Raw genomic sequence first — 56,178 nt, 5'->3', positions numbered from 1 at the left:
CACTTCGTCTTCCGTGTCGAAGACGCTGATGCCTGCCACGGGGCCAAAAGTTTCCTCGCGCATGATGAGAGCATCGGCAGGAACGTCTGTCAGTAGCGTTGGTTCGAAGAACAGTTGGCCGGCGACGTGACGTTTACCGCCGGTAACCAGTTTGGCTCCGCGCTTCAGTGCATCGCAGACCTGTTCCTCGACCTTGACGATGGCACGTTCGTGCATCAGCGGGCCGATATCGGCATTCGCCGAAAGGCCGTTTGCCACTTTCAATGCCTTGATGTGTCGTGCGAATGCCTCAGCGAAGCGATCGGCAATTGAGCGGTGCACGAAGATGCGGTTGGCGGCCAGGCAATCCTGGCCCGACGTGGCGAACTTGGCGTCGATGGCAATTCTGGCCGCACGCTCGATGTCGGCATCGTCGAATATGATAAGTGGTGCATGTCCGCCAAGCTCCATCACCAGTCTTTTCATGCTTGACGCGCATTGAGCGGCAATGAGCTTGCCGATCCCGGTCGAGCCGGTGAAGCTCATCGCCCTGATGCGCTCGTCCTCGCACATGCGGCCGACGATGGTTGCCGCATCACCGGTGACAACATTGAATACGCCCGCCGGAATCCCGGCGCGCTCGCCGAGCTCGGCAAGTGCGAGTGCTGAAAGCGGGGTCTCGGATGAAGGATGGGCAACGACGGTGCAGCCCGCAGCCATTGCTGCCGCAGCCTTGCGCGTGATCATGGCGGACGGAAAGTTCCACGGCGTGACGATACCGACGACACCGAGCGCCTCGCGGCGGACGATCATCTCAGCATCCAAAAGGTGGCTGGTGACGTTTTCGGCATTCAGCCGCTTGCCTTCCTCACCGTACCATTCGACGAACGAGGCGGCATAATCGATCTCGCCCAAGGATTCCGAAAGCGGCTTGCCCTGCTCGAGCGTCATGATCAAGGCGAGATCTTCCTTTGATGCCAGGATCAGATCGAACCAGTTGCGCAGGATTTTTGCGCGGTGCTGCGGCAGCATGGCGCGCCAGGCCGGCATTGCCCGCGCCGCCGCGTCGATCGCCGTTGCCGTCTCGTCCGCGCCAAGACTGGCTACCCAGGCAACTGTTGTTCGGGAAGCAGGATCGGTGACTTCGAAGCTTTTGCCGGCGTCGCCCGCCGACCAGCGTCCGCCGATATAGGCGAGATCACGCAGGAGATGCCTGTCCTTGAGGCGTGAAAGCGCATTGTGGAAATCGGGGCGGGCAAAAACCGCGGTCATGATTTATCTCCTCATTGCCGACGGGTAAGTCTCCCACAGGCGGAGGCGAGAAATTGTCCATTGCCGGTGGCCAGAAGAGAGAGATTGACTAAGGCTCCGGCGTGCCGCGACTGATCTGTCTACGCACCGGTCTGTGCATGACAATCCGAGATGGCGCAGGGCCATCCGCTATGATGGGCTGAAGGACAGTGATACACGCCACTTCGTTGGAGAGCCGCTATCAAGCGGACGCCATTTCAAAGGCTGCCAGCACAGCCTTGCCTTTTTTGGTGGCTGAATTCGAGCGGACGAATGAGCGATGCCGGGCCAGTCCCAGACGCCGTTGGCTGCCAGAGAGTAACCCTCGCTTATCGTCACCATTTTAGATGAGTACCGGCAGCCCACTACGCCGGTGCGCGCGGCAGGCTGCCGTATGCCGGCGATGGCGCGGTTGAGCCGCCGCACATCACCGACGTCTGCGATCAGCGAAGGCCGAAGAAACTCAAAATCGCGATTACGATGACGACGGCGCCGACAAGCCAAATGAGATTATTCATGGAAATCCCCTATTGAGTTGAGCAAACACTTGCTTGTCCGTTCTTAACACCTGCACAGGCTTACGGTTCCATCCCATCGATCCCCTTCGCCCGTGGCTCAACGCAACTGCTCGCTCGCGCCGACCGATTACCAGGCATGAGGCGCGGCCCTTTGTCGGCTTTCATCGCGTCGCAGATGATCGAAAACGCTTCCGATCCGAGCGGATCTGGTTGGCTGACATCCAGCCGATACGGATGGCCGTCTATCCATGATTGTTCGGTCGACCAATCAAAGCGCCAACGGGAAGCACCGTCTCGTCCTTGACCGTCTTCGTGACAATATAAGTAAAATAGCGCTCGATGCCGAGTTCACGGTCAAGCAGGTCATCGATCAGCCGCTGGTAGGCGTCTATATCGGGTGCTGCAATCTTCAAGAAATAGTCGATCCCGCCGCCGACCGACCAGCAGCCGATGACTTCCGGAATGGTCGCAATCACGCGTTCGAAGCGTTCGAAGTCGCTCTGGCGATGATTGGCGAGTGTCACTTCCACCATGACGCTCGCAACCGGGGCGATCCGGCGAAGCGCGACGCGAGCATGGTAGCCGGTAACGATGCCTGCCTTTTCCAGTTTTCTAAGCCGCATCCAGCAAGGTGTCGGCGAGAGGCCGGCCTTTTCGGCAAGCGCCAGCTTGGTGATGCGTCCGTCACGCTGAATGGCGTCGAGGATACGCAGATCGATGGCGTCGAGTTTCATGGCATTCCCGGCTGCGCAAATCATTCCAAAGGTGAGGAAAAGACAATGGGAGCGCATTTTGCCATTGTCAATTGAACTGATTTTCAGCAGTGTTTAAATCATGACAAATTGGCGCCCCGATCCCTCCCAGCTTCGCCGGCCGGCTTATCTTTCGCTTGCCGAGCAGATCGCCCGTGCGATTGCCGACGGAAAGCTTTCGGACGGTGACCGGCTGCCGCCGCACCGAAAGATGGCCGATGACCTGCACCTTTCCGTGCAGACGGTGAGCCGGGCCTACGACGAATTGATCCGACGCGGCCTGATAGCGGGGGAGATCGGCCGCGGCAGCTTCGTGCAGACGCAGCCGCGCGAGCCTGAACCGCCCTACCTGCCCGAGCGGCTCGGCGAGGTGATCGACCTTTCGATCCTCAAGCCGGTCTGCGAGCAGGTCCATCTTGAAAAAATGCGCCAAGCCTTCGCTTGGCTTTCGGAGAATCTTCCATCAAGTTCGGCCCTGTCGTTCAGGCCGAACATGGTCTTTCCGCGTCACCGCGCCATTGCGGCGGACTGGCTGTCGCGCTGCGGCCTGGACGTCTCTCCGCTAAATATCTGCCTTACGAATGGTGCGACCTCCGGCATGACCGTCGCGCTGATGAGCGTTGCCCCGCCGGGCTCCACCGTTGCGACCGAAGCAATCAGCCACCATACGCTCGTGCCGCTCTCCACCTACCTCGGCCTTCATCTGGAAGGTTTGGCGATCGACGAGGAGGGCATGATCCCCGAAGCGCTCGACGAGGCTTGCCGCAAGGGCCCGATCCGGGCGGTCTTTCTGCAGCCGTCCGTCATCAACCCGATGGCGGCGCTGATGAGCGCCAAGCGCCGGCAGCAGCTTGCCGATGTCGCCGCGCGCCACGATATCGCGATCATCGAAAACGACATCCTGGGTCCGCTGGTGGAGGATCGCGCGCCGCCTATTGCCGCTTTTGCGCCGGAGCGCACGCTCTATGTCACGAGCTTCACGAAGATCACCGTACCGGGCTTGCGCATCGGCTATCTCGCAGCGCCTGACCGCTACGTCGCCGCCGTTGCCAACCGCCATCTCGTTTCGAGCTGGATGGCGACGCCGGCGATTGCCGAAATCGCCACCCGCTGGGTAAGCGACGGCACGGCTCTGGAACTTGTCAGGTGGCAGCGCGAGGCGCTGAAGAGCCGGCATGCGATCGCCGCAGAGACGCTGACGGGCCTTGCCTATCGCGCCCATCCCCAAAGCCTACACGTCTGGCTGCCGCTTTCGGGCGCGCACCAGGAGGATTCCTTCGTGTCGCAGGCCCGCCTGCGTGGCGTTGCGATTGCGCCCGGCACCTCTTTCAGGACCGCCGACCAGGGGTGGACGCCCGCCGTGCGCATCTCACTCGGCTCGACCACGGAAGGCGAATTGCGCACCGGCCTTGGGATTGTCGCATCTCTGGCGCAAGGAAATCCCGAGGCGCTGCTGCTTGCGATTTGACGCGACTGCTCGCGAAATGAGCAGCGTCAGAATAATTGTCATGATATTATTTTGCGAATTGACATGATTTGGATCGGCCGTCATCGTTAGTGCATTGCCTGTCTCAACAGGGAGAGATGAATGACGGCGCCGATCATCCGCATCGACAACATCGTCAAGAAGTACGGGCCACTGACCGTGCTCGACGGTTTGTCGATGAATGTCATGCCGGGCGAGAAGCTGGCTCTGATCGGGCCGTCCGGATCGGGAAAGACGACCATCCTTCGCATCCTGATGACGCTTGAATCGATCAGCGGCGGTCATATCGAGGTCGACGGCGAGCAGCTCTATCACATGCCGCGCGGCAAGGAGCTTGTCCCGGCAGACGAGCGCCACCTGCATCGCATGCGTGAGAAGATCGGCATGGTCTTCCAGCACTTCAATCTGTTTCCCCACAAATGTGTCCTCGACAACGTGACGCTTGCGCCGATGCTGACGAAAGGCATCAAGCGCGCGGATGCGCAAAAGCGTGCGATGGAGCTCCTGGACATGGTCGGCATGGCTGACAAGGCCAAGAGCGTTCCTGCCCAATTGTCCGGCGGCCAGAAGCAGCGTGTCGCAATCGCCAGAGCACTTGCGCTGTCACCGAAGATCATGCTCTTCGACGAGGTGACATCGGCGCTTGATCCCGAACTCGTCGAGGAGGTCTTGAGCGTCATGAAGCACCTCGCGTCGGAATCCGACATGACGATGCTGCTCGTCACGCACGAAATGGGCTTCGCCCACGATTTTGCCGATCGCGTGCTCTTTTTCGACCGCGGCAAGATCGTCGAGGAAGGCAGTCCCAACGACATTTTCCGCAATCCGACGCAGGAGCGGACGCAAACCTTCCTGCGCAAGATCATCGCGGCCGGACATCGCATCTGACCGCTATGCAGCCTCAAGCAATAATCCAAGGAAAACCCGGAGCAGGGAACATGAAAAAGACAATTCTTCTCGGTGCAGCCGCATTGTCCGCACTTCTTTCGGCAGCGATTGCGCCAGCACAGGCCGTCGATCTCGAAGAGCTGAAAGAGCAGGGCTTTGCCCGCATCGCCATCGCAAACGAGCCGCCATTCACGTCGGTCGGCGCGGACGGAAAGGTGTCGGGCGCAGCGCCTGACGTTGCACGGGTGATCTTCGAACGCCTCGGCGTCAAGGAAGTTGTCGCCTCGATTTCCGAATATGGCGCGATGATCCCGGGCCTGCAGGCCGGCCGCCACGATGCGATCACCGCCGGCCTCTTCATGAAGCCCGAGCGTTGTGCTGCCGTCGCCTATTCGGAGCCGATGCTCTGCGACGCGGAAGCCTTCGCCGTCAAGAAGGGCAACCCGCTGAAGCTCAAGAGCTATAAGGATATCGCCGACAATGCGGATGCCAAGATCGGCGCACCCGGCGGCGGCACGGAAGAAAAGCTCGCGCTTGAGGCCGGCGTGCCGCGCGATCGCGTCATCGTCGTTCCGGACGGCCAGAGCGGCATCAAGATGCTGCAGGATGGCCGCATCGACGCCTACTCCCTGCCGGTTTTGTCGATCCACGATCTGATGGCAAAGGCCAATGATGCGAACCTTGAGACGGTTGCACCGGTCGTGGGCGCCCCCGTCTATTGCGATGGTGCGGCCTTCCGCAAGCAGGACGTTGCCCTTCGCGACGCCTATGACGTCGAGCTCAAGAAGATGAAGGAATCCGGCGAGTTCGCAAAGATCATCGAGCCCTACGGCTTCTCGGCCGCAGCCGCAATGTCGACCAGCCGCGAAAAGCTCTGCGCAGCAAAGTAAGCCTGCGGACGTCCGGCTCCGCCAACGAGCGGAGCCGGTTTCTCAATCTCCTGAAAGGGACCCGTCCAGATGTCGGTATGGTCCGGCTACCTCACATTGATCCTGGAAGGTGCGCTCGTCACCATCAAGCTCACGCTCATGGGATCGGCATTGGCGCTTGTCATGGCATTCGTGGCCGGGCTTGCGCGGCTTTCGCGCTTCTTCGCCGTGCGGGCGCTTGCAACAGCCTATATCGAGTTCTTTCGCGGCACCTCGATCTTCGTGCAGCTCTTCTGGGTCTATTTCGTGCTGCCCTTTGCCGGGCTCACCCTGACACCGCTCCAGGCAGGCGTTCTTGCTCTCGGACTGAATGTCGGCGCCTATGCGGCAGAAGTCGTTCGCGGTGCCGTCAAGGCGATCGGGCGCGAACAGAGCGAAGCCTGCGTCGCACTCAACCTGTCGCGCTACCAGCGCATGCGCTACATCATCCTGCCGCAGGCGCTGCCCTTGATGCTGCCGACCTTCTGCAACAATGCGATCGAACTTCTGAAAGGGACCGCCGTCGTCTCGCTGATCTCGCTGACGGATCTGACCTTCCAGGCGCAGGTCGTGCGGGCACAGACGGGCAATACGCTGATACCGTTTGCGACCATTCTCGTCCTTTACTTCCTGATGGCCTGGGCAATTTCGACTGCGATGCGCTGGCTCGAGCGGCGCATGACCCGCGGTCTCGACGGAATGAGGGTCTAGATCGATGGAATGGGACTGGGATTTCGTCTGGCAGATCATGCCGACGCTCATCGAAGGCTTCAAGATCACCATCCTTGCGACGGTACTCGGTGCGGTGGTTGCGGCCATCCTGGGCCTTGCGATCGCGCTTGTGCGACGTTCGCCGATCACCGCGGTATCGCGCGGCGTCGGCTTTTTCTCCGAATTCATCCGCGGCACGCCGCTTTTGGTGCAGCTCTACTTCATCTTCTACGTGCTGCCGGATATCGGCATCAGACTTGCGCCACTCGTCGCCGGCGTCATCGGCCTCGGCCTCCACTATGCGACCTATACCGCCGAGGTCTACCGCGCCGGCATCGAGAATGTGCCGCGTGGGCAGTGGGAAGCGGCAAAGGCGACCAACCTCACCACGCGCCAGGCATGGATCCATGTCATCCTGCCGCAGGCGATCCCTCCGATGATCCCGGCGCTCGCCAATTATTTCATCGCGATGTTCAAGGAGACGCCGCTGCTTTCGGCAATCACGGTGCTCGAACTGATGAACCAGGCCAAGAGCATCGCCAACAGCAACTACCGCTATATCGAGCCGATGACGCTGGTCGGTATCTTTTTCCTGGCGATCAGCCTGATCTCGGTGATCGGCCTGCGCTGGCTCGAAGAGCGCTACGCTCGGACGGAAGACTGAGATGACGGCAACGATCGATATCCTGACGGCAAGCCGCCGTCCGCGGCTGGACGAGCGCCCCTTGGAAAAGCGCGTGGGCCTTGTGATCCTTGCAACCGACCATACGACGGAAGTCGACTTCCAGCGAATGGTCGCGAGCAATCGCATCGGCGTCTATGTGAGCCGCATCCATTACGCCAATCCGACGACGCCGGAAAACCTCCTGAAAATGCAGCCTTCGCTGACGTCAGGAGCAGGTCTCATCCTGCCAGGCGAACCGCTCGATGCGATCATCTATTCATGCACGTCGGCATCGGTCGTCATCGGTGATGCCAAGGTCGAGGCTGCAATCGCCGCTGCAAAGCCCGGCGTGCCGGTCGTCACGCCGACGGCGGCTGCGGTCGACGCCCTGCGCGCCTTCGGCGCAAAAAGAATATCGGTCCTGACGCCCTACACCGTCGAAACAAGCAGGCCGATGGCGGATTATTTTGCACATCTCGGTTTCGAAATAGACCGATTCACCTGCCTTGGATTCACCGACGACCGCGAGATGGCGCGGATTGCGCCGGACGAGATCGCAGTGCTTGCGCTTGACGCCACTGCGCCAGGCTCCGATGCCCTCTTCATCTCCTGTACGGCGCTGCGTGCCGCCCAGGTCGCAGGCAGGATCGAACGGATGATCGGCAAGCCGGTAGTCAGCAGCAATCTTGCGACTGCCTGGGCCTGCCTGAGGCTTTGCGGCGAGGATCAAGCGCGGCCGGAAGTCGCCCGTCTCATGACGATGCCTTATCCGGAAAATTGATGTCATGACCACGTCTTTGCCAGTCAGCCTAAGGGACATCATTCTAGCGTCCGAGCGCATCTCCAGCCGCGTCCGGAAAACCCCGATCATAAGGTCGGACGCGCTCAGCGAACGTGTGGGCACAGCTGTCTACCTGAAGCTCGAACACCAGCAGATTACCGGCAGTTTCAAGCTGCGCGGCGCCACCAATGCTGTGCTCTCGCTTAAGGCAGAGGAGAAGGCGCGCGGTGTCGTTGCCGCCTCGACCGGCAATCACGGGCGCGCGCTTGCCTATGCCGCGAAGGCGGCGGGTTCTACGGCGACCATCTGCATGTCGCGGCTGGTTCCCGAAAACAAAGTGGCCGAGATCCGCCGGCTCGGCGCAAATGTCCGGATCATCGGGCGCTCCCAAGACGACGCCCAGTTGGAGGTCGACCGTCTTGTACAAGACGACGGGCTGGTCGCGGTCCCACCCTTTGATGACGCCAGGGTGATTGCGGGGCAGGGGTCACTCGGGCTGGAAGTCTTCAAGGATTGCCCCGAGGCCGCAACGGTCCTCGTGCCGCTGTCCGGCGGCGGCCTCGCGTCTGGTGTCGCAGCCGGGCTGAAAGCGATCAATCCGGACGTTCGCATCATCGGCCTCACCATGGAGCGGGGTGCCGCCATGAAGGCAAGCCTTGAGGCAGGGCGCCCGGTGGAGGTCCAGGAAGAGGAGAGCTTTGCCGATTCCCTAGGTGGCGGCATCGGCCTCGATAACCAGCTCACTTTCTCGATGTGCCGCGACTTGCTTGATGACGTCGTTCTTCTGAGCGAGCCGGAGATCGCCGCGGGCATGCGTCATGCCTATTCAATGGAACGCGAGGTGATCGAGGGAGCGGGTGCTGTCGGGGTTGCGGCGCTGCTTGCCGGCAAGATCGAGATCACCGGGCCGGTGGTTGCGATCCTGTCAGGCCGCAATGTCGACATGGAGCAGCATCGAAGTGTGATCAACGGCGCGACCGCGCCTATCAGAAAGGATGTGGCATGAGCTCCATGGTCATTCTGACGGAAGCAGATCTTCGGAAGGTCATCGGCCTCGATCTTGACGCGGTCGCCTGCGTCGAAGACGCCTTTAAAGCGCTGGCGACGAAAGCTGTCTCCATGCCCCCGATCCTGAGGCTCGACGTTCCGGAACATCGTGGCGAAGTCGATGTGAAGACGGCTTATGTCCCAGGCATCGAAAGCTTCGCCATCAAGATCAGTCCCGGTTTCTTCGACAATCCCAAAATCGGGCTTGCGAGCACGAACGGGATGATGGTGCTGCTTTCCAGCAGAACCGGCCTTGTTCAAGCGCTGCTCCTTGACAACGGCTACCTGACAGACGTGAGAACGGCGGCTGCAGGAGCCGTCGCAGCAAAGCATCTGTCCCGCGAGAACTCGAAGGTCGCGGCGATCTTCGGGGCCGGTATGCAGGCGAAACTGCAGCTTGAGGCGCTGATGCTGGTACGGCCGATCCGCGAGGCGCGGATCTGGGCGCGCGATTTTGCCAAGGCGCAGGGCGTTGCCGCGCAGCTCGCGAAGGCGCTTGGGTTGGCCGTCACCGCGGTGGCAGACCCGAAGAATGCGGTCGCTGGGGCCGACGTCATCGTCACGACCACGCCTTCGCATACGCCGATCCTGAAAGCCGAATGGTTGGAGGCCGGCCAGCATGTGACGGCCATGGGTTCTGATGCGGAACACAAGAACGAGATTGACCCCGTCGCAATCGCCAAAGCCTGGCTCTATGTCGCCGACAGCCTGAAGCAGACGCGCCGGCTGGGCGAACTTCACCACGCGATCGCAACAGGCACGGTTGCCGCCGACGCGGCATTTCCGGAGCTCGGACAGATCGTAGCCGGTCAACGTCAGGGCCGTTCGGACGCCACGCAAATCACGATCGCAGACCTGACCGGCACCGGCATACAGGACACCGCCATCGCCACGCTTGCCTTTGCGCGAGCCAACGCCGCCAACGCCGGAACCATATTCGAAAGCTGACCGGTGCGGCACCGGACAAGGGAGAAAAGACCATGAGTGAGCCTAAACTCAAATTTTCGCGCGAGGAATACGGCGCCCGCCTCGACAAGACCCGAAAGGCGATGGAAGCCAAGGGCATCGAATTGTTGATCGTCAGCGATCCATCGAACATGGCCTGGCTGACCGGCTACGACGGCTGGTCCTTCTATGTGCATCAGGCCGTGATCGTGCCGCCGTCCGGCGAACCGATCTGGTTCGGCCGCGGGCAGGACGCCAATGGCGCGAAGCTCACCGCCTACCTGAAACACGAAAACATCATCGGCTATCCCGATCACTACGTGCAGTCGACCGAGCGGCACCCGATGGATTACCTCTCCGGCATTTTGACGGACCGCGGCCACAGTAAGATTTCGATCGGCGTCGAGATGGACAATTACTGGTTTTCGGCGGCAGCCTTCGCTTCGCTGCAAAAGCATCTGCCGAATGCCCGTTTCGTCGACGCGACGGCGCTCGTCAACTGGCAGCGCGCCGTCAAGAGCGAGACAGAAGTCAAATATATGCGCAATGCCGCCCGCATTGTCGAAGCCATGCATCAGCGCATCTTCGACAAGATCGAGGTCGGCATGCGCAAATGCGATCTCGTCGCGGAGATCTATGATGCGGGGACAAGAGGCGTCGACGGGATCGGTGGGGATTACCCGGCCATCGTGCCTTTGCTGCCGTCGGGCGTGGAGGCCTCTGCCCCGCATCTCACCTGGGATGACCGGCCGTTGAAACGGGGCGAGGGAACCTTCTTCGAGATCGCCGGCTGCTATAATCGCTACCATCTGCCGCTTTCGCGCACGGTTTTCCTCGGCAAGCCGACGCAGGCTTTTCTCGATGCGGAAAAAGCAACGCTCGAAGGCATGGAAGCCGGCCTTGCCGTCGCAAAGCCCGGCAATACCTGCGAAGACATCGCCAATGCCTTCTTTGCGGTCCTGAAAAAATACGGGATCGTGAAGGACAATCGTACCGGTTATCCGATCGGGCTTTCCTATCCGCCGGATTGGGGCGAGCGGACCATGAGCCTGCGTCCCGGCGACAAGACGGAATTGAAACCCGGCATGACCTTCCATTTCATGACAGGTCTGTGGCTCGAAGACATGGGCTTCGAGACGACCGAAAGCATTCTGATCACGAAGACTGGCGTCGAGTGCCTCGCCAACGTGCCGCGAAAGTTGATGGTCAAGGACTGATGGGATGATGAGCGATACAATAATGCGCCCATCGCCGATCAGTGCGACGGTCGATTTCGAGGCGGACGGCGTTCAGCATGGGTTCTTGCGGCTGCCCTACAGCCGCGATGATTCCGCATGGGGATCGGTCATGATCCCGATCACCGTCATAAGAAACGGCCGCGGCCAGACCGCTCTTTTGACAGGCGGCAATCACGGCGATGAATATGAAGGGCCGATCGCACTCTTCGATCTTGCCCGCACGCTTCGGGCAGAACAGGTCAAAGGCCGCGTCATCATCGTGCCCGCCATGAACTATCCGGCGTTCCTGTCGCAGACCAGAACCTCGCCGATCGACAAGGGCAATATGAACCGCAGCTTTCCGGGCAGGCCGGATGGCACGGTCACACAGAAGATCGCCGATTATTTCCAGCGGGTCCTTCTGCCGCTTGCCGATATCGTGCTCGATTTCCATTCGGGCGGCAGGACACTCGATTTTCTGCCCTTCTGCGCCGCCCACATTCTTCCAGACAAGAAACAGGAGGCGAAGGGTTTCGAGTTCGTGCAGGCGTTCGGCGCGCCCTACTCGATGAAAATGCTGGAGATCGACGCCGTCGGCATGTACGACACGGCCGCCGAGGAGATGGGCAAGATCTTCATCACCACCGAGCTTGGCGGCGGCGGGACGGCGACGGCGAAAAGCGCGGCTATTGCCAAACGCGGGGTGATGAACGTTCTAACGCATGCCGGCATCGTTGAGGGTGTCGTCGAAGAGCAGCCCACCCAATGGCTCGACATGCCAGATGGAGACTGCTTCCTCTTCGCAGAGGAAGCCGGGCTCGTCGAATTTGCAGTCGACCTCGGCCAGCCCGTGAAAAAGGGTGAGGTTGTGGCTCGCATCCATCCGGTCGGAAGAACCGGCAGTCTTCCGGTCGAGCTCCGCTCAAGAATGACCGGCATCCTCGCTGCGCGGCATTTTCCGGGACTGATAAAACCTGGCGATTGTGCCGCGGTCCTGGCGGTTTGAACCTGCACAGATGGTTCAAGCGCCGCGCAAAGGCGCGGCGCTGTTGCTGCCTCTTCACGACCGCCGTTCCGGTAAGAGCCGGTCGAGGCGATCTATGTCTCAGGCGGCCCGCATCAGCATCGAACTTCAGGTCTGCAGGATCGCGTAGAGGACGTTCCTGTTTTCGCCGAACTCCACCTTTGCTTCAAACCGATCCTGATTTGGAAGGCCCCCTATAATCGACCACATCTCCGATTGAGAGCGCCATAGAAGAGCCCAGTTCATGAACGTTTCCATATATCCCTCGACGTGTATGTCGCGCGCGAAGTTGGCGAACAGAAATTGACCGCCGGGCTTGAGCATCTGCAGGCAACGTTCAGTAAGCTTCACTGCCACATTGTGCGCAAGGTAGTCGTAGAGGCCGGCCGCGTAGATAAAGTCAAAACGCCCCAGTTGCTGAGAACGTGACAAGAGCGTGCGTACGGAGCCATTGATGGCCTCGACCGGACTTCCGGCAAAGTCGCGCGCCACTGATCCGACACTGAGCGGGTCTTGGTCGAGCGCCACCCAGCGACTGATCGCGCCGCCCTGCAAGGCTTGCGACTGGTCCGCTTCCCTCAGATGTCCAGCGGCGATCGTCAGGATCTCGGTGTCGCCCGGCCGACCAGATGCGATGGCGTCCACCTTTGCGGTCAGAAGGTTCCGCCTTTCGCGCACAGCGACAGATGACGAAGCTTGCTTTGTGTATGCATAAAGATCCCGTCCCAGAGCGGAAGCCTTTTCGATCGCCGGGTTCATGCTCGGATGCTCGTAAATGAAGTCGAGAAGTTGAGCGTCGCCCGAGTAGCCGCGAGGTTTTTCGAAGGACCAGCGGGTCAGGGGATCTTCAAGAAGATAGGCAGCGACGGGATGTTCGCGCGCAATCGGCGTGAGGCGCTGCCAGACGGAGGAAGGCAGCTTTTGCCTCAGGTCACTCAGCCGCGTCGTCAGATCGCGGACGATTTCTGCCGCCGGCAAGCGGTTCTGGAATTGCTGCTCGCTTAAGGCGAGCAAAACGGCCAGTTCTGCACGCCCTTCAATAAAGCGTTCTTGCAGATACGCGCTGTCTGATGATTTTGAACTCCCCGCGATGAGATCAGGGGTGACGAGGCTAACTCCGTCGAGAGCTGTCTGAAATCGGTTCACTTTGTTGTTTCCGTTAATACTAAGCTAACTATAGAAAAAGAAATTGCCTCGCGCTAGAGTTTAATAAATGGCGCAATAGCGGAAAATTGGTAACCCATTGTCACCCGGCAACCTTGTGCGGGCATGGGGCTTAACCAAAACTTCATCGACAATAACTATCGTCGCGACAACCTTGGCCGTGCCATCTGCAATGACCGCAAATTGTTTCGACGACGCGGAAGCGGACGGAAACCTTTCGATGAGTTCGGGTGAACCGTGCATGAGGCACACGCTGGCAGAAGTCGAGACAACGCTCATTGCGCAGGAAAAGGCTTATCAGTCCTGCGATCTGCGCGCTCTCTATCTCGAACAGGGCGATCAGCGTCGTAGAACGTCGACCCGCGCTGGCCTTTGGTTGGCAGTCACGGTCTATCTGATGTTCTTCGTGACCGACCTGCTCCTTGTTCCGGATGTGGCGATGTTCACCATAATCGCGCGGGTGATCGTCGGGCTCGGAGCCTTGCTCGTGCTTGAAGTTCAACTTCGGCGAGGCGTTCGTACCAACTACCTCGATCTGACATGCGCGGCCGCCTTGGTCCTGGGCTATGCGGGGTGGGTCATTCCGACGCTGTTGACGACAAGAGTTGAAAGTCTGTCCTACTATATGGTGTTCGGCGCGATCTTCATGATGGGCGCGAACCTCTTCTTCAGCTTTCGCTTTGCATTATCGGTTATCGCATCGAGCCTGGTGCTGGCGATTTTCCTTGCATCGCTTGCAGTCTTCAGTCCCGGGCCTTCCTACGATCTCGCCTTCGTGACGTTCTACTTGTCGTGTTTCACATTCACGTCCTATGTGAATTGGAAGCTTAACAAGGAACGCTTCAACGTCTTCCTCAACGCGCATGAGGCGGACCTCCAGCACCAGGAAGCCTCGGAGCGGGGAAAAGCACTTCTCAGGCTATCGAATACCGACCCATTGACCGGATTGGAAAATCGAAGGGCCGTCGACCAAAAGTTGCGTGACTTTTGGGAGAAATGGCAAACGCAGGGGATCGAATTTGCCACGTTTCTGATCGATGTCGATTTCTTCAAAAAATATAATGACTTCTATGGTCATCAGGAGGGGGACAGATGCCTCATCGCTGTGGCGACGGCACTTGACGACGCTGTGGCGTCTATAGGGGCGACGATTGGGCGTTACGGCGGCGAGGAATTCATCGTAATCGCTGCGCTGCGCAACGACGTGGAGGCTGCGGATCTCGCTGAAAAACTCCGTCGAACCGTCGAAGACCTTAAAATTGCGCACGGGCAGCGTCTCGACGGGGTGCCGGTGGTGACAGTCAGCGTTGGGGCGGCAGTCACAAGACCAGAATCTGGTTCGAAACTTGAGAAAATCATCAACGAAGCGGATCGCGCTCTTTACTCGGCGAAAGCAAACGGCCGCAATTGCGCAGAACTTTTCGATCCGAACGATCCTCAAAGCGGTGACGAAACGGCGCACATAGCCGCACTTTTGAAGGTTGCCGTGGCTCAGGAGCTCGTCTCCCTTGTCTATCAGCCGATTCAAGAGGTCGAAAGTGGCAACGTGCATGCGGTCGAGGCTCTCATGCGACTGAGCATGCCTGACGGCACTGCAGCGCCGCCAAGTCTCTTCATCCCGGTAGCCGAGCGATCCGGTGCGATAATGGAACTTGGCTATTGGGCGCTGCGCACCGTTTGCAGGGAACTGCTGGCTGCAAATCATATCGAACTGGTGAGCGTGAATGTTTCGCCGATCCAGTTGAGAGCACCTGGTTTTGCCTCCTGCGTCGCCGCCGTCCTTTCCGAGACCGGCGTGATGGGCGCAAGGATCGCGTTCGAAATAACCGAGGGGCTTGAACTGGAAATGCATTCGGATGTTATCCGTTGCATTAGCGACCTGAAAGCGCTTGGCATCAAGATTTGGCTGGACGACTTTGGCACCGGCTTCGCGGGTCTTTCCTGGCTTCGCCTGATCGACTTCGACACCGTCAAGATTGATCGATCCTTCCTTCACGACAGCGATACTGCGCGTGGAAGATCCATGCTGCGCGATATAATCCGGCTCATCCGCAATCGTGGGCATCGCATTCTCGTAGAAGGCGTCGAAACGGAAGAACAGCTCGAGCTGATGCGGGAATGCCGAATTGACGATGTTCAGGGATTCTACGTGGGACGACCCGTTCCAGCCTCGGAATTTGCGCGCCGACCCGTGGAGGTGACCACGCCCGATGATGACCTGGCCTACAGCGCGCAAGCCTCCTGATCTGAGATCCTGGTCTTAAGAATCTCCAGCGCTTTTCCTTTACGGCGATGAGGTCGATTTCCATGCCGGATGGCAGAGGACCCTTTCCTGAGCGTGGTTTCAGCAAGGTCCCTCGACGATGTCATGCCGGTTTTCAGATCGCCCGTCGTATATTCGAAGGCGATGAAATCGCGCGACAGGGTGGCCGATATCTATCGGTGAGCGCAGCAGGGCCGAACAGGCCGGTTCGCAATGCCGGTGAAACATCGGCTTTTTGTTGAGCTGCTTTGATCTCAGCGGTTTCTGATGCGGGTTCATCAAGCCTCCTTTCGTTAACCGCGAAAAAATCTGTCCGCTGCCAGGCGGGATGCGAAGGCTCACGATGGTGGGCCTTCGTTCTGGCTGACATGCATGTTCACGACTGGCTGTGATATTCGCTTACGACTGGCAGCGATACGTAGGCTACTCGAACATGCCCTTCGGCGTCTCGCCCTTCAGGAAGGGCTCGATGAAGGCGTGCAGGAGCTCGGGCTGGTTGATGACAGCCGTGTGTGACGTCGCCGGCATGACGGCGAGGCGCGATGCCGGCAGCGGCTTGCCCATGTCGCCCATAGTGCCGCCGCCGAGCAGCCGGAACATGGCAACGGAATGTTCGAGGGTCGCAACGTCGGCGTCGCCAGTGACGATCAGCACCGGTGTTTTCATCGCCTTGACGTCCGCTTCCCATGCCATCGGCTCGTCTTCGAGCGCGATCAGCTTCTTGACCAGGGCGGGAAAACCGTCGGGATTGGCGGCAAGCTTGCGATAGTCCTTAGCAAACGGCATGCCGACAAACATTTCCACCGTCATTTGCGGGATGAAGGCCCTGAACTCCGGCTGCCAGCCCTCAGCATCATAAGCGACGGAGGCTGCGATCAGCTTGTTCACCTTTTCGGGATGGCGGATGGCAACTTGCAGCCCGGCGGCCGCACCCATGGAGTAGCCGAATATATCGGCCTTCTTGAGCCCGACCGCGTCCATAAAGGCCGCCACGTCGTCGGCCAGGTTGGGATAGGTGATCGGCCGGTCGATGTCGGTGGTGCGGCCGTGCCCCTGAAGTTCGAGCGCGTAGACCTTATGGGTTTTGGCGAGCTTCGGGACAATTGTTCCCATGGAGGGGATGTTCATATAGGCGCCGTGCAGCACGACCAACGCATCGCCATCGCCGGACACTTCGTAATAGATCTGCATGCCGTTGACCTTAACGCGGTTGCCCGCCGGTTGGGCCTCGGCAAGGAGGGAGCTGGTGACAAACAGGGCTGCTGCAATCAGGGCCGTGCGGAACATGGGTCTTTCCTCTCTATCGCGTGCGTTTCGCCAATGCTGATGATAAGACGAAGGTCCCTTGCGCAATCCGACAGGCCAGGGTTCGAAATTTTTCCGGATAATCGGGTGGCAGCGCCATGGTAGATGCCGCCGTCCCATTCAGGCTCGCAGATCAAATTTCACGAAGCTTTCATAATTGCGAATAAGTCGCACTTGCAAAGATGGAGGCCTTTCCATAAGACTGCATATGCAAATCATTCGCAGCAAGGAGCATCGGCATGTTGAAACGGGTAGGGCGCTTGTTGGCCGGACTGATCGCGGCAGCAATCGTGGCGGTCGCAGCGATGCCGGCAGCGGCTCAGGAGAAGTTCAAGGCGGTGACGACATTTACGGTCATCGCCGACATGGCCAAGAACGTGGCGGGCGATGCCGCCATCGTGGAATCGATCACCAAACCGGGTGCGGAAATCCACAATTATTCGCCGACACCCGGTGACATACAAAGGGCGCAGGGCGCTCAACTTATCCTCTGGAACGGCCTTAATCTCGAGCGCTGGTTCGAAAAGTTTTTCGTCAACCTCCGTGACGTTCCAGGTGTCGTCGTCTCGGAAGGCGTTCAACCGATGAGCATTTCCGAAGGACCATATACCGGCAAGCCCAACCCGCATGCCTGGATGTCGCCGAAGAATGCCCTGATCTATGTCGACAACATCCGCGATGCCTTCGTCAAGTACGATCCAAAGAACGCCGCGGCCTACGAGGCCAACGCTGCCGCCTATAAAGAGAAAATCGAGGCGACCATTACGCCGATCCGAGAAAAGCTTGCGCAGATTCCCGAGGATAAGCGCTGGCTGGTGTCGAGCGAGGGCGCCTTTTCCTACCTCGCCCGTGACTTTGGCCTGAAGGAACTCTATCTCTGGCCGATCAATGCCGACCAGCAGGGAACACCACAACAGGTCCGCAAGGTGATCGATGCCATCGATGCCAACAAGATCGTTGCCGTTTTCAGCGAGAGCACGGTGTCCGACAAGCCGGCCAGGCAGGTGGCGCGCGAAACCGGCGTACATTACGGCGGCGTGCTCTATGTGGATTCCCTCAGCGAGGAGGACGGGCCTGTGCCGACCTATATCGATCTGCTCCGCGTAACTTCCGATACTGTCGAAAAGGGCCTTGTCGAGGGCCTGTCGCAATGAATGAGCCGCTCAGCAATCTTGCCCGTCCCGGGTCTTTCGATGCGGGATCGGGCATTGCGGTGAGAAGCGCCACCGTCACCTATCGCAATGGCCATACTGGGCTTTGGGATGCGAGTTTCCAGATCCCGATGGGCACGATCACCGCACTGGTCGGGGTCAACGGCTCCGGCAAGTCGACGCTGTTCAAGTCGATCATGGGATTCGTGCGTCTCGCCAAGGGCGACATAAGAGTGCTCGGGATGTCAGTCGGTGAGGCGCTCCGCAAGAACCTCGTCGCCTACGTGCCGCAAAGCGAGGAGGTCGATTGGGATTTTCCAGTCCTGGTCGAGGACGTTGTCATGATGGGCCGCTACGGCCACATGGGCATGATGCGCATCCCGAAGGCGGCAGATCACGCTGCTGTGTCATCGGCACTCGCACGCGTCAACATGAGCGACTTCCGCACACGCCAGATCGGCGAGCTGTCAGGCGGGCAGAAGAAGCGCGTTTTCCTGGCCCGTGCGCTCGCCCAGGACGGCCGCGTCATCCTGCTCGATGAGCCCTTCACCGGTGTCGACGTAAAGACCGAGGACCAGATCATCGCGTTGCTTCGCGAGTTGCGCGACGAGGGCCGGGTCATGCTGGTTTCCACGCACAATCTCGGCTCGGTGCCTGAATTCTGCGACCGCACCGTGCTCGTCAAAGGCACAGTGCTCGCCCATGGCACGACTGCCGAGACTTTCACGCAGGCAAATCTTGAAAAGGCCTTTGGCGGCGTGCTGCGCCACTTCTTGCTGGCCGAGGCTAAGGATGGCCAGTCACATCCGATCGATGTGATGACCGACGACGAACGCCCGCTCGTGCTGCAAGATGGCCGGTTCGTCGCGCACGAGCCACGGGGTAATGGAGGCTCGCGCTGATGGCCTTCCTCATCGCGCCTTTCACCTACGAATACATGCTCAATGCCATGTGGGTGTCGGCTCTGGTCGGCGGTGTCTGCGCGTTTTTATCCTGCTACCTGATGCTCAAGGGCTGGTCACTGATCGGCGATGCGCTTTCCCATTCCATCGTCCCCGGGGTGGCCGGCGCCTATATGCTGGGCCTGCCCTTTTCGGTCGGCGCATTCTTCTCCGGCGGCCTTGCGGCCGCCGCGATGCTCTTCCTCAACCAGCGTACGAGGCTGAAAGAGGACGCCATTATCGGCCTGATCTTCTCCTCCTTTTTCGGGCTCGGCCTCTTCATGGTGTCCCTGTCGCCGACCTCGGTGAACGTCCAGACCATCGTGCTCGGCAACATTCTCGCCATCACGCCGGAGGACACTCTCCAGCTCGCCGTCATCGGTTTTGTCTCGCTCGCCATCCTTCTCGTCAAATGGAAGGATCTCATGGTCACCTTCTTCGACGAGACCCATGCCCGGTCGATCGGCCTCAATCCCACTGCGCTCAAGATCATGTTCTTCACGCTGCTTTCGGCATCGACGGTCGCCGCCCTTCAGACGGTAGGTGCCTTCCTCGTCATCTGTATGGTGGTGACCCCGGGCGCCACTGCCTATCTGCTGACGGACCGCTTCCCCCGGCTGCTCGCGATCGCCGTCGTCATCGGCGCGGCGACCAGTTTCGTCGGTGCGTATGCGAGTTATTTCCTGGACGGCGCAACTGGCGGCATCATCGTCGTGCTGCAGACCCTCCTCTTCCTTGCCGCCTTCTTCCTTGCTCCCAAACACGGAATGCTGGCGGCGCGTCGCAGGGCGGCCGAAGTTCACGAGGCCCGTCAATGAATATCCTTGAGACGCTGCTTTCGCCTTTCCAGTTCGGCTTTATGGTCAATGCGCTGGTCATCTCGATGCTTGTGGCCGTGCCGACGGCGCTGCTTTCCTGTTTTCTCGTGGTCAAGGGCTGGTCATTGCTGGGCGATGCCATCTCCCATGCGGTTTTTCCTGGCGTGGTCATTGCGTATATCATCGGCATCCCTTTTGCAGTTGGCGCCTTCGTCACCGGCATGTTCTGTGCGGTTGCCACTGGTTTTTTGAAAGACAACAGCCGCATCAAGCAGGATACGGTGATGGGCATCGTGTTTTCAGGCATGTTCGGCTTCGGCCTGGTGCTCTACGTCAAAATCCAGTCCGAGGTGCATCTCGATCACATATTGTTCGGGGACATGCTGGGCGTTGGCTGGCGCGACATTGCCGAGGCGGCCGTCATTGCGGCAATGACTGCGGGCATCATCGGTATCAAGTGGAAGGATTTCCTGCTGCATGCCTTCGATCCGGCCCAGGCGAGGGCCGTCGGCCTTCGGGTCAACCTGTTGCACTACGGCTTGCTCTGCCTGATTTCGCTGACCGTTGTCGGTGCGTTGAAGGCGGTCGGAATTATCCTCGCCATCGCGATGCTGATTGCACCGGGGGCTATTGCCTTCCTGCTGACGCGCAGCTTCAGCAGGATGCTCATCCTGTCGGTGGTCATCGCCTTAATCGCTTCAGGTGCTGGAATCTATCTGTCTTTTTTCATTGATAGCGCGCCAGCTCCGACCATCGTGTTGATGCTCTCCATCCTGTTTACGGCCGCCTTTATCGTCACCGTAAGGACGAAGCGGTCCGAGGCCACACTGCAATAGATCGATGCGAGACAGGCCAGAACAATGCGGGGTCTCTCTTTTGAGCCTCCGAAGACACGATGCTTCATGACGGGCTGATGACAAAACTGGAAAACAGCTGAAAACCGCCGCTGCCTATTTGACATGGGAGCCTTCTAGAGAGGTCGCCAAGAAGCGCCGCTTGTTCAAAAGGGCGATTGACGCTTCCCTCACCCGGAGGCGCGTCCATGAAAATCATTCAGATCACCGATACGCATTTCAGCCCGAACAAGCCGCATTTCAACGGCAATTGGGCGCCGCTTTTGACATGGATCGAAAAAACCGGTGCCGATCTGATCATCCATACCGGCGATCTCAGCGTCGACGGCGCGGATCTGGACGAGGACATCATCTTTTCGATGGGCCTCATGCGCCAGACTTCCATCCCGATGCTTATCGTTCCGGGAAACCACGATGTCGGCGATCTCCCAGGCTCGCGTCAGCCGGTCAATACTGAGCGGCTTCAGCGCTGGCGGCGGCTGGCGGGCGAGGACCGATGGCTGGAGGACGCAGGTTCCTGGCGCTTCGTCGGTCTTAATTCGCTGCTGCTCGGCCATGAGGATGACGAGGAGGAAGCGCAGTTCGAATGGCTCCGGAAGGCTTTGGAAGACCGGGGCGGCCGGCGCGTCGCGCTTTTTGCGCACAAGCCGCTTTTCGTCGACGAGCCGCATGAAGGCGATACCGGTTACTGGAGCGTCAGGCCGTCCCAGCGCCGCCGGCTTTACGATCTGATCGCCGCACATGACGTCGCGCTCTTTGCCAGCGGCCATCTGCATTGGGCCTGGCAGGGACGCTTCGAACAGACAGCGCTGACATGGGGACCGTCGGCCGCCTTCATCATCGACAAGATGGAGCGTGAGATGCCGGGAAAGCGCCTGATCGGTGCTGTTGTCCACGAGTTCGGCGATGATGCCGAAAGCCACACCGTCGCGGTTCCCGGCATGACCGCGCATGTTCTCGACGACGTCGTGCACGAGGTCTATCCGCATGCGGCAAAGACGCAGGAGCCGGCCGAATGAGCGCGCTTTCGCTTCGCGGCATCACGAAGTCCTTCGGCGGCAGCAAAATCCTCAAGGGCGTGAGCCTCGATGCGCAGCCCGGCGAGTTCATCGCACTTGTCGGTCCTTCCGGTTGCGGCAAGAGCACCCTGCTGCGTATCCTTGCCGGTCTCGACCAGGCCGACGAGGGCGAAATTGTGATCGGCGGGCGCGACGTGTCGGCGATGGCAGCGGCCGATCGCAATATCGCGATGGTCTTTCAATCCTACGCGCTCTACCCGCATCTGACGGCATCGCAAAACATCGCCGTGCCGCTTGCAATGCGCCGGCTCTCAAGAATGCAGCGCCTGCCATTTATGGGGCCGCTGACGCCCGGCCAGCGCACGATCCGTGCAAGCATTGAGCGTGACGTCAGGGAGATGGCGAAATCGTTGAAGATCGACCATTTGCTGGACCGCAAGCCTGGCCAGATGTCCGGCGGCCAGCGTCAGCGCGTGGCGCTTGCCCGCGCCATGGTACGCCAACCAAGCGTTTTCCTGATGGACGAGCCGCTTTCCAATCTTGACGCCAACTTGCGCGTCCATGCGCGCGGCGAAATCGTCGAGCTGCATCGCCGCGCCGGCGTACCCACCGTCTATGTCACGCACGATCAGGCGGAGGCTCTCTCAATGGCGGACCGGCTCGCCGTGATGATCGGCGGCAATCTTCTGCAGCTCGCGACGCCGCAAGCAATCTATGATGACCCAGCGCATATCGAGGTTGCCCGCTTCATAGGCCAGCCGCGCATCAACCTGCTGCCGGCGGTTGCTGAAGGCGGTATCGTCGCCTTTGGCGGAATTCGCCTGGCGCTTAAGACCATGGCGCAGTCGAAAGCTCCGGTCACCGTCGCCATTCGCCCGGAATTCGTTCACCTTGCCGAGAGCAGGCATGACGGGCTTGCCGCATGCATCGAGCGGATCGAGTTCCTGGGATCAGAGGTCATCATCTATTGCCGGCTGGATGCGATCGGCGAGACAATGATCGTCAAGCTTTCGCCTGCGCGGGCCGCCGGTCTTTCAGCCGGCGTCCCTGTCAGCCTTCAGCTCTCATGCGAACGGGCCATGGTCTTTGCCGAAGACGGCTCGCGCCTGCGCAATGTCGTTGCTGCTGCCGATGCCAAGTTGGAGAAGGCGCATGGCTAGCGTCACCTCCATGGCCATGCCGCCAGATCCGGCCGCAGCGCATCGGCTGAGCGAAGCCCGCATTGCCTGGATGCTGGCGCTGCCGGCGATCGTGTTGCTTTTCCTCTTCGTGCTCCTGCCGGTCGTTGCTGTCATAATCCTCGGTTTCACCGATTTCGAGCTCGGCTATGGCACGTTCCGTTTCGTCGGCTTGGAAAACTACGCTGACCTGATCACCGATCGCACCTTTCGCAGGTCGCTGTGGAACACGGCGGTCTATGCGGCAATTGTCGCGCCGGTCTCGATCTGCCTCGGGCTCGGCATTGCCATGCTGATCGAAAGCGAGACCACGGCGCGCAGTTTCTTTCGCACCGCATATTTCCTGCCTGTCGCCTCGCTGATCGTCGCCATGGCGACCGTCTGGCAGTATATGTTCCATCCGACCATCGGCCCGCTCAACGCCCTGCTTTCGCTTGTCGGCCTTTCCGGCCCGAACTGGCTCGGCAGCTCCGGCACGGTGCTTTACAGCCTGTCGATCATCGGCGTCTGGCAATCGGCGGGCTTCAATATGGTGCTCTTCCTGGCTGGCCTGACGGCGATCCCGCGTGAGCTTTATGCCGCAGCCGAGGTGGACGGCGCCAGATCCGCAGTCGATCGCTTCTTTCTGGTCACCTGGCCGATGCTCGGCCCGACGACGCTGTTTGTCATCACCATCAGCATCACCAACGCCGTTAAGGTCTTCGAGACGGTCAAGACGCTGACCGAAGGTGGTCCGAACAAAGCCTCGGAGGTGCTGCTGTTCACCATTTACCAGGAAGGCTTCGTCTACCTGCGCGTCGGCTATGCTTCGGCGATGACGGTCGTCTTTCTCGCAATCCTCGTGGTGCTGATGTTCCTGCAGTATCGCCTTCTTGATCGCCGGGTCCACTACACATGACGATGAGCGCCCTTCCCCTCGGCAGAATTATCCGTCTGGCACTGCTTTGCCTTGGCGCCATTGTGTTTTTGGCGCCCTACGTCTTCATGATCTCGACCGCCGGCAAGGCGCAGAGCGATATTTTCACCTCATCTCTGTTGCTGATCCCCGAGCACTTCACCTATGTGGAGAACTTCACCAAGGCGCTGAGCCGCGTGCCGATGGGAAGGCTGCTGTGGAACGGGGTCGTCGTCTGCGGGTTGATCTTCTTCTTCCAGGTGCTCGTCGCGATCCCCTGCGCCTATGCTATGGCGAAGCTGCGCTTCCGCGCCGCACGCATGATGATGGTCTTGGTCATGCTCGGCCTTCTGGTGCCGATTCACGCAACTGCCTTGCCGCTTTATGTGGCCTTCGACCGCGCTTCGCTGCTCAACAGCTATGCCGCCCTTGTCGCGCCCTTTACGATTTCGGTTTTCGCGATCTTCATGTTTCTGCAGTTCTTTCGCGCCATGCCGGATGATCTCATCCATGCCGCCCGGCTCGACGGCATGTCGGAACTCGGTATCGTCGCCCGCGTCATCGTTCCCAACGCCTGGCCTGCAGTGACCGCGTTTGCGATCTTTTCGGTCGTCGCCCACTGGAACGATCTTTATTGGCCACTGGTCGTCATCAGCAGGCAGGATTATGCGACGCCGCCGCTCGGCCTGATGTATTTCCGCGCCGCCGAAGCTGGCGACGACTATGGCGCGCTGATGGCGGCAACGCTGACCATTACCCTTCCCCTCGTTGCCGTCTTCCTGCTGGCGCAGAAGCGTTTCGTCGAGGGCATCACCATGACCGGTCTTAAAGGCTGACCGGTTCTAACAAAGGAGAACGAGCGATGAAACATATCACCAAGCTTCTCGCCGTAGCGGCTGTATCGATGGCAATTTCGCTTCCGGCTCGTGCCGAAACAGCGCTTACGGTTCACTACCCCATGCCCGGCTTCTTCAAGGACGTGATGGACACGATCTCGAAGAAGTTCATGGAAGAAAATCCGGATATCAAGATCCAGTTCGCAAGCCCGTCTGCAACTTACGAAGAAGGTATCCAAACGATCCTTCGCCAGGTCGGCACCAGCGAATTGCCGGACGTCACATTCGTCGGCCTCAATCGCCTGCGCATGCTGAGCGAGCGTAACGTCGGTCTTGACCTGAGCCCGCTCGTCCAAAAGGACGGGAACATGGCCGAGCAGGGTTTCTCCGACACGATCCTCAAGCTTGCGCAAGTCAATGGCAAGCAGGTCGGTCTCGCCTTTGCGACCTCCAACCCGATCATGTACTACAATGCCGATCTCGTGAAGGCAGCCGGCGGCGATCCGGACAATCCGCCGAAGACCTGGGACGAGGTCATTGCGCTTGGCGGCAAGATCAAGGCGCTCGGCAACGGCGTTGACGGCATCGATTTCCGCTGGCAGGGCGACGACTGGATGTTTTCGGCTCTGCTTTTCGGCGCCGGCGGCAAGATGCTGAACGAGGATGAGAGCAAGGTTGCCTTCAATGGCCCGGAAGGTCAGAAGGCCGTCGAGACCCTGCACCGCATGGTCACTGAAGGCGGCATGCCGGTCTTCACCAAGGCTGCCGGTGAACAGGCCTTTGCCGCCGGCAAGGTCGGTTTTGAATTCCAGACGACCGGCGCGTTGCGCAACACGATCAAGAATGTCGGCAACAAGTTCGATCTGCGCACGGCCAAGATCCCGCTGATCGATCCGGTCAACGGGCGCCTGCCGACGGGCGGCAATGCCGTCGTCATCCTGACGCAGGATGAAGCAAAGCAGGACGCCGCCTGGAAGTTCGCCAAGTTCGCTGCCGGCCCCTATGGCGCTTCCGTCGTCGTTCCAGGTACAGGTTATGTTCCGAACAACGAACTTGCCGCCAAGTCGGCCGAATATCTTGGCGATTTCTATAAGCAGAACCCGCTCTTCCAGGCGGGCTTGAGCCAGATGCCGGTGATGGTGCCCTGGTATGCCTTCCCGGGCAGCAATGGCGTGAAGGTCACGCAGACGATCGTCGACAACCTTTCGCGCGTCGTCGACGGCTCTGCCGAGCCGAAGGAAGCGCTCGACGACGCAGCCGACGACGTTCAGGGCATGCTGCCGCGCAGCTGAGCCGTTCGCCTCAGCAAGAAGCCGCCGCATCACACATGCGGCGGCTTTTACTATGACGGATCTTGAGTGAGATCGCGTACCGTTCCGCCTTTGCGCAACGTATAGGCAACATCGAGATGGCGGGCAGGGGCGGCGTTCTCGGCGATATCGAGGAGCAGCGAGGCCGCCGTCGCTCCCATGCTGGCATCGGGCATCTCGATCGTCGTCAGCGGCGGGTCCATCAGCCGGCCGATCGCGATACCGTCGAAGCCGGCGACGGAAACGTCCCGGGGCACCGAGAAGCCCTCGCGCCGAAGCGCGCCGATTACGCCGAAGGCAAGAAGATCATTGGAGGCGATGAGCGCTGTCGGCGAAAACGTGGTCATCGCCTCGCGCAGATCAAGCTCCTCATAACCGCTGACAAACGGGATCTCGACCGCATCCAGCGGCGTAAGGCCCCTTACATGCATGGCGTCGACATGACCGGCATAGCGGGATCTAGCTCTGTCGGAGGCGACGAAATTTCCCGATACGAAGAGGATGCGTCGGTGTCCCATAGCGATCAGAAAGTCGGTAAGTTCGCGTCCAGCGCTGCGGTTGTCGGCCGTGACCGCAGCGGGAAATCGCTGCGTCGGCATGTTGTTGAGGAGAACCGTCGGCGGCAGGGACGGCAGAAGGGCGGCACTCGTCAGCGGATCGCAAACGGTGAGGATCAGGCCAGTTGGACGGTCGTTCAGGAGTGATGCAACGGCGTCAGCCTCGCGCCCAGGATCATAATTGGACTGGGCAATTACAACACCGTGACCGGCGACCAGCATGCGATTTTGAATGGTGGAAAGCGATGAGGCAAAAACCGGATTGGTTATGCTCGGTATAAGGACGCCGACAACCGGGCGTCGCCCAGGTTTTCCAGCGGCAAGTCCCGGCGGCCGATAACCGAGTTCGGCTGCTGCCCGGCGTACCTTGCGCACCATTCCGTCGCTGACGGGACCATTGCGGTTTAAGACCCGGCTTGCGGTTGCAAGCGAACACCCCGCGCGAAAAGCCACCTGTTGCAGCGTAGTCATGAAATGCTCCGCAATTTGACGTCATCGAAAATCCCGCGCCATTCAGTATCACAAAATCCGCTTCTGATGCGCAGTGCGAATCGCATGGTTGCGCTGACAGCGTCCGGTTCCTAGGTAGCCTCTGATGCTGTTGACTAAAAATGTCGAAACGGTCAGTTCGCAGCCATGCCAATGATGTAGAGCATCCCATCAAGCCGACTCATGACAAGCGCTTGTTCGGTCTCGCCAGAAAGCTTGCCTTCCAGAATGCTGCAACATGCGAGCGCGTAAAGCCTCTGTAGGCGAGCGAGATCGACCACAAGGTGCCATAGTTTACTAGCTCACAAATCAAGAAAACACCGCGAGCCACGGCGATGTCGTCAATCTACAAGCACATTCTTATCGACCAGCCCGTCGGGACCGAACTGATCCTGTTTCCCTTCAGAAATTGCGGTGGCGCGCAGGTAAGGGCATGCGCTAAGATAGTGATTCAGTGGGAGTTTTGCCCTTGATGAAGTCGAGCCTCGATCATTTGCCGGAAAAGAAGCAGCGCGAACTGGCGCGTGTTGTCGAGATCATCCACGAGGAATTCGAGAACGCGTTGAAAGGTGGGGAGGCGGAATTCAAGAAGAAGGGCCGCATTCTGGAAGGTCATTCTCTTCGGGTCTTATGCCCGCGGCACCTGGGTCGATGAACCACATACGGCCCAAAGGTTACCGCTCGGACTACGATATCCTCATCATCGTCAGCACGAAGAAGCTGGCCGATCCCGAATATTGGTATGCCGCCAAGGACCGGCTGATACGCGACCGCGGCATCAAGACCCCCGTTACGCCGATCATCCATTCCCGCCGCGAAGTCGGTGACGCGCTTCATCAAGGGCGCTATTTTTTCTCTGATATAAGGCGGGAGGGCATAGTTCTCTACGAGGCCGATACTACCAGACCTTTGAGGTCCTTGATTGTCGTCGGCCGCGCCGATCGCTCTATGTCAATCATGTCCATAGCTCCGGATTGATCGCGGCCGAGTTCGTTGACATCACTTCACGGGCACGGGGGCCTTCTTCTGGACCGACTCGATGCAAGCGAGCGCGATCGCCAGCGCCTGGCGGGCGTCGTGCCCCGTCGCGCCTCCGGAGAGCTTCCCTTCGCGAACCGACTTCGCGAACGAGGCGAGTTGGGCGGTATAGCCGTGGATGAAGTGGTCGGTGTCGCGACGCCATGTGTCGTTGGACACGCCGTTCCTGTCGAACAGGGTCATGCTGGAGCGGCGGACGTCGCCCATGGTGATCATGCCGCCTGAGCCGAACACCTCGCCGCGGATGTCATAGCCATACATGGCGCAGAAGTTGGCTTCCGCCACGGCCACGGAGCCGTTGTCGAAGCGGATGGTGACGACGGCGGTATCTAGGAATCCTTTGTCCTTGGCGTCCGGGCGGACCAACGCGTCGCCAACGGCGTAGACCTCGGTGGCCTTCGCACCGGGGTTCAGCCACAGCAGCGTGTCGAAGTCGTGGATCAGGGTCTCGTAGAAGATGGTCCAAAGGGGAATGCGGTCCGGATCGGCACCGAACGGACCGGGGTCGCGGGTGAGCGAGCGGATGAGCTGCGGGGTTCCGACCTTCCCGGCGTCGATTGCTGCGCGGCCTTCGGCGAAGGCCTGATCCCAGCGTCGATTGAAGCCGACCTGGAGAGGGACGCCAGCCAACTTGGCGGCGGCGACGGCGCGCTCGGCGTCTTCGAGGGTAAGGGCCATCGGCTTCTCGCAAAACACGGCCTTTCCGGCCTCCGCCGCCTGAACGACGACATTGGTGTGGAAGCGGGCGGGCGTGGCGATGATCACAGCATCGAGGCCTGGATGGGCGAGCAGCTCGGCGACGTCAGTATAGGAGGCGTCGACGTCAAGCTTGGCGGCTAGGTTTGCGGCGGCACCAGGAGCCGGGTCGGCAATGGCGACGAGTTCGGCATCGACCAGACGACGGGCGACGGTCTCGCCATGGAAGGAGCCGATGCGGCCGGCTCCGATGAGGCCGATGTTGACGGGTTTCTTGGGCATTGTCTTGTTCCTGTTTTGGGAGACTTGAACTGTCAGAGAGTGAAGGCTTTGCGGAAGGCTTCGAGAGCGACGTCGGAGTCTCCGGATGCCCAGGCCTCCATGCCGATCGGACCGGAATAGCCCATGGCGGCGAGCGCCTTGGCGATGCCACTCCAGTTGACCTCGCCTGTGCCCGGTTCAAATCGGCCGGGAACGTCGGCGACCTGAATTTCGCCGATCCAAGGTAGAGATTTGCGGCACAGCTCGATCAGGTTCCCTTCGCCGATCTGCGCGTGATAAAGGTCGAGATTGAGCCTCAGGCGCGGATGATCAATGCTGGAGACCAGCGCCAGCGTGTCCTCGGCGCGGCCGAACGGGACCCCTGGATGGTCGACAGGGAGGTTCAGGTTCTCCAGCGTAAATGTCACGCCTTCCTCTTCGGCGAGGTCGACGATGCGGGACAAGGTCTCGCGGGCCTTGAGCCACATGGCTCCTGTCACGATCTCGATCGGCTGGACCGGGAGGCCGCGGTCGCCAAGTCCGGTGCCGTGAAGGTTCAGGCGCTGAACACCAAGGCGCTTGCCAACCTGCGCGGTCTCGCGGGCCGTCTTGAGCAGCTCAGCGGCACCATCGTCATCGGTGAGGCGGCCCGTCAGATAGCCGTTCATGATCGTGAACGTCGCTCCGGTCGCTTCGAGCTTGCCGATGTCGTGCTCTGGCCAGTTCCAGAGACCGACACCGAAACCGAGCTCTTTGAGACGGGAGGCGCGCCATTCGATCGGCTTGTCGCGCCAGATCATTTCGGCGCAGGCTGCGAGAGGGAACGAAGAAGTCATGTCATTACCTGGTCCGGTCGTCGCCGGACTCCTCTTGGCTTGTTTCTGGATCGAGCCGATCATCGATCGGAGTGAGGTGTGGCTTCCGGACTCCGGGGCCACGGAGCGGGCTAGATGGTGCCCCCGAGTTCCTGCGAAACGGACTGCAGCTCCTTGCCGCCGGCCATCAGGTTCTGAAGCTCGTCGATGTTGATCTCGCCCTTCGTGAAGGTGCCAAGCGTCTTGCCGCGGTTGAGAACCGTGAAGCGGTTTCCGACTGCGTAGGCGTGGCGCACGTTGTGGGTGATGAAGATCACGCCGAGGCCCTTCTCGCGGACCTGGTTGACGTATTTTAGCACCATCGAGGTCTGAGCCACGCCGAGGGCCGACGTCGGCTCGTCAAGGATCAGCACCTTGGCACCGAAGTAGACCGCTCGTGCGATCGCGACGCACTGGCGTTCGCCACCGGACAGCGTACCGACGGCCTGCTGCGGATCGCGAACATCGATGCCGATACGGTGCATTTCGTCGCGCGTGACGTTGTCGGCGAGGTCCATGTCCATGGTCTTGAACGGGCCGAAGCCTTTCAATGGCTCCCGGCCCATGAAGAAATTCCGGGTGACCGACATCAGAGGGATCATGGCGAGGTCCTGATAGACCGTGGCTATCCCGGAATCGAGGGCATCGCGCGGGCCTGAGAACAGCCTCGGCTGGCCGTCGACGAGGAAGTCGCCGGAGCTAGGCTTGTGCACGCCTGCCAGGGTGTTGATCAGAGTGCTCTTGCCAGCCCCGTTGTCCCCGAGCAGGCAGAGGACTTCGTTGGCGTGGACCTTCATGGAAACGCCGTTGAGGGCGATGACCGAACCGAAATTTTTGACGAGGTCCTTGACCTCGATGAGAGGGGTCTGGGTGTTGCTCATCACCGTTCTCCCGTGACGCGCTTGCGGATGACGTTGTTGAAGATGACCGCGATCAGAAGCATGCCGCCGAGGAAGACGAGATACCAATCCTGGTCGATCGAGGTGTAGGTCAGCCCGATCAGCACCATGCCGAACACGATGGAGCCGAAGAAGGCACCGATCGCCGAGCCGTAGCCGCCCGTGAGCAGGCATCCACCGATAACGGCTGCGATGATCGCCTCGAACTCCTTCTGGAACCCGCGCCGGGCATCGGTCGATCCGGCATCGAGGACGGTCAGGATCGCGACGAGGGTGGCGCAGAGCGCCGTGATGACGAATAGGGTGGTCTTCACCCGACGGACCGGGACACCGGACTTCTGGGCCGCCCATGCATCGCCGCCAGCGGCGAAAATCCAGTTGCCGAAACGGGTCCGGAGCAGTAGCCAGGTTGCGCCAAGCGCGATGGCGATGAACCAGAGGATTTCGACGGGAATGCCGGGCACCTGCGGATTGCCGTTGGGAAGCTTGGCGATCACGCCGAGCTCGGCCATCCAACGGAACAATCCCGGAAACGCATCGCCCGAGAAGATGGGAGCGAGGGGACTGTTGGCGGCGGCTTCCTTCATTCCACGGAGCTGGGTGGAACCTCCGCTGGCCCATTTGAGCCCCACGAGTGTCAGGCCTCGTAGAATGAAGAGGAATGCAAGCGTCACGATGAACGATGGCAGACCCGTCCGGATCGTGATCTGGGCGTTGGTGACGCCGATGCAGACCGCGAAAGCCATGGCGATGAGGATCGCGACGCTCAGGGGAAGCTGGAGCACGACGAGAGCCGTGCCGAAGACGAGGCCGGCGAAGGCCACCATCGACCCGATGGAGAGGTCGAACTCCCCCCCAATCATGAGCAGGGCAGCTCCTATCGCGAGGATGCCGAGCTGCGCGGCGGGGGCCATGAAGTTCATGATGCCCGCGAGCGTGAACATCGCCGGATTCGCGGTGAAAACGAAGAATATCGCAACGAGCACAAGTCCGGCGACGGCCCCGAGTTCAGGGCGGCGCAGAAGCGAGGTGACGGTCGACACCTTCTTGAGCCGCTCATCGGCGCGCGAAGCCGTCGCGCCGTTTTGTTCATTGACGAGGGACATGGCCCGTTCCTTTGAGAATGGTCGTTCAAGTCGCGCCGAAGCCAGAGTGTGCGAGGGACTCCATGGCAATGCGCGTCAGGCAAGAGTGGCGGCCCCCGTGGAGGTTGGGGACCGCCGGGCTTCGCTTAGCGAATGCCCTGGGAGGACTTCTCGATGACGGAAGCAGCGGTGTCCTTCTCGACGAAGCTCGGACCCGACGGGACATTGCCTGCCGGGATGGTGCCGTAACGGGCGTTGAGCGCGAGGAAGGTCACGGGCAGGTAGCCCTGCAGATAGGGCTGCTGGTCGACGGCGAACAGCGCCTTGCCGTCGGCGACGGCCTGGAGGAAGTTGGCGGACAGGTCGTAGGAAGCCACCTTCACCTTGTCGGCAACGCCCATCTTCTCAACGACGGCTACGGCGCGCTCGCCAACGAGCGGAGCGGACAGACCCAGGATGACGTCGATCGACGGATCGGACGTCAGGGCAGCCTGAATCTTGGCTTCGATTTCGGCCGGATCGGCGGTCGTCGGAAGCACGGTTACCTTGCCGCCTTCAAAGCCCTTCTCGGTCCCGGCGCAACGCTGGTCAAGCGCGGCATTGCCGACTTCCTGGTTGACGCAGAGGACATGCTTGAGGCCGAGCGACTTGAGCTTCGCGCCGACCTTGATGCCTGCCGGAGTTTCGTCCTGGCCCACATGAAGCCTGATGCCGAGCTTCTCCTGGGCGGCGATGCCCGAGTTCATCGAGATGACCGGGATGCCCGCGGCGACGGCCTTTTCGATCGCCGGGCCGAGAGCGTCCGGATCGGGATTGGAGATGACGATGCCTGCCGGATTCTGGTTGACGGCGGCTTCGATCAGCTGGCCCATCGCGACCATGTCGAAGGTTTCGGGCGCGCGGTAGTCGACCTTGACGTTGCTGTCCTTGGCGGCCTGCATCATGCCATTCTTGACGATCGACCAGAACGGGTCCGATGCCTGGCCGTGTGTGACGGCGATGATGGAGATTTCCTGCGCCTTGACGGCGACGGCGGCCGAGGTGGCGACACCGAATGCGATTGCGCTCATGGCGAGCGTCTTCAGCAGAGCTTTCATTTCTTCCTCCTGATGGGCCGACCACTCCTCTGGGCGGCAAAAACATCCTGCACCCGGGTGCAAAATCGCTTGCACCCGGGTGCAAGTGGGTGCATATTATCTCCGGATGTTATAAAAGCAAGAGATTATTTCATCGGCAGGCGATGATGGAATATTTGTTCCATCCGAGGGGAGAGGCATGCGAAAGCGGGCTACGGCAAAGGAAGTGGGGGAGGCGGCGGGGGTGTCTAAATGGACGGTCATTCGCGCGTTCAAGCCCGGCGCGTCGATCACCGACGAAGCCAAACGCAAGATCCTGGAGGCGGCGGAGAAACTGAACTATTCGCCCAATCTGCTCGCGCGCAGCCTTTCGACGAACGTCACCCATCAGGTCGCCGTGCTCGTCGACGACTTCGCCAACCCGCAGAAACTTCCGTTTCTGGAATCCCTGACCGAGCGCCTGCAGGCCGCGGGTCTCGTGGCTATGCTCATCAACATCAACAATCACTTCGACCATGTGCATGCGCTTCTCAATGCCGACCAGCGCCTGGTCGACGCCATCATTCTCCTCGGCACCGCATTCCGGGACGAGACCTTGAACGACCGTCGCTTGGGACCGGGCATGCCGCCCATGTTTGTCCTCGCGCGCGATAGCCAGATCGAGGGTGTCCCGGCGGTCGTCTGCGACGCGGAAGTCGGCCTGAGGGATATCGTGGACCATCTTCATGAACGGGGCTATCGGCGGCCAGGCTTCATGACCGGGGCCTCGGCGCTGTCGACCGCATTGAAGCGGAGGCACCACTTCGCCGAGTTCTGGAGGCAGAAGGGTGTCGACCACATCGTGGACATCTCAGCGGAGCGGTACAGCCGGGAGGACGGAGGAGCCTCGGCCCGTGAATATTTGAAGACCTCCCCTGAAGACCGGGTCGATGTCCTGATGTGCGAGAACGACATCCTGGCGATCGGCGCGATGGAGACGATCCGTAGCGAGTTCGGTCTTAGGGTGCCGGAGGACATCGCCGTCGTCGGCTTCGACAACTACGAACTCGGCGCGACACCCGCGTTCGGCCTCACGACCTACGAGCAGCCGTGCCGCGAGATGGTCGACCTCATCGTGGAAATGGTCACTGGCAAGCGCGAAGGAGAGACCATTTCCCTTCCGGGCAAGCTCGTCGTCCGGTCGTCCACGTGACCTGAAACCTGTCATTCGAACCTGCGCCCTGCGGCGCGGGATCGCGAAACTGGGTGCAAAATTTGGAGACCATATGAACCAGTCCCTATCCTCCCTCCCGCCTGGCGTCCGTCTTGGAGTGAGTCCATTGTCCTGGGCGAACGACGTTCTCGAGGACCTCGGCGCGAACATCCCGCTCGAAACCTGCCTGGATGATGCGGCCGCAATCGGCTACCAGGGCGTCGAACTCGGGCGCAAGTTTCCCCGCGACGCCGCCGTTCTTCGACCGCTTCTGGATTCGCGTGGCTTGGCCTTGGCCTCGGGATGGCATTCGGGGGTGATGTCACGTTGTTCGACTGAGGGCGCATGACGTGCCTTTCCGTTGCACTCAGACAGCTGCTGCGGTTATGGCTTTCCACTGCGTCATAGCGCGGATGCGATGGATGTGGTTGGCGAGGGCAGAGCGTTTCTGGTGCGGCGGGACGAAATGGTTCCGGATCGCTGAAAAGACGGAGATGAAACGTTGCAAGCCGCCGACGGATCGGAAGCCCTGCATCATCCGCTCTCGTTTTCGCAGCGGCAGATGAGAATTCTCTGCACGGTTGTTGAGGCCCTTGTGTGATCGATGTTCGACGGAGGGCATCACATCCCGTTTGGCAGCGCCGTATGACCGCAGTTTGTCGGTGACCATGCGCTTCGGCGCCAAGCCCTGCTTCTTCAACAGCCTGACCAGCAGCCGCTTGGCCGCCTTGGTGTCGCGACGAGCCTGTACGATCTCATCGAGAACATAACCATCCTGGTCAACGGCACGCCAAAGCCAATGTTTCCGGCCGCCAATGGAAATGACAACCTCATCCAGGTGCCAGACATCCTTTCGGGACGGCATTTTTCGGCGCAATCGCTTTGCGTATGTCGCGCCAAACTTGCGGCCCCATCGCCGGATCGTTTCGTAGGAAACGACGATGCCGCGTTCAAGCAGCATTTCCTCAACCAGCCGCAGGCTCAAAGGAAACCGGAAATACAGCCAAACCGCGTGGGCGATGATCTGCGGAGGAAAGCGATGGTTTTTGTAGCTGATGGTCGGCGTGTTCATCGCGCTCGATTAGCGAGCAACCGTTAACCCACCAACAACGTGACATCACCCATGGCCCTATTGCGCTTCTGTCTACGCTGCCGGACGCGCAAGAGTTCGTCAAGACGTTCGAGACGAGGGGAACGGCGAAGGCCCAAATGGACTGGATCTATGCCGGTTACAAGTTCACGGTCTTCAGCAACCAGGAAGAGGAAATGGCCAAGGGACTGCTGGGTGGCGGCGAGATGAAATTCTATCCGCAGGATGCGCTCACGCAAGCAGGCGGCCAATTCAGCCAAGCCGACGCAGCTTTCTCCGCACATGCCGTGACAGATCGCGAGCTGATCACCGGCCAGAACCCCGCGTCGGCACCGGCTGTGGCCCTGGAACTGCTGAGCCGATTGAAATAGCATCTGCCGATGTCGCTCACTGGGCGACATCGGCTACAGCTACGCCGCGAATGTGGATCGCGACCGTGTTTGCTGCGCGCTGTCGTGCAACTTGTTTTCGTGTGCTGTGAATTGAAAATAGAAAGCGCGCCGTAACGTCTTTTTCCATCTGACGCTCAGGTTCGAATCCTATCAAGGCGAGGCCTTCAAACGCACGCTGATCTCTACTGCACGTTACGCTGCAACATCCGCGACGTTGCTCCCGTTCGTCCTCAGCATCGCCTCACGGATTTGCTGCCGCAACCATGCGCAGCCAAGATCGCTGTCCATCTGAAGCGGCCAGACCATTGCCACGGGTGGAAAAGAAAGCGCCAGTGGCACCGGGCTGACCTCAAGTCCCAACAGCGGCCCATAACGAAGCGCAATGCGCGATGAAACGGTGGCAATCACCGCAGATGAACGCGCCGTGGCCAATATCGACATGAAATCGGGAGCTGCCGCCACCACTTCCAGTTCTGCACCTGCATGCTCCAGCGCATCCTTGACGCAGCCATGCAGGCTGTCAGTCTGCGAAATCACCGCGTGTTGTGCGGCCATATAGGCATCAAGGCCCACCGGATTGGAAACCTTCAGCAATTGCGGATTGAAACAGCACAATACGCTGGACTGATACAGCGGCTCGCTATGGTGCCGTGAGTCCGGCAGATAACTGCACCCCACAGACAGATCGATGACACCCGCATCAAGCATCGCGTCGACCTCCTGCGCATCACCACCGCGGGACAAAATACGGATGCCCGGCGCAATATCCCGCAGACGCGCCGTCAGATCGGGCAGCAGCAGCAGTTCCACCTCGCTGGAAAGTCCCAGCCGGAATGTGCGTTGCTCGGTAGCCGGGTCGAATGCGTCCGCCATCAACACGGCCGCCTGCGCCTGCCGCAAGGCCTGCCGCACCGGACCAGACAAGTTGAGCGCCCGTGCCGTGGGCTTCATCACCTGACCTACACGGATGAAAAGCTCATCCTGAAACAGGGTGCGCAGGGTGGATATATTGTGGCTCATGGCAGGCTGCTGAATTTTCAGCCGCTGCGCCGCACGGGTCACGCTCATCTCTTCCATCATTGCATCGAAGGCCACGAGAAGATTGAGGTCGAAGGAACGTAGATTGAAATGATCGATGACTTGCATGAGCTATATCGATTTGATTGCTGACCGAGACATCCTTAGCTGATGGGCAGGAACTTGCAAGCCGTTCCGCACCCTCACCCAAGGAGCAAACCCATGCCATCCCGTCGTTCCATTCTCAAAAGCGCTCTGACCGGCCTGATCGCCGCACCCTTCGTCGCACCGTCGATAGCCTTCGCCAAAGCACCCTATGCGGTTGTTCAGGCACCCGGTTTCTACCGGCTTAAAATCGGCTCCGTAGAGGTCACGGCCCTGTCGGACGGCACCGTTGCTCTGCCGCTCGCCAAGCTCTATACCAACACCAGCGAACAACATGCGCAGAGCGCGTTAGATGATGCCTTTCTGCCCGAAATCGTCCCAACTTCCGTCAACGCCTTTCTGATCAATACCGGCGAAAGACTGGTACTGATCGACGCAGGCACCGGTGCCTATCTAGGGCCATCGCTCGGCAAACTCGTGTCAAACATTGAGGCGTCCGGTTATAAGATGGATGACATCGATGATGTCGTCCTCACCCATATTCACACCGATCATTCCGGCGGGTTGATGAGCAATGGCAAGCGCACCTTCCCGAAGGCCACATTGCGGGTAAATGAGCGGGAGGCCAAATTCTGGCTGAGTGCGGCAAACGCCAAGGCGGCGACCGGCATCGTCAAGCAGCATTTTGGCGAGGCGGATCAGTGCGTGACGCCATACGTCGAAGCCGGAAAATTCGAAACCTTTGCGGACAACGCAGCGCCCGTTCCCGGTCTTGGTTCCATTCTTTATGCGGGACATACGCCGGGTCACAGCGCCATCACGCTGGAAAGCGAAGGCGAGATGATCGTATTCTGGGGCGACATCACCCATGGCGATATTCTGCAATTCGATGAACCCGGCGTCGCCATCGAATTCGATATCGACCAGAAAGCCGCCGTGGCTGCACGCGACATTGCGTTCCGGCAGGCGGTGGAGGGCAAATATCTGGTGGCAGGCGCGCATATCGCCTTTCCGGGCATCGGCCATGTGCGCAAAGACAGCACGAATTACGACTGGCTGCCGGTCAACTACGCTTAAGGTCTGACAACCGGCTATCATCCAGTGAAGCGGGCGGATCGGGCATTCGCTCAAAGAGGATCCACAATGGCCTCTTCTTCCGCAGTGACGGATGTCTTTTCGCCACGGTTCCAGCGATCTCACCTTTTGGACGAGTGCTCATCCTCACCAATCGGCGCAACGCACCCGGTTCGGGTCCACCGGACCGGGGAAGGGGTAGGGCGTTATAGGCGTCCAAAACGTACAAAACCCAACCAGCTCTAGCCACTGGACTATTAAAGCTGGGTCAGTCTGTTCGCGCGAACATGGTCAATGAGCGCGCGCAGCTTGGGGGCCATATTGCGGCGGTTAGGGAAATAGAGGAAGAACCCAGGAAACGGCGGCAGATAGTCGTCCAACGCCGTGATCAACTCGCCACGATCGATGTATGGGCGAAACGTCTCTTCCAACGCAAATGTGATACCACCGCCAGCGAGCGCGGTCCGGACCATCAAATGCAGATCGTTTGTGGTGATTTGCGGCTCGACGGCGACGTCGAAAGTTATGCCATCCTCCTCGAACTCCCATCGGTACGGCGCAGCACTTGGAGACGAACGCCAACCGATACAGCGATGATGCACCAGTTCCCGAGGATGGCGGGGCGTTCCGTGGACCTTAAAATATCCCGGCGTCGCAACCACCACTTCTCTCTCTTCTTTAGTCAGTGGCACCGCGACCATATCCTGCTCGATCACCTCACCCAGCCGGACGCCTGCACGGCGGCTACGATGTCGAACATGTCGTCGGTAACCGTGACGTCGATCGTGATGCCGGGATGGGCTTCGGCGAAGGACGCGATGAGCGGGCCGGAAAGAAATTGTTCCGCAATCGATGTTACCGCGATCCGCAGCAAGCCACTGGGCCGGGCGTCCCCTGCCACGTTCTCGAAGGCGGATCTTACCTCGGCCATTGGCTGAGAGGTTTCATGGAAGCGATTGCCCGCCTCGGTGAGCCGCACGCTGGAGATGTCATGAAAGAATGGATGGCGGTGGCCTATGCAGATCTCAACAGAGATCGGTTGATATACGAGGCCGCCAACTTTTCAATGTCAGCACAGGCTTGTGCGTCGATACCGGCTTTCATGGCACGCTCGCAGTGCTCGACGTTTGGTTCGAGCGCCACGGCGATCGCACTGGAAAGCTGAAAGTCGAAGCTCGAGCCGTTGCGGGCCATATCGATCTCAGCCCCGGTCATGCCGAGCGCCTTCGCGTCCTTTTCCTGCCGCCCGGCAAAAATGGGATCACTGCGTCCGGCGGTAAGCGCGAGCTCGATCGACAGCCGTGCCCGCGCGTCGAGCTTGAAACCTGCCATGGTGGCGACCTCCTTGATCTGGACCTGGCTTTAGAAGCCGAAGTCGCCCAAGCCCGGGTAATCGTCCGGTCGGCGGCCGAGTGGCCAGCGGAACTTGCGCTCCGCCTCCGTGATCGGGTGTTCGTTGATGCTGGCATGCCGCGCCCGCATCAGCCCATCATCGGCGAATTCCCAATTCTCGTTGCCATAGGCACGAAACCACTGACCGCTGTCGTCGTGATATTCGTAGGCATAGCGAACGGCGATGCGGTTGCCCTGGAAGGCCCAAAGCTCCTTGATCAGCCCGTAATTGAGCTCGCGGTTCCATTTGCGCCTGAGGAAAGCTTCGGCCTCGGCACGATTGGTCGCGAATTCGGCGCGGTTGCGCCAGCGTGTGTCGAGTGTATAGGCGAGCGCCACCTTGGCGGCATCGCGGCTGTGGCGGAAGAATACTTTCGCCGCATCGGTCACCAAAAGACATCGGTGGCCGACATTGCACCTTGCCTGGGAATGAGCAGCGCCACTATCTATCGCTTCTTTCCGTCAAGGGCAGCGATCAACAGGTCGATCTGCGGCCATCGAGCAAACTATCCAGTTGGCGGATGCAGTCGCTCGGCAAGAGGCGCCGGCTCACGAGAAGCTCGAAAGTCTTTTTAACTTGCTCCATGAGGAGAGAAGAAAGAACCTCATTCAAGAGAAGCCGGTCCATGATCTGATCGTCGCTGCAACTTTGCTGCAAGTAGCCGCTCGGAGAGCCGATATCGACAAGTACAAGTGCGCCAAATGTCAGCCACTCCGACTGACGCAGCGGCTGCGCCACGAATAGGAACGACACCGCGTTCGATCTGACGATTGACATACGTGCCGATAGCGCGATGAACGAGGCTCTTTTTGCAGGGCGGCCCCGAACACGTTGCAAGCGCAGGTCATTTGCGGCGTGGCATGACAAGCGGATCAATCGCGATCCTGCCCCCGCCGAACACGATCAATGCCAGCGCCATCGCCGCCCAGGGTAGATGGAAATTCGCCCAGCCGTCTGGAATGGTGAGCTGGATGATCGCCGTCATCAGCAGCAAGCCGAGGGCGGCGAAGCGTGTCGCCAAGCCAAGGATCAACAACACCGGCAGGATCAGTTCTCCGATCCCCGCTGCGGTCGCCATCGCCAGTGGAAACGGATAGGCGATCTCGTTGCCGAAAATATGGAGTTTAAACTCCTGTTCGAAGAGATATCGCGCACCTTGCGAAAGCGTCAGGAATCCGTCCCATTTTGTCAGTCCCGACTTGAAGAAGGGAATCGCGAGCGCCAAGCGCAGTGCCAGCAGCGGCAGTGAGTGTGGAACGGAGGCGAGCAGGCCTTCGGTACGCGTAATGAAGGCGGCCAAGGCAGCGCCAGAGCCGTTGGATGAGGCAGCTTCGGTCTTCATGCGACATTTCCTTCGTGCTGTTGGAGGGCGCTGAATGCGCCGAGGCTGGCAAGACCAATCAGCGCCGTTCCGAAATCGAATGCGGGGCCAGCGGTAAATGCAGCCTCTGCCGCCGCGCCAAGAGTGGCGGCGTTGAACAAGCAGGCCGCAAAGACCGCGTCCTGCGGCGGAACGATATGGACATTGACGGTCATCTGTGGCCGTACGACCAGGACGGCCTGCGGTCGCCAGTCGACGAGCGGCGCAACCATGTCCTGCTGATGCGCGCTCCAGATGGAGCCAACTGGATAGTCCGAACGGATCAAGCCCGCTGAAGGGTGCGGGACGAGCCGCAAGTCCGCAAGCATCTCGGGCGCCGCAGCGGCAAGTACCACAAGGTCGAGCGGCGCGGAATCCGCCGCGTGATAGGCGCGCATCCAGGCCGCCTCGACCCGGGCGACATCGGGGCAGTCTTCATCGATGCGATCGACAGCGGCAACCGCTCGCCGAAGCCCGGCGGACATGATGGCCTCCAGGCGCAGAAGCTGGCGGAAGCCGCCACCGTGAGCTGGCAGACGGGCAGGCCGGTGCAGGTCGATTAACAAGCTTCGATGCGATGCGGCCATGTTCTCACGTAGCCGCATCGCCACCGGGTGACGTGCCGCCTCGCAATATGCGTCAGGATCGCACTGAGATTACCGGAAGGCGGCTTTTTGGAAGGCGAAGCGCAATGCTACAGAATAGAGACCGCTGTCCTCCCGCGACACTGCAGGAACTGAAGTACCTGATCGCCAAGCGGCAGATCGTCTTTCCCAACCGTCTCGAGCAGGTCGCGCGACAGATCATAGAACGGCCGGAAATGATTGCATTCGAAAGTGCCGCTGCGATTGCGCGCAATTGCAAGGTTTCTCAAACGACGGTTCACCGACTTGCACAGCACATTGGGTTTCAAACATTTGGCGAGTTTCGCGCGCTGATGAGAAATCATCTTCGAAAGACTGCCGGAAACCACCGCTAAAAAGACAGCGCGTTGTCGGCGGTTGTCGGCAGATCATGTTGGGGGCGGAGCAGACCGTTTCCGAGTCAAGCTGACGAAGGCAGGTTTTAAAATCCGCCAGCTGTTTGTATCTTCCCGCACGATGCGAAAGCCCAGGGAACAATAGACTGGCCGGCACCCAGCACCTAGTGCGCGTTCTCCGGCCCCAGAATTCTTTTCATGGTGGCCCGCTGCATCGAACGCGGCGTCAGGCGATTTGAAAACGCAACGACGTTGTTCATGAACCCGGCGATCACGGACGCTTTCCCCTTTGACAGCGATGGCAGACCACTTTCGGCGACTGGACGGGGCTTCATCGTCAGAAGGCGCAGCATGGGCGAGACGGGAGCGCCGGCCGCTGCATCGAAGCCGGTTTCGGTGTGCCCTGGACAAAGACTGGTGACGACCACACCTTGCGGACGAAGTTCGTCATGCAGAGCTTCCCCAAAGGTCAGCACATAAGACTTTGTCGCTGCGTAAGCAGCAAAGGTGGGGACGGGCTGTAACGCCAAGAGACTCGCAATAAGAAGGATCTGGCCGGATCCCCGGGCTGCCATGTCACGCCCGAAAACATAGCTCAGTTCGGTGAGCGCCGTGATGTTGAGCTGAATTATGTCCGTGGTGCGCTCGAGCGGCGTTTCCAGAAATGCGCCGTGCAGTCCGTACCCGGCATTGTTCACCAGCATGTCGATCTGTATCGACCTCTCGTCCAAGCTGCTTTTTAAACGGGCAGCAGCACCAGGCGCGGCAAGATCGATTGGCTCGACAACGATATCGACGCCATGTTTTCGGCGAAGCGCGGCGGCGAGCTTTTCCATTGGCTCCTGTCGCCGGGCTGCGAGCACGAGATTGACCCTCTGTGCCGCCAGCAGTTCAGCAAACTCGAGACCAAGGCCGCTTTGATGCGCCTGTGACCAGGGCCCTTTTTCCGATCGGGCCGTCTACCTTCTCAGCAATCTCGATGTTCCTTTCCAATTTAATAGTAGCTCGCATCTGCTTGCCTGTTGATTATGTTGCGTGGACGTTCACCTTGGCCGATGGTTCGAGCAAGGCTCGCCATTGGTGTCGATGATTTTAGATTGCGATCACACGCTGTCGGCATCCTAGAGCTCATGCGAAAGATACTAGAACGCTTGGCGGATCAGACTGTGGAACCGGAGCTGGGCTTCGGCGACGTGTGCACATGGAACGAGCAAGCGCTTTCGCAGGACCGCGTAGCGCAACGCTGTATGGGTGGGCGTGTGCTGATGTCCCTCGGTTTCATTGGTATACGCATTTGACTTGACAATAGATTTCATTTGAAATCTAAATCACACATAGAGTTTATACGCAATCTAACTATTTATTGTACGGACGTTGATACCGGGAGCTGGACAAGGACGTCAAAACCGAAATCCTTTGGTCGGGAACGGATCAAATCCGAAATTACGGAACACCCAATCGACAACGATCTGTGCTTCGTCCTTCAGAGGGCCAACCGTGTGGTCTCGCGCCGCGCGGACGCCGCATTGCGCGCTGCAGGGCTAACTGCCGAGCAGACATTGCTGCTTGCGGCAATCGCTGAGGCAGCCTCACCGCGAGCAGCAGATCTCTCCCGTGCGCTCGGCATCGAGGCATCGACGATTGCGGCAAACCTAAAGCCTCTGATGAAGCAGAGTTGGACTTTTGCGTTGGTGGATGTCGACGACCGTAGAGCGCGGAGACTTTTCCTGACAGAGGCGGGGAGCGAGCGACTTCAGATGGCAGTCAGACACCTTCAGGAGTTTGAAGACGTGTTGTCGATACAGATTGGCGGAAAACGCAATGTTCGTACCGTTTGTCATACACTTAGCACGCTGACCACAGCGTGCCTTTGATACGCTGGCCACCCGCGCGAGCACAGGCATTACTGCGGTGTTAATAATGCCTGACGGAAGCCCTCACTCGTCGCCTATGCGTTGCGCCCAGGTGGCCCATGACCTCGTCAATCGTTTCCGCGGCTGAGGGTACGCTACTTCGGCGAGAGATCGGGCGCCAAGCCCTCGGCTGAACGTCAAGCCGAATTGGATAAGCCGCGGGCGCTTTTGACATGGACAGCGCTTGTGCATCGGTATTTGCGACGATGACTTCTGCGTCCTCAAGCCTTTGCTCGATCATGTTGGCGACAGCATTTCCACCGCCGCCGCCACGAAGGCACGGTTTGACGATGTTTGGTGCGCGGGCACTCGCGTCAGCCATTGGAGGATGAGCGGCTAGCGCTCCCATCTTTCCAGCGTCGGAATACGACGCTCGCATTGACCCCGCCGAAGCCGAAACCATTGGATATTGCGTATGTCACGTCTACGGGGCGCGCTTCGTGCGCCACGAAATCGATACCGTCGGCTTCCGGGTCTGGAGCATTCAGGTTGAGGGTCGGCGGTGCGATCTGGTTCCTGAGTGCCATGATCGTAAAGATCGCTTCCAGCCCACCGGCCGCACCAAGCAGATGTCCTGTCGCTGATTTCGTGCCGCTGACAGCAATGGCATTATTGGAACCGAAAACGCTCTTGATGGCTCTGATTTCGCCGAGATCGCCGACCGGTGTGGAGGTCGCGTGCGCGTTCAGATGGCCAATTTCGTTCGGCTTTATTCCAGCCTGCGCAATGGCGATCTCCATGGCCCTGCGCGCACCATTGCCGTCTTCGGGACCGGAGGTGATATGGTGGGCATCGGCTGTCGTGCCGTAACCGACGAGTTCGGCAATCGGCATGGCGCCGCGAGCAACGGCATGGCTTAAGGCTTCAATGACCAGAATGCCGGCGCCTTCGCCCATGACGAAACCGTCGCGCAACCTATCAAAAGGACGAGATGCGCGAACGGGGGCCTCGTTGAAGCCGGTTGACAGCGATCGCGCGGCAGCAAAACCGCCGAGACTGACAATGTTCATGCAGGCTTCCGTTCCACCGCATAAGGCAATGTCGGCTTCATTTGCCCGGATCATTCTGGCCGCATCGCCGATCGCTTGAACACCGGCCGCGCAAGCTGTCACAGGCGCGCCAATCGGACCTTTGAAGCCGAAACGGATCGAAGCTTGTCCCGCTGCGAGGTTGACGAGAAACGACGGAATAGTGAAGGGCGAAAGACGGCGCGCCCCGCGTTGATCGACAGTACGCACCGCTTCTGTGATCGCCGGGAAACCTCCGATGCCTGAGGCGATGATCGTCGCGGTCCGCAACCGGTCATCATTGGAAATTGGCTTCCACCTCGCCTGGGCGAGCGCCTCTTCAGCGGCCGCTAACGCGAAGATTATAAATCGGTCGACCTTGCGTTGATCCTTCGGAGCCATCACCCTGTCCGGGTCGAATCCTCCTTCAGGGTCTTCAGCAATTGAGGGAACCACTCCGCCAATTTTGGACGGGAGATCTCCGACGACGTCGTCCCTCAGCCGCCGAATACCGCTCTGACCTGCAAGAAGGCGCGACCAGGAGCTATCAACATTGGCTCCAAGAGGGCTGAGTGCCCCCATTCCTGTAACAACGATACGACGCATAGGTTTTCCACCCGTATTTTCTTTGAAAACTAGGCACGCCCCCAGACCGCCGGCCGGCGAAGCGGCCAGTACGCAATCTCAGAACATGCAGTTTGCGAGGACTGAAAAGAGCGCTATCCGATCCGCATCCGGTCTACTGGGTCGCTATGACCCGTGATTTGGACGGGATAATCGAATCCGCGATCAAGCCTTAGGGCGACCGACAGCTCTTCAAGCATCACCTTCACCGCCTGCAATGCGCCTGACCTCGCCAGCGGCTGCGTCGAGGATGTCGCGCGACAAATTCTCTTCCTCGATGAGGCGGGACAGCGTGACAGCACCCACCATAAGAGACAGTATCGCCATTGCCTTACCGCTGGGACTGGAGCCCTTGGCTTCGTGCATCAGCTCATCCAGAACCTCGAAGTGAGCCCGAATCCCATCCTCGAATGGGCGTCGAACCTCTTCACTTTGCCGCGCCGCGTCCGCTCCCAACGCCACCAAAGGACAACCGTCAGCCTTTTCGCCACGATGGTCGGGGGATAGGTAAAACGCCATGACCGCTTCAAGGGGATTGGAATTGTCTACAGCCGCTGCTGACCATCTGCGTGTGGCGCTTTCCATCGCACGCCTGGAGGCCTGCGCTGCAAGATCGTCCTTCGATGAGAACTGCTTGTAGAACGCGCCTTGCGTCAGGCCGGCACCTTTCATCAGATCCTTGAGGCCAATCCCATCGAAGCCGTGCTCGCGAAACAGACGGCTTGCCACGTTGATCACCGTTTCGCGATTTTCCTCGGCCTGTACGCGGCTCACTCTCATGATGACCTCCAGTTAGATTTCATTTGACATCTATATCATAAATAGAGTTAGATCGCAATCTAAATCATCCGGGCGACCGGTCAAGAAGAGAGCTTAAAATGAAACGCAAACATGTCCTGATTGTCGGGGGGCTCGCGGCAGCAGTGGCGGCGGCAGGTTTTTTCCTCGTGTCCGAAACGGCTGAACGTAAAGCCGAAGCTGCGGATCCAAGGACTGTTGCACCCCTGGTAAGCGTGACGGAGACGAAAAAGACCGGAACAGCGGAACGGTCGTTTACCGGCACCGTCGCCTCAAGAACACAGAGCAATCTCGGATTCCGCGTTCCGGGCAAGATCGTCCAGCGTATGGTCGATGTGGGTCAGCAGGTGAAACAAGGCCAGCCGCTGATGCGCATCGATGAAACGGATCTTCAACTTGCCCTTACAGCCAAGCGCAATACGGTGGTTGCAGCGCGAGCTGTCCTGATTCAGGCACAAGCCGATGAGAAACGCTATGCCGCGCTCGTAAAGAATGGATTGGCCGCAACCCCGCAGCGTTATGAACAGGCGAAAGCGGCCCTTGACACGGCTACAGCTCAGCTTGCCGCGGCTGAAGCCGACGCCAAGGTCGCAGAAAATGCAGCGGCCTACTCCGTCCTGTTTGCAGATTCGGACGGAACGGTCGTCAATACGCTTGGGGATCCCGGACAAGTCGTCACCGCGGGCCAGACGGTGGTTCAGCTCGCCCAAGCTGGACCGCGTGAAGCTGTCGTCTGGCTGCCTGAGACTTTGCGACCCCAAGTCGGATCCGAAGTGGAAGCCAGTGTCTACGGAGGCGACGGTCTTAGCGGAAAAGCTCAGCTACGACAGATCTCGGATGCTGCCGATCCCCAGACCCGCACTTACGAAGCGCGGTACGTTCTCGATGGCGCTGCCGCCTCTGCTCCGCTCGGTTCCACAGTGACGATTAAAATCCTGGACGCGGACAGGCAGTCGGAGGTCGCTGTTCCCGTAGGCTCCATCCTGGACGACGGTAACCGCACGGGTGTGTGGGTTGTCGACAGCGGCACCTCCACCGTGAAGTTCACCCCGGTCGAAATCAAGAGGATCGGCGAGGAGACGGCGTTTGTTACCGGAATCGCGGTTGGTCAGCAGGTTGTCGCTCTGGGCGCGCATCTTCTGGAAAAGGGTGCGGTTGTCAGGATTGCCTCGCAGCAAGAGGTGAAAAAATGAGCTTCAATCTTTCCGCCATCGCGGTTCGCGAACGCGCCGTTACCCTATTCTTTATCGTCCTGTTGGCCGCCGCGGGGGTCTACGCCTTCGTCAAGCTGGGACGCGCCGAGGATCCATCCTTCACCATCAAGACCCTAACGGTCACGTCAGTTTGGCCGGGTGCTACCGCGCGTGAAATGCAGGATCTCGTCGCTGAGCCTCTTGAGAAGCGCATCCAGGAGCTCACCTGGTACGATCGTGTTGAAACGACAGCCCGCCCCGGCTACGCTTTCCTCACCGTGACTTTGAAGGACAGCACGCCGGCAAGCGCCGTCGAAGAGGAGTTCTATCAGGCGCGCAAGAAGCTCGGTGACGAAGCCCGGAACCTCCCACCAGGCGTCATTGGTCCCTTTGTCAATGATGAATATTCCGACGTGAGCTTCGGCCTTTATGCCCTGAAGGCGAAGGGGATGCCGATGCGCGACCTCGTTCGGCAGGCGGAGGTCATCCGTCAGGATCTTCTGCACGTTCCGGGCGTCAAGAAAATCAACATTCTCGGAGAGCGCCCCGAACAAATCTTCGTCGAATTTTCCTATGCCAAGCTCGCAACACTCGGAATTTCGGCCCAGGATATCGCTGCAGCTTTGCAAAGACAGAACACAGTCACGCCCGCCGGCTCGATCGACACGCGTGGGCCACAGGTCTTCATCCGTTTCGACGGAGCGTACAACAGCGTGCAGGCGGTAGCCGATACGCCGATCGTGGCAGCGGGACGGACGCTGAAGCTCTCCGATCTAGCGGATGTGCGGCGCGGATATGAGGATCCCGCGACCTACATCATCCGCCATGAGGGCGAGCCGACAATCATGCTGGCCGCAGTGATGCAACAGGGCTGGAATGGTCTTGAGCTCGGCAAAGCGCTTGAAGCACGATCCGCTGCCATCGCGCAGACTTTGCCGCTAGGCATGACGCTCACCAAAGTCAGCGATCAGGCCGTCAACATCGACGAGGCGGTCGGCGAATTCATGCTCAAGTTCGCAATGGCGCTTGGCGTCGTGCTGTTCGTAAGCCTGGTCGCACTCGGCTGGCGCGTTGGCATTGTTGTGGCGCTTGCCGTTCCGCTGACGCTTGCGGTCGTTTTCCTCATTATGCTGGAAACCGGCCGGTTCTTCGATCGTATTACGCTTGGCGCGTTGATCCTTGCGCTGGGCCTTCTCGTGGACGACGCCATCATCGCGATTGAGGTGATGGTGGTGAAGATGGAAGAGGGCATGGACCGCATCAGGGCGGCCGCTTATGCCTGGAGCCATACAGCAGCGCCGATGCTGTCCGGCACTCTCGTCACTATCATTGGACTGATGCCCGTTGGCTTCGCAAGATCAACTGCAGGTGAATACGCCGGCAACATCTTCTGGGTCGTGGGCTTCGCGCTGATCGTTTCGTGGTTTGTCGCAGTGATCTTTACGCCGTATCTGGGTGTGAAAATGTTGCCCGACATCAAACCGGTCGAGGGTGGACATCACGCCATCTATGATACTCCAAACTACCGCCGCCTGCGCTCTCTCATCGAGTTTGCGGTTCGCCATAAATTCATGACCTGCGCAGTAGTCGGCATCACGATGGCTATTTCGGTCGTTGGGATGGGAGGCGTCAAAAAGCAGTTCTTCCCGACATCGGATCGCCCTGAGGTATTGGTCGAAGTTCGCATGCCCGAGGGTACGAGCATCGAAACCACGATAGCAGCAGTGGAGAAAGTCGAAGGCTGGTTACAAAGCCAGCCTGAAGCAAAAATCGTCACCAGTTATATAGGGCAGGGTGCGCCCCGCTTCTTCTTTGCCATGGCGCCCGAATTGCCCGACCCTGCATTCGCCAAGGTCGTTGTGCTCACTCCGGATGCTCACGCACGCGAGGCTTTGAAGCACCGCCTTCGAGCCGCCGTTTCGGAAGGGCTTGTTCCTGAGGCATCTGTGCGCGTAACGCAGCTTGTATTCGGGCCCTACACGCCGTTCCCGGTCGAGTTTCGGATCATGGGACCGGATCCGGATGAGCTCTACAAGATCTCCGAGCAGGCTCTGGCAATCATGAAGGGTGTGCCTGATGTCCGGCAGGCCAACCGCGATTGGGGCAACCGCACCCCTGTCCTGCGGTTTGTCCCCGATCAGGATCGGCTCAATCTGATCGGTCTTTCACCCTCTGAGGCAGCCCAGCAGATGCAATTGCTGCTGAGCGGCATCCATGTCACCCAGGTGCGCGACAACATCCGTAACGTGCCGGTTGTCGCACGTAGCGCAGGTGACAACCGGCTTGATCCCTCAAGGTTGGGTAGTTTCTCGTTGATGAGCAGGGATGGCCGTCAGGTACCACTTGATCAGATCGGGCATTCCGAGATCCGGTTTGAGGAACCGATACTGAAACGTCGCGACCGCACACCGGTGATCACGGTACGCTCCGATATCAACGAGGCGACGCAACCCCCGGAGGTTTCGCAACAGGTCATGAAGGCGCTTCAACCGCTCATCGCATCGCTTCCCGTGGGATATCGCATTGAGATGGGCGGCAACATCGAAGAATCGCTCAAGGCCAATGTCGCACTCGTCCAGGTCTTCCCGCTCATGATCGCGGCCATGTTGATCGTCATCATCCTCCAGGTGCGCAGCCTGTCAACGATGACGATGGTCATGTTGACAGCACCCCTCGGACTTGCTGGGGTGGTCCCGACGCTGCTTCTGTTCAATCAGCCCTTTGGCTTCAACGCCATTCTTGGTTTGATCGGACTGGCGGGTATCCTGATGCGGAACACGCTGATCCTGACAGAGCAGATCAAGGAAAACCAGGCCGCAGGTCTCGATGACTACCACGCTGTCATTGAAGCGACCGTGCAGCGGACACGTCCTGTTATCCTGACCGCGCTTGCAGCGATTCTGGCCTTCATACCTTTGACCCATTCGGTGTTCTGGGGATCGATGGCCTATACGCTGATTGGCGGAACGGCTGCAGGCACCGTCATGATACTTCTCTTCCTCCCAGCCCTCTACGCGGTGTGGTTCCGGATCAAGCCGACGAAAGAAGAGAGCCACGGGGGGACGACTGAACATCTGGATCCGCCGATAGCACTGGCCGCAGAGTAGGGCATCTCGCGTGCAAGACGACTCGGGCCGCACATAAGTCTTCCAAGACGCATCTTTTCTCACCCAAAAAGGATGCGCTTGAACTGATGGATAGTTGGAACAGAAACCGATGCGCACTAGGTCCATGAAGCCATCCCGCGCCATGTCGTAAGATCTCGGCCGATGTCTCGTTAAAGAGAGCGCACATTAATCACGGTTTCGCGGTTTGCCGCAGCCTGACTGCGACTCACCCGCATCGTCATCTCCTTTTTTAGATTGCAATCGTAATCTAAGTTCTGTATAGAGGGTGAACGAAATCTAAAAAGGGAGATATAAGATGATCCGCAAAACCCTGAGCGCATCGCTCCTGGCCGCGCTGTTTCTTGCGACCACGGCTTTTGCCGAGGAAGCAACCATCGGCCACTCGATCGAAGGCGGCAGCCTGCACGCGGGACCCCTCGACATGGTGGTCTACTACGTCCCGGTCGACGGCGACCTGCTGCAGGTCACCGCCACCTTCGCGCCGAAGACCGGGGGCGATCCACTGCGCGTCGTCATGGGCCTCGCCGACGGCGACTCCGTGGCGTTTTCCATGCCAGGCCATCAGGACTCGCTTTACGCGTTCTCAAGGTCCGGCAAGCAGGTGACGGTCTCGACCGAGACTGACACGCATCTGCGGGCCGACGCGACAATGCGTTGACCCGACGTGCAGACCGCACGACCGCGGGCTCTTGCGTCGGCGCGGCTCGCCACACGGTGCCCTCGATCACGCCATCGAATAAGTCCGGAGGAGACGCCAAATGCTATACAGTTATTTTGTCGAGAAATCGATCCGACAGAGCTTCGACCACGTCAACAACCATCGCTGGGATGCGGCGGTGAAAGCAGTCGTGCCGCATGTCTATCACCGCGTTTCCGGCGCCCACGCGCTTGGTGGCGAGCGCCACGACAAAGAAGCCCTGCGCCGCTGGTTTGAGCGCCTCGGCCGTGTCCTGCCCACTCTCCATCTCACGGTCAACCATGTCTGGGTGAAGGGCTGGCCGTGGCATACCACCGTGTTTGCCCAGTGGGACGGAACCGCAACGCTGCTCAACGGCGACGCGTCGTACGTCAACCGTGGTCTCCACGTGTTCACCCTGCGGTGGGGAAGAGTCTATGCACTTGAGGAATTTTACGATTCACAGGCAGCGGCCCGCGGTCTTTCCGCCCAAGCGGCAGTTGGTCTCGAAGAAGCTGTCGCCGAACAAATTGTAAGCTAGCAGAAGCGCAGCCCATCGCGTTACGTGACTGCGGGCGGGCTATCCTCCTGTGTGTTGGGAGAGGACAGGTACCGCGGCCCCGTTTGCGCAATTGCAAAAGGCCTTCCACGAATGAAACGCCTCGCCGACGGTACTTTTCTGATAGTGTATCGCTCTGTCGGGGCGTGGCAATGTTTTGAAAATGCCGAAAGTTAGCGATAGATGAACTGCTATGATCGTCGTTTCGTTGAGATCACCTTGCAGCCGGATATGCACCGGCTCCGCCGGGAGGACCGGTCGCATTCGGCAGTGGCAGATGCGGAGTGTTGCTGGAGATGAGCAAACTGCGGCCTTGAAAGAGAAGATCGTCGTCAACGATCCTGCCGCGATGCGATCTGCCGCACTTCTCGGCCTTGGGGTCGCGATGATCCCCAAGCCGGATGCTCTTGCCCATCTGGAGAGTGGCGAGCTTACCCGATTGATACCGGCGTGGTATGCCGATGCTGGCCCGATCTCGATCTACTACGCGAACCGCACCTTGCTACCCTCCAAGACAAGGGTGTTCATCGACTTCATAACGGAAGTCTTCCAACGCGAGCGATGGCCGGAACGGTTTGCAGGAACACTGGTCTGATACCCCCCAGCGCAAAGACTAGGCTTTGGCGCTCGACCAGACACGGCTATCGCCACCACGCATTGTTCGGTCACAAACGCGGTCCGCAAGCCGTTCGAAACATCGGATGCGGATAGACGTGGAAAAGCTGGGCAGTGGAGATGTGGGCCGCAAACCAACGCAATCAAACCACCTCCGGGTAGGGACGGATCGTCATAGTGCGCAGCGCCCACCTGTTGCATCGCCCTCGTCGGTCAGTTTCTTGCGGATGCGTTCCGGTCCACCGACAACGCGTCGAGCGAACGGTCGATCCGGATCGATCACCCGCCAGAACGGGGCGGTGTCGCTTCGGCTCATTTGTACCAGATGCCGTCGCACCGTCACAGGGCAGCACGCGTCTGCTCCATACTTGGCCGCAAGCACTCGCCTGATTGCTGCGAGATCCGATATGCAGCCGGGAGGCGCCGCCCACAGTTCGTCGGCAATCATCGTCTCGCTTGGAATCAGCATGCGTTGCGTCTGGGTCTTGCCTTTTCGGCGCATCTGGATGACCGGCAGTTTGTTCATGGTTGGCTTCTCAATGAGTCAATCTATACCGAAGACGAACCGGTTGAGCGTATTCCTACTACCTAAATCAAGAAACTGGCAAACCCGTCGCCGCTAACCCGCTTCACAGCGCATCCGCTCCGCCGACCTCGGCGAAAACCAGCTAAACTCTCCGATGGCAGATTGGCGGGATTGGACGGAATAAAGGTGTGGTGTCAAATCCTTCAAACCCGGGTGCGTTGCAAACGTCAAGGGCAGCTTTGTACGCAAGGATGGCCCTGTATTGGTCCTTTGCAACCATCTCAGTATTCAGGCACACTCTGCTAGATTGCGCGCCTTCAGAGATTTCCTCGATCGAACGTCCCGGCACCTTGGCGTTCCAGAAATTCTGGAGGGCGGCGACGAACGCTGCCGGAAGTCGTCTTCAAGGCCGCTCTTGCACGGCACCCTAACACGACCGCGATTTACAATCTCGGAGCGGGAAACCGAGGCGTGGCGGCCGCCATTGACGATTTAAATGATCGCCCCCTGTTCATCAGCACGAAATTACCGACGTTACTCGAGTGCTGCTGCGCTCCGGCATCATGGCACTAGCTATCGATCAGGACCCTGTGAAAGGCTCGTCTAGCCGTTGAGCTTGCTCTCGAGCATCTGGATGTGGGGGCGAATGGAATGAATGCCGCCGACTTGACATCAGCGCCTGTCTAAACACATAGCCTGCGCCAGTTAATTTAAGGGGTTTTCTGTCGTGTTGACCATACGTGAGGCTGTCCGTGAAGATGCGGCGACGCTTTTGGGTTTCATTCGCGAGCTCGCGATCTATGAAAAAGCTGAGCACGAAGTCGCCGCTACCATTGAGAAGATCGAAGAGTCGATTTTCGGCACGAACTCTGTGACTCACGCATTGATCTGCGAACAGGATAGCGGGCCGGTTGGCATGGCTATCTGGTTCTTCAATTACTCGACCTGGCAGGCAAAAAACGGACTCTATCTCGAAGACCTGTATGTGACGCCAGCGGCGCGCGGATTGGGCGCGGGCAAGGCTCTGCTCAAACGACTGGCTGAGATCGCTCTCGAGACTGGCTGTGGTCGGTTTGAATGGAGCGTACTCGACTGGAACGAGCCAGCAATCCGCGTCTATGAAGCAATCGGCGCTGAACCCATGAACGAGTGGATCCGTTATCGTTTGTCTGGGGAAGTGCTCAAGAATTTCGCGGCAGGCTAGGGAAAAGAAGCCTTTGGATCTAGGGCATGTCGCACTTGGAAATAGAATGTACCGTCCTTCGCGTCCGAACGTCGACCCGAGAGAGTGGAATGACGCTGCCGTGCGGTCGCGCCCGGATCGAAATTCGGACTGATCGATTGGCGGCACCGCGTTCATGCCGCCGCGTGCCATCCATCGCGGATATGGCGGTGGCCTTCGCGATAGACCGCTTCAGGTGTCTCGGAAAAGTCGCGCCAGACCTTTGTCGCGGCAGCAAGGTCCTTGAGCGCCCGGCCGAAGGCTTCGATTGTCAGCCAGCCGTCGTAGCCACTCGCGCGTAGCGCCCTGAACGTCTCCGCCCAGGGAATGTGGCCGCGCCCCGGTACGCCGCGGTCGTTTTCCGAAATGTGGACATGGACGATGCGGTCCCTGTTTCGCGTGAAGGCGCCGATGGGATCGGCCTCCTCGATATTGCTGTGGAACGTGTCGTACATAGCGCGGATATTTGGATGCCCGACCGCGTCGACATGGGCCGCAAGGGCGTCCATCGTGTTGAACAGGTAACACTCAAAGCGGTTCAGCGCCTCGAGCCCGATCGTGACGCCGCGCTTTGCTGCATGATCGCCGATCGCGCGTTGCGAGGAGACCGAGCGCTTGAGTTCCGCCGCGCTCGGCCCGCTTCCGGAAAATTGGCCGAGCGTCGAATGCAGCGGCCCGCTCAGCATCCTGGCGCCGAGCGCATCGCTGCAGTCGATTGCCCATTTCATATAGTCGATGCCGCGTCTGCGGGTCGTGGCGTCGGGGGCGATCAGGTTCATCGAGGGGTCGCCCATGGCGGAAACGGCGGTCCGTTCCAGGCCGATCCGGTCGAGCAGGGCCCCCAGCCGACGGTAGTCGTCGGGCGTCCCCGAGAAGATCGGAATCTCGACGCCATCAAACCCGGTGTCCTTGATGTCGCGCAACAATCCCTCGTGCTTGCGGCCGACACTCGTCGTCCACAGGAACATGCACATGCCGATCTTCATGTCTCCTCCCTCTGGGCCGTTCGGCCCTGCGTGTTATTCAGCGCAATCTGGTCATACCAAAACTGGATATCCGGTCAAGCCAATTCTCGGCATCGCTCGTCCGCAGGATTAGCGAAAAAATCCAGACTTCAACATTAAACATCGGTATAATAAGATATATCCCCGTTCCTCGTTGCGTCTTGCAGAGGGTGAGAAATTGCGTTAGATCTTTAAATCAGCGACAATTGGCCGAACCAGATTACCGAAAATGGCGAGACTGGCCGACGCCCGTCGGTTAAGCGAGCCGCAACAGCCTGGGAGGACCTCATGCATCTTTCAACACACAACTGGATGCGGGCGGAACCGCTCGCCGTCACGCTGAAGCGCATCAAGAAATACGGCTACGAGAGCATCGAGATATCGGGCGAGCCGACACAGTACGATGTGAAGGAAACGCGCGCGCTGCTCAAGGAACACGGCATCCGCTGCTGGGGCGCCGTCACGCTGACGCTAGGCGAGCGCAACCTTGCCGCCAAGGACGAGGGCCAGCGCGCCAAGTCGGTGGATTACGTCAAGAGCGTCATCACCATGGTCAGCGAACTCGAGGGCGAGATCGTCACGCTTGTGCCGGCGACCGTCGGCAAGGTAGTGCCGGACGCGACCGAAGACGAGGAGTGGAAGTGGGTGGTCGACGCCACCCGCGAGTGCTTCACCCACGCGCAGAAGAAGGGGGTGCGGCTGGCGATCGAGCCGCTCAACCGCTTCGAGACCTATCTCTTCAACCGCGCCGCTCAGGCGCTGGCGCTGGCCGATGCGGTGAGCCCGGAATGTGGCGTCTGCCTCGATGCCTTCCATCTCAATATCGAGGAGGCGGACATGTACGACGCGATCCGGCTGGCCGGGAAGCGCCTCTTCGATTTCCACGTCGCCGACAACAATCGCTTCGCCGCCGGCCTCGGCCAGCTCGACTGGCCGAAGATCATCGGCACGCTGAAGGAGATCGGTTATGAGGGCGCGGTGACGAACGAGTTCGTCGCTCCCGTCGATCGCACGCCGGCCGCCAAGTACCCGGACATGGTGGAGCGCAGCCCCGTCGATATTCCGCCGGAGCAATTGAAGTTCATCCAGGACCACGGCTCGAGCCTTCTTACCGAGAAGTTCTACGACGATCAGATGCGGATCACGGCCGAGACGATCCTGCCGCTGATCAAGTGACGAACGGAAAGGCATATGTTCTCGCGGCCTGCGAGGTCGTGAGGGCGGGAGATCCGACACATGCGTATCAAATCCGTAGAGGCCTGGTGGGTGAAGATTCCCATCGCGGCGAGCCGCCAACACCGTAGCGACTTCGGCCGACTGGCGTCCTTCGACGCCGCGATCGTGCGTATAGAGACGAATGACGGCATCGTCGGCTGGGGAGAGGGCAAGAATGCCGCCGGCAGCGCAGGCAC

General features: G+C 59.6%; 51 protein-coding genes and 9 pseudogenes (2 of these 60 running past the window's edge). 36 read left to right on the top strand and 24 right to left on the bottom strand.

The window, feature by feature from the left end:
* Together ISN39_RS31020 and ISN39_RS31015 are read right to left on the bottom strand one after the other, a co-directional pair.
* Positions 1-1,251, bottom strand: partial view of an NAD-dependent succinate-semialdehyde dehydrogenase gene (locus ISN39_RS31020; RefSeq protein WP_194731727.1) — the 5' portion only. 246 nt of this gene lie to the left of the window's left edge; the window shows 1,251 of its 1,497 coding nt (coding positions 1-1,251); its start codon is at positions 1,249-1,251; the stop codon falls past the left edge of the window.
* 778 nt (positions 1,252-2,029) lie between these two features.
* Complete coding sequence (locus ISN39_RS31015; protein ID WP_194731726.1) at positions 2,030-2,521, bottom strand: Lrp/AsnC family transcriptional regulator; 492 nt, start codon at positions 2,519-2,521, stop codon at positions 2,030-2,032.
* A 100-nt stretch (positions 2,522-2,621) separates the two neighbouring features.
* On the opposite strand from ISN39_RS31015, the gene ISN39_RS31010 reads away from it, so the two are divergent.
* From ISN39_RS31010 to doeB, 10 genes are all read left to right on the top strand, one after another.
* Positions 2,622-4,007 (top strand): PLP-dependent aminotransferase family protein, encoded by a 1,386-nt coding sequence (locus tag ISN39_RS31010; protein WP_194731725.1) that lies wholly within the window; start codon positions 2,622-2,624, stop codon positions 4,005-4,007.
* A 120-nt stretch (positions 4,008-4,127) separates the two neighbouring features.
* A complete protein-coding gene (gene ehuA / locus ISN39_RS31005; protein ID WP_074072807.1) occupies positions 4,128-4,913 on the top strand; it encodes an ectoine/hydroxyectoine ABC transporter ATP-binding protein EhuA in 786 nt (261 codons plus the stop codon).
* Positions 4,914-4,963: 50 nt separating this feature from the next.
* The gene (ehuB, locus tag ISN39_RS31000) at positions 4,964-5,803 is read left to right on the top strand and encodes an ectoine/hydroxyectoine ABC transporter substrate-binding protein EhuB (RefSeq protein ID WP_074072806.1); all 840 of its coding nucleotides are present in this window, start codon (positions 4,964-4,966) and stop codon (positions 5,801-5,803) included.
* Positions 5,804-5,872: 69 nt separating this feature from the next.
* Positions 5,873-6,532 (top strand): ectoine/hydroxyectoine ABC transporter permease subunit EhuC, encoded by a 660-nt coding sequence (gene ehuC, locus ISN39_RS30995; RefSeq protein ID WP_194731724.1) that lies wholly within the window; start codon positions 5,873-5,875, stop codon positions 6,530-6,532.
* 4 nt (positions 6,533-6,536) lie between these two features.
* Positions 6,537-7,196 carry an ectoine/hydroxyectoine ABC transporter permease subunit EhuD gene (ehuD, locus tag ISN39_RS30990; RefSeq protein WP_074072804.1) on the top strand — a complete coding sequence of 220 codons (660 nt, stop codon included), beginning with the start codon at positions 6,537-6,539 and terminating at the stop codon, positions 7,194-7,196.
* A 1-nt stretch (position 7,197) separates the two neighbouring features.
* A complete protein-coding gene (gene eutA / locus ISN39_RS30985) occupies positions 7,198-7,977 on the top strand; it encodes an ectoine utilization protein EutA (protein ID WP_194731723.1) in 780 nt (259 codons plus the stop codon).
* 4 nt (positions 7,978-7,981) lie between these two features.
* Positions 7,982-8,983, top strand: coding sequence for a hydroxyectoine utilization dehydratase EutB (gene eutB, locus ISN39_RS30980; protein ID WP_194731722.1), 1,002 nt, complete (start codon positions 7,982-7,984; stop codon positions 8,981-8,983).
* The gene (eutC, locus tag ISN39_RS30975) at positions 8,980-9,972 is read left to right on the top strand and encodes an ectoine utilization protein EutC (RefSeq protein ID WP_194731721.1); all 993 of its coding nucleotides are present in this window, start codon (positions 8,980-8,982) and stop codon (positions 9,970-9,972) included. The genes eutB and eutC overlap by 4 nt, the downstream gene beginning before the upstream one ends.
* A 32-nt stretch (positions 9,973-10,004) precedes the next feature.
* Positions 10,005-11,186, top strand: coding sequence for an ectoine hydrolase DoeA (doeA, locus tag ISN39_RS30970; protein ID WP_194731720.1), 1,182 nt, complete (start codon positions 10,005-10,007; stop codon positions 11,184-11,186).
* A gap of 7 nt (positions 11,187-11,193) precedes the next feature.
* The gene (gene doeB / locus ISN39_RS30965) at positions 11,194-12,192 is read left to right on the top strand and encodes a N(2)-acetyl-L-2,4-diaminobutanoate deacetylase DoeB (protein WP_194731987.1); all 999 of its coding nucleotides are present in this window, start codon (positions 11,194-11,196) and stop codon (positions 12,190-12,192) included.
* A gap of 126 nt (positions 12,193-12,318) precedes the next feature.
* On the opposite strand, the gene ISN39_RS30960 is transcribed toward doeB, so the two are convergent.
* Positions 12,319-13,356 carry a class I SAM-dependent methyltransferase gene (locus ISN39_RS30960; RefSeq protein WP_194731719.1) on the bottom strand — a complete coding sequence of 346 codons (1,038 nt, stop codon included), beginning with the start codon at positions 13,354-13,356 and terminating at the stop codon, positions 12,319-12,321.
* 259 nt (positions 13,357-13,615) lie between these two features.
* Between ISN39_RS30960 and ISN39_RS30955 the strand changes: the two genes are divergently transcribed.
* Positions 13,616-15,619, top strand: coding sequence for an EAL domain-containing protein (locus tag ISN39_RS30955; protein ID WP_194731718.1), 2,004 nt, complete (start codon positions 13,616-13,618; stop codon positions 15,617-15,619).
* A gap of 441 nt (positions 15,620-16,060) precedes the next feature.
* On the opposite strand, the gene ISN39_RS30950 is transcribed toward ISN39_RS30955, so the two are convergent.
* Positions 16,061-16,924, bottom strand: a complete 864-nt coding sequence (locus ISN39_RS30950) for an alpha/beta hydrolase (protein ID WP_194731717.1) — start codon at positions 16,922-16,924, stop codon at positions 16,061-16,063.
* 257 nt (positions 16,925-17,181) lie between these two features.
* On the opposite strand from ISN39_RS30950, the gene ISN39_RS30945 reads away from it, so the two are divergent.
* The 9 genes from ISN39_RS30945 to ISN39_RS30905 all read left to right on the top strand — a co-directional run bounded on the left by ISN39_RS30945 (position 17,182) and on the right by ISN39_RS30905 (position 25,926).
* Positions 17,182-18,096: a metal ABC transporter substrate-binding protein gene (locus tag ISN39_RS30945; protein WP_194731716.1), complete on the top strand. Its 915-nt coding sequence runs from the start codon at positions 17,182-17,184 to the stop codon at positions 18,094-18,096.
* Positions 18,093-18,995, top strand: coding sequence for a manganese/iron ABC transporter ATP-binding protein (locus ISN39_RS30940; protein ID WP_194731715.1), 903 nt, complete (start codon positions 18,093-18,095; stop codon positions 18,993-18,995). The genes ISN39_RS30945 and ISN39_RS30940 overlap by 4 nt, the downstream gene beginning before the upstream one ends.
* Positions 18,992-19,852 carry a metal ABC transporter permease gene (locus tag ISN39_RS30935; RefSeq protein WP_281438337.1) on the top strand — a complete coding sequence of 287 codons (861 nt, stop codon included), beginning with the start codon at positions 18,992-18,994 and terminating at the stop codon, positions 19,850-19,852. The genes ISN39_RS30940 and ISN39_RS30935 overlap by 4 nt, the downstream gene beginning before the upstream one ends.
* Complete coding sequence (locus ISN39_RS30930; RefSeq protein ID WP_194731713.1) at positions 19,849-20,688, top strand: metal ABC transporter permease; 840 nt, start codon at positions 19,849-19,851, stop codon at positions 20,686-20,688. The genes ISN39_RS30935 and ISN39_RS30930 overlap by 4 nt, the downstream gene beginning before the upstream one ends.
* Positions 20,689-20,894: 206 nt before the next feature.
* Positions 20,895-21,725 (top strand): metallophosphoesterase, encoded by an 831-nt coding sequence (locus ISN39_RS30925; RefSeq protein ID WP_194731712.1) that lies wholly within the window; start codon positions 20,895-20,897, stop codon positions 21,723-21,725.
* On the top strand, positions 21,722-22,885 hold the full coding sequence (locus tag ISN39_RS30920; protein WP_194731711.1) for an ABC transporter ATP-binding protein: 1,164 nt from the start codon (positions 21,722-21,724) through the stop codon (positions 22,883-22,885). Before ISN39_RS30925 ends, ISN39_RS30920 begins: the two co-directional genes overlap by 4 nt.
* Positions 22,878-23,801: a sugar ABC transporter permease gene (locus ISN39_RS30915; protein ID WP_194731710.1), complete on the top strand. Its 924-nt coding sequence runs from the start codon at positions 22,878-22,880 to the stop codon at positions 23,799-23,801. Before ISN39_RS30920 ends, ISN39_RS30915 begins: the two co-directional genes overlap by 8 nt.
* Positions 23,798-24,634 carry a carbohydrate ABC transporter permease gene (locus tag ISN39_RS30910; RefSeq protein ID WP_194731709.1) on the top strand — a complete coding sequence of 279 codons (837 nt, stop codon included), beginning with the start codon at positions 23,798-23,800 and terminating at the stop codon, positions 24,632-24,634. The genes ISN39_RS30915 and ISN39_RS30910 overlap by 4 nt, the downstream gene beginning before the upstream one ends.
* A 26-nt stretch (positions 24,635-24,660) precedes the next feature.
* Positions 24,661-25,926 (top strand): ABC transporter substrate-binding protein, encoded by a 1,266-nt coding sequence (locus ISN39_RS30905; RefSeq protein ID WP_194731708.1) that lies wholly within the window; start codon positions 24,661-24,663, stop codon positions 25,924-25,926.
* Positions 25,927-25,976: 50 nt separating this feature from the next.
* Here the strand turns inward: ISN39_RS30905 and ISN39_RS30900 are convergent, their stop codons facing one another.
* Entirely contained in the window at positions 25,977-26,972 is a 996-nt protein-coding gene (locus tag ISN39_RS30900) for a substrate-binding domain-containing protein (RefSeq protein WP_194731707.1), read from the bottom strand.
* A gap of 490 nt (positions 26,973-27,462) precedes the next feature.
* On the opposite strand from ISN39_RS30900, the pseudogene ISN39_RS30895 reads away from it, so the two are divergent.
* Positions 27,463-27,887 (top strand): annotated as a pseudogene (locus ISN39_RS30895) (nucleotidyltransferase domain-containing protein); the annotation flags it as partial.
* A 102-nt stretch (positions 27,888-27,989) separates the two neighbouring features.
* Here ISN39_RS30895 and ISN39_RS30890 read toward each other — a convergent pair.
* From ISN39_RS30890 to ISN39_RS30870, 5 genes are all read right to left on the bottom strand, one after another.
* Positions 27,990-29,006, bottom strand: coding sequence for a Gfo/Idh/MocA family oxidoreductase (locus ISN39_RS30890; protein WP_194731706.1), 1,017 nt, complete (start codon positions 29,004-29,006; stop codon positions 27,990-27,992).
* A 32-nt stretch (positions 29,007-29,038) separates the two neighbouring features.
* Positions 29,039-29,821, bottom strand: a complete 783-nt coding sequence (locus ISN39_RS30885) for a TIM barrel protein (protein ID WP_194731705.1) — start codon at positions 29,819-29,821, stop codon at positions 29,039-29,041.
* A 110-nt stretch (positions 29,822-29,931) separates the two neighbouring features.
* Complete coding sequence (locus ISN39_RS30880; protein ID WP_194731704.1) at positions 29,932-30,720, bottom strand: ATP-binding cassette domain-containing protein; 789 nt, start codon at positions 30,718-30,720, stop codon at positions 29,932-29,934.
* Positions 30,720-31,844, bottom strand: a complete 1,125-nt coding sequence (locus ISN39_RS30875; RefSeq protein WP_194731703.1) for an ABC transporter permease — start codon at positions 31,842-31,844, stop codon at positions 30,720-30,722. The genes ISN39_RS30880 and ISN39_RS30875 overlap by 1 nt, the downstream gene beginning before the upstream one ends.
* Positions 31,845-31,969: 125 nt before the next feature.
* Positions 31,970-32,920: a sugar ABC transporter substrate-binding protein gene (locus ISN39_RS30870; protein WP_194731702.1), complete on the bottom strand. Its 951-nt coding sequence runs from the start codon at positions 32,918-32,920 to the stop codon at positions 31,970-31,972.
* Positions 32,921-33,098: 178 nt separating this feature from the next.
* On the opposite strand from ISN39_RS30870, the gene ISN39_RS30865 reads away from it, so the two are divergent.
* Both ISN39_RS30865 and ISN39_RS30860 read left to right on the top strand, forming a co-directional pair.
* Complete coding sequence (locus ISN39_RS30865) at positions 33,099-34,091, top strand: LacI family DNA-binding transcriptional regulator (RefSeq protein WP_194731701.1); 993 nt, start codon at positions 33,099-33,101, stop codon at positions 34,089-34,091.
* A 73-nt stretch (positions 34,092-34,164) separates the two neighbouring features.
* Positions 34,165-34,416, top strand: a pseudogene (locus tag ISN39_RS30860) (hypothetical protein); the annotation flags it as partial.
* A 42-nt stretch (positions 34,417-34,458) separates the two neighbouring features.
* On the opposite strand, the pseudogene ISN39_RS30855 reads toward ISN39_RS30860, so the two are convergent.
* Positions 34,459-35,209, bottom strand: a pseudogene (locus ISN39_RS30855) (IS6 family transposase).
* A gap of 4 nt (positions 35,210-35,213) precedes the next feature.
* On the opposite strand from ISN39_RS30855, the pseudogene ISN39_RS30850 reads away from it, so the two are divergent.
* Positions 35,214-35,552 (top strand): annotated as a pseudogene (locus ISN39_RS30850) (type 1 glutamine amidotransferase domain-containing protein); the annotation flags it as partial.
* Positions 35,553-35,765: 213 nt separating this feature from the next.
* Here ISN39_RS30850 and ISN39_RS30845 read toward each other — a convergent pair.
* Complete coding sequence (locus tag ISN39_RS30845; RefSeq protein WP_194731699.1) at positions 35,766-36,719, bottom strand: LysR family transcriptional regulator; 954 nt, start codon at positions 36,717-36,719, stop codon at positions 35,766-35,768.
* A gap of 93 nt (positions 36,720-36,812) precedes the next feature.
* Between ISN39_RS30845 and ISN39_RS30840 the strand changes: the two genes are divergently transcribed.
* Positions 36,813-37,772 (top strand): MBL fold metallo-hydrolase, encoded by a 960-nt coding sequence (locus ISN39_RS30840; RefSeq protein ID WP_194731698.1) that lies wholly within the window; start codon positions 36,813-36,815, stop codon positions 37,770-37,772.
* A gap of 254 nt (positions 37,773-38,026) precedes the next feature.
* On the opposite strand, the pseudogene ISN39_RS30835 reads toward ISN39_RS30840, so the two are convergent.
* From ISN39_RS30835 to ISN39_RS30825, 3 genes and pseudogenes are all read right to left on the bottom strand, one after another.
* Positions 38,027-38,751: pseudogene (locus ISN39_RS30835) on the bottom strand (LysR substrate-binding domain-containing protein); the annotation flags it as partial.
* A 32-nt stretch (positions 38,752-38,783) separates the two neighbouring features.
* Entirely contained in the window at positions 38,784-39,101 is a 318-nt protein-coding gene (locus ISN39_RS30830) for a hypothetical protein (protein WP_246763476.1), read from the bottom strand.
* Positions 39,102-39,131: 30 nt separating this feature from the next.
* A complete protein-coding gene (locus ISN39_RS30825) occupies positions 39,132-39,551 on the bottom strand; it encodes a DUF1348 family protein (RefSeq protein ID WP_348651996.1) in 420 nt (139 codons plus the stop codon).
* Here ISN39_RS30825 and ISN39_RS38050 point away from each other — a divergent pair.
* A complete protein-coding gene (locus tag ISN39_RS38050) occupies positions 39,519-39,737 on the top strand; it encodes a TetR family transcriptional regulator (RefSeq protein WP_348651995.1) in 219 nt (72 codons plus the stop codon). The two genes, ISN39_RS30825 and ISN39_RS38050, sit on opposite strands and share 33 nt — an antisense overlap.
* Here the strand turns inward: ISN39_RS38050 and ISN39_RS36950 are convergent.
* The 3 genes from ISN39_RS36950 to ISN39_RS30810 are packed head-to-tail and all read right to left on the bottom strand — an operon-like array spanning position 39,637 to position 41,007.
* Complete coding sequence (locus ISN39_RS36950) at positions 39,637-40,038, bottom strand: hypothetical protein (protein WP_246763475.1); 402 nt, start codon at positions 40,036-40,038, stop codon at positions 39,637-39,639. The genes ISN39_RS38050 and ISN39_RS36950 overlap by 101 nt on opposite strands.
* The gene (locus ISN39_RS30815; RefSeq protein WP_194731696.1) at positions 40,007-40,504 is read right to left on the bottom strand and encodes a DoxX family protein; all 498 of its coding nucleotides are present in this window, start codon (positions 40,502-40,504) and stop codon (positions 40,007-40,009) included. Before ISN39_RS30815 ends, ISN39_RS36950 begins: the two co-directional genes overlap by 32 nt.
* Positions 40,501-41,007, bottom strand: coding sequence for a hypothetical protein (locus ISN39_RS30810; RefSeq protein ID WP_246763524.1), 507 nt, complete (start codon positions 41,005-41,007; stop codon positions 40,501-40,503). Before ISN39_RS30810 ends, ISN39_RS30815 begins: the two co-directional genes overlap by 4 nt.
* Between ISN39_RS30810 and ISN39_RS36945 the strand changes: the two are divergent.
* Both ISN39_RS36945 and ISN39_RS30805 read left to right on the top strand, forming a co-directional pair.
* Positions 40,957-41,085 (top strand): annotated as a pseudogene (locus ISN39_RS36945) (inositol 2-dehydrogenase); the annotation flags it as partial. The gene ISN39_RS30810 and the pseudogene ISN39_RS36945 sit on opposite strands and share 51 nt — an antisense overlap.
* Before the next feature lie 128 nt (positions 41,086-41,213).
* A complete protein-coding gene (locus tag ISN39_RS30805) occupies positions 41,214-41,501 on the top strand; it encodes a MurR/RpiR family transcriptional regulator (protein WP_194731695.1) in 288 nt (95 codons plus the stop codon).
* A 164-nt stretch (positions 41,502-41,665) separates the two neighbouring features.
* Here ISN39_RS30805 and ISN39_RS30800 read toward each other — a convergent pair.
* The 4 genes and pseudogenes from ISN39_RS30800 to ISN39_RS30785 all read right to left on the bottom strand — a co-directional run bounded on the left by ISN39_RS30800 (position 41,666) and on the right by ISN39_RS30785 (position 45,825).
* Positions 41,666-42,512, bottom strand: a pseudogene (locus ISN39_RS30800) (SDR family oxidoreductase).
* A 951-nt stretch (positions 42,513-43,463) separates the two neighbouring features.
* A pseudogene (locus tag ISN39_RS36940) lies at positions 43,464-43,736 on the bottom strand (hypothetical protein); the annotation flags it as partial.
* Complete coding sequence (gene fabF, locus ISN39_RS30790; protein WP_194731693.1) at positions 43,729-45,027, bottom strand: beta-ketoacyl-ACP synthase II; 1,299 nt, start codon at positions 45,025-45,027, stop codon at positions 43,729-43,731. The gene fabF and the pseudogene ISN39_RS36940, both read right to left, overlap by 8 nt.
* Positions 45,028-45,237: 210 nt before the next feature.
* The gene (locus tag ISN39_RS30785; protein ID WP_194731692.1) at positions 45,238-45,825 is read right to left on the bottom strand and encodes a TetR/AcrR family transcriptional regulator; all 588 of its coding nucleotides are present in this window, start codon (positions 45,823-45,825) and stop codon (positions 45,238-45,240) included.
* Positions 45,826-45,923: 98 nt separating this feature from the next.
* On the opposite strand from ISN39_RS30785, the gene ISN39_RS30780 reads away from it, so the two are divergent.
* The 5 genes and pseudogenes from ISN39_RS30780 to ISN39_RS30760 all read left to right on the top strand — a co-directional run.
* The gene (locus tag ISN39_RS30780) at positions 45,924-47,036 is read left to right on the top strand and encodes an efflux RND transporter periplasmic adaptor subunit (protein WP_194731691.1); all 1,113 of its coding nucleotides are present in this window, start codon (positions 45,924-45,926) and stop codon (positions 47,034-47,036) included.
* Positions 47,033-50,143 (top strand): efflux RND transporter permease subunit, encoded by a 3,111-nt coding sequence (locus ISN39_RS30775; protein ID WP_194731690.1) that lies wholly within the window; start codon positions 47,033-47,035, stop codon positions 50,141-50,143. The genes ISN39_RS30780 and ISN39_RS30775 overlap by 4 nt, the downstream gene beginning before the upstream one ends.
* A gap of 316 nt (positions 50,144-50,459) precedes the next feature.
* Positions 50,460-50,822: a hypothetical protein gene (locus ISN39_RS30770; protein ID WP_194731689.1), complete on the top strand. Its 363-nt coding sequence runs from the start codon at positions 50,460-50,462 to the stop codon at positions 50,820-50,822.
* A gap of 100 nt (positions 50,823-50,922) precedes the next feature.
* The gene (locus ISN39_RS30765; protein ID WP_194731688.1) at positions 50,923-51,381 is read left to right on the top strand and encodes a nuclear transport factor 2 family protein; all 459 of its coding nucleotides are present in this window, start codon (positions 50,923-50,925) and stop codon (positions 51,379-51,381) included.
* Between the two features lie 268 nt (positions 51,382-51,649).
* Positions 51,650-51,994, top strand: a pseudogene (locus ISN39_RS30760) (LysR substrate-binding domain-containing protein); the annotation flags it as partial.
* 192 nt (positions 51,995-52,186) lie between these two features.
* On the opposite strand, the gene ISN39_RS30755 reads toward ISN39_RS30760, so the two are convergent.
* Positions 52,187-52,540 (bottom strand): hypothetical protein, encoded by a 354-nt coding sequence (locus tag ISN39_RS30755; protein WP_194731687.1) that lies wholly within the window; start codon positions 52,538-52,540, stop codon positions 52,187-52,189.
* 727 nt (positions 52,541-53,267) lie between these two features.
* Here ISN39_RS30755 and ISN39_RS30750 point away from each other — a divergent pair.
* A complete protein-coding gene (locus tag ISN39_RS30750; protein ID WP_194731686.1) occupies positions 53,268-53,744 on the top strand; it encodes a GNAT family N-acetyltransferase in 477 nt (158 codons plus the stop codon).
* Between the two features lie 152 nt (positions 53,745-53,896).
* On the opposite strand, the gene ISN39_RS30745 is transcribed toward ISN39_RS30750, so the two are convergent.
* Positions 53,897-54,748 (bottom strand): sugar phosphate isomerase/epimerase, encoded by an 852-nt coding sequence (locus tag ISN39_RS30745; RefSeq protein WP_194731685.1) that lies wholly within the window; start codon positions 54,746-54,748, stop codon positions 53,897-53,899.
* A 306-nt stretch (positions 54,749-55,054) separates the two neighbouring features.
* Between ISN39_RS30745 and ISN39_RS30740 the strand changes: the two genes are divergently transcribed.
* Positions 55,055-55,942 carry a sugar phosphate isomerase/epimerase gene (locus tag ISN39_RS30740; RefSeq protein ID WP_194731684.1) on the top strand — a complete coding sequence of 296 codons (888 nt, stop codon included), beginning with the start codon at positions 55,055-55,057 and terminating at the stop codon, positions 55,940-55,942.
* Between the two features lie 60 nt (positions 55,943-56,002).
* Positions 56,003-56,178, top strand: the 5' portion of a protein-coding gene (locus ISN39_RS30735; protein ID WP_194731683.1) for a mandelate racemase/muconate lactonizing enzyme family protein. The gene runs 991 nt beyond the window's last position; only the first 176 of its 1,167 coding nucleotides appear in the window; the start codon lies at positions 56,003-56,005; the stop codon falls past the right edge of the window.

The organism is Rhizobium sp. 007, assembly GCF_015353075.1.
Lineage (GTDB): Bacteria > Pseudomonadota > Alphaproteobacteria > Rhizobiales > Rhizobiaceae > Rhizobium.
This window is presented reverse-complemented; position numbering and strand designations above follow the sequence as displayed.

Excerpts from the sequence above, each read along its gene's own strand:
- ISN39_RS30905 (WP_194731708.1), top strand. The coding sequence starts at position 24,661 with ATGAAACATATCACCAAGCTTCTCGCCGTAGCGGCTGTATCGATGGCA.
- ISN39_RS30940 (WP_194731715.1), top strand. The coding sequence starts at position 18,093 with ATGAATGAGCCGCTCAGCAATCTTGCCCGTCCCGGGTCTTTCGATGCG.
- ISN39_RS31015 (WP_194731726.1), bottom strand. The coding sequence starts at position 2,521 with ATGAAACTCGACGCCATCGATCTGCGTATCCTCGACGCCATTCAGCGT.
- ISN39_RS30870 (WP_194731702.1), bottom strand. The coding sequence starts at position 32,920 with ATGAAAGCTCTGCTGAAGACGCTCGCCATGAGCGCAATCGCATTCGGT.
- ISN39_RS31010 (WP_194731725.1), top strand. The coding sequence starts at position 2,622 with ATGACAAATTGGCGCCCCGATCCCTCCCAGCTTCGCCGGCCGGCTTAT.
- ISN39_RS30845 (WP_194731699.1), bottom strand. The coding sequence starts at position 36,719 with ATGCAAGTCATCGATCATTTCAATCTACGTTCCTTCGACCTCAATCTT.
- doeA (WP_194731720.1), top strand. The coding sequence starts at position 10,005 with ATGAGTGAGCCTAAACTCAAATTTTCGCGCGAGGAATACGGCGCCCGC.
- ISN39_RS30765 (WP_194731688.1), top strand. The coding sequence starts at position 50,923 with ATGCTATACAGTTATTTTGTCGAGAAATCGATCCGACAGAGCTTCGAC.
- ISN39_RS30920 (WP_194731711.1), top strand. The coding sequence starts at position 21,722 with ATGAGCGCGCTTTCGCTTCGCGGCATCACGAAGTCCTTCGGCGGCAGC.
- ISN39_RS30915 (WP_194731710.1), top strand. The coding sequence starts at position 22,878 with ATGGCTAGCGTCACCTCCATGGCCATGCCGCCAGATCCGGCCGCAGCG.
- doeB (WP_194731987.1), top strand. The coding sequence starts at position 11,194 with ATGAGCGATACAATAATGCGCCCATCGCCGATCAGTGCGACGGTCGAT.
- eutC (WP_194731721.1), top strand. The coding sequence starts at position 8,980 with ATGAGCTCCATGGTCATTCTGACGGAAGCAGATCTTCGGAAGGTCATC.
- ISN39_RS30945 (WP_194731716.1), top strand. The coding sequence starts at position 17,182 with ATGTTGAAACGGGTAGGGCGCTTGTTGGCCGGACTGATCGCGGCAGCA.
- ehuB (WP_074072806.1), top strand. The coding sequence starts at position 4,964 with ATGAAAAAGACAATTCTTCTCGGTGCAGCCGCATTGTCCGCACTTCTT.
- ISN39_RS30875 (WP_194731703.1), bottom strand. The coding sequence starts at position 31,844 with ATGTCCCTCGTCAATGAACAAAACGGCGCGACGGCTTCGCGCGCCGAT.
- ISN39_RS30865 (WP_194731701.1), top strand. The coding sequence starts at position 33,099 with ATGCGAAAGCGGGCTACGGCAAAGGAAGTGGGGGAGGCGGCGGGGGTG.
- ISN39_RS30815 (WP_194731696.1), bottom strand. The coding sequence starts at position 40,504 with ATGAAGACCGAAGCTGCCTCATCCAACGGCTCTGGCGCTGCCTTGGCC.
- ISN39_RS30880 (WP_194731704.1), bottom strand. The coding sequence starts at position 30,720 with ATGAGCAACACCCAGACCCCTCTCATCGAGGTCAAGGACCTCGTCAAA.
- ISN39_RS30770 (WP_194731689.1), top strand. The coding sequence starts at position 50,460 with ATGATCCGCAAAACCCTGAGCGCATCGCTCCTGGCCGCGCTGTTTCTT.
- ISN39_RS30955 (WP_194731718.1), top strand. The coding sequence starts at position 13,616 with ATGAGGCACACGCTGGCAGAAGTCGAGACAACGCTCATTGCGCAGGAA.
- eutB (WP_194731722.1), top strand. The coding sequence starts at position 7,982 with ATGACCACGTCTTTGCCAGTCAGCCTAAGGGACATCATTCTAGCGTCC.
- ISN39_RS30885 (WP_194731705.1), bottom strand. The coding sequence starts at position 29,821 with ATGACTTCTTCGTTCCCTCTCGCAGCCTGCGCCGAAATGATCTGGCGC.
- ehuC (WP_194731724.1), top strand. The coding sequence starts at position 5,873 with ATGTCGGTATGGTCCGGCTACCTCACATTGATCCTGGAAGGTGCGCTC.
- ISN39_RS30950 (WP_194731717.1), bottom strand. The coding sequence starts at position 16,924 with ATGTTCCGCACGGCCCTGATTGCAGCAGCCCTGTTTGTCACCAGCTCC.
- ISN39_RS30810 (WP_246763524.1), bottom strand. The coding sequence starts at position 41,007 with ATGTCCGCCGGGCTTCGGCGAGCGGTTGCCGCTGTCGATCGCATCGAT.
- ISN39_RS30830 (WP_246763476.1), bottom strand. The coding sequence starts at position 39,101 with ATGGCAGGTTTCAAGCTCGACGCGCGGGCACGGCTGTCGATCGAGCTC.
- ISN39_RS30900 (WP_194731707.1), bottom strand. The coding sequence starts at position 26,972 with ATGACTACGCTGCAACAGGTGGCTTTTCGCGCGGGGTGTTCGCTTGCA.
- fabF (WP_194731693.1), bottom strand. The coding sequence starts at position 45,027 with ATGCGTCGTATCGTTGTTACAGGAATGGGGGCACTCAGCCCTCTTGGA.
- ISN39_RS30775 (WP_194731690.1), top strand. The coding sequence starts at position 47,033 with ATGAGCTTCAATCTTTCCGCCATCGCGGTTCGCGAACGCGCCGTTACC.
- ISN39_RS30745 (WP_194731685.1), bottom strand. The coding sequence starts at position 54,748 with ATGAAGATCGGCATGTGCATGTTCCTGTGGACGACGAGTGTCGGCCGC.
- ISN39_RS30890 (WP_194731706.1), bottom strand. The coding sequence starts at position 29,006 with ATGCCCAAGAAACCCGTCAACATCGGCCTCATCGGAGCCGGCCGCATC.
- eutA (WP_194731723.1), top strand. The coding sequence starts at position 7,198 with ATGACGGCAACGATCGATATCCTGACGGCAAGCCGCCGTCCGCGGCTG.
- ISN39_RS30840 (WP_194731698.1), top strand. The coding sequence starts at position 36,813 with ATGCCATCCCGTCGTTCCATTCTCAAAAGCGCTCTGACCGGCCTGATC.
- ISN39_RS30910 (WP_194731709.1), top strand. The coding sequence starts at position 23,798 with ATGACGATGAGCGCCCTTCCCCTCGGCAGAATTATCCGTCTGGCACTG.
- ehuA (WP_074072807.1), top strand. The coding sequence starts at position 4,128 with ATGACGGCGCCGATCATCCGCATCGACAACATCGTCAAGAAGTACGGG.
- ISN39_RS30805 (WP_194731695.1), top strand. The coding sequence starts at position 41,214 with ATGCTACAGAATAGAGACCGCTGTCCTCCCGCGACACTGCAGGAACTG.
- ISN39_RS30780 (WP_194731691.1), top strand. The coding sequence starts at position 45,924 with ATGAAACGCAAACATGTCCTGATTGTCGGGGGGCTCGCGGCAGCAGTG.
- ISN39_RS30925 (WP_194731712.1), top strand. The coding sequence starts at position 20,895 with ATGAAAATCATTCAGATCACCGATACGCATTTCAGCCCGAACAAGCCG.
- ISN39_RS30785 (WP_194731692.1), bottom strand. The coding sequence starts at position 45,825 with ATGAGAGTGAGCCGCGTACAGGCCGAGGAAAATCGCGAAACGGTGATC.
- ehuD (WP_074072804.1), top strand. The coding sequence starts at position 6,537 with ATGGAATGGGACTGGGATTTCGTCTGGCAGATCATGCCGACGCTCATC.
- ISN39_RS30755 (WP_194731687.1), bottom strand. The coding sequence starts at position 52,540 with ATGAACAAACTGCCGGTCATCCAGATGCGCCGAAAAGGCAAGACCCAG.
- ISN39_RS30930 (WP_194731713.1), top strand. The coding sequence starts at position 19,849 with ATGAATATCCTTGAGACGCTGCTTTCGCCTTTCCAGTTCGGCTTTATG.
- ISN39_RS30740 (WP_194731684.1), top strand. The coding sequence starts at position 55,055 with ATGCATCTTTCAACACACAACTGGATGCGGGCGGAACCGCTCGCCGTC.